Raw genomic sequence first — 53932 nt, forward strand, 5'->3', positions numbered from 1 at the left:
CCCGATCATTGTCCGCAGTGCGGCTCCGAAGCGGTGGCAGCCGAAGGAGAAGTGGACGTGCGCTGCACCGGCGGGCTGATCTGCCCGGCCCAGCGTACCGAGCGCCTGAAGCACTTCGTCAGCCGCGCCGCGCTAGATATTGAAGGCCTTGGCGAGAAGACCATCGACGAGTTCTTCGCACTTGGTTGGCTGGAAAGCCCGGCTGATATCTTCCGCCTGCACCGCCACCGTGACGAGCTTCTGGCTCGTGAGGGGTGGAAGGACAAGTCTGTGGACAACATGTTGGCAGCCGTGAAAAACAAGCGAGCGCCGGACGCGGCGCGCCTGCTGTTCGGCCTTGGCATCCGCCACGTGGGCGCTGTCACCGCGCGCGATCTGCTGAAACGGTTCCACACGTTGCCCGCCTTGCGCAGCGTTGCCGAACTGGCGGCGCAATCAAGCGCAGCGGCGGAAAGCGAAACCCCCGCCTCGCCCGAAAGCGAAGAGGCCCGTGCCGAACTGCTTTCGATCGACGGCGTTGGCCCGGTGGTGGTCGAGGCTTTGGCGGACTTTTTCCATGAGGAGCACAATCGGCAGGTCTGGGATGACCTGCTGGGCGAAGTGACGCCGCCGCCCTACGTCGTCGAAACGAGGGACAGCGAAGTCGCCGGGCAGACAGTGGTGTTCACCGGCAAGCTGGAAACGATGAGCCGCGACGAGGCCAAGGCCCAGGCCGAGCGGCTGGGCGCAAAGGCCGCCGGCACCGTTTCCGCCAAGACCGACTTGGTGGTGGCCGGGCCGGGGGCAGGCTCGAAGCTGAAGAAAGCGGCCGATCTGGGCATTCGCGTGATCGATGAAACGGAGTGGGCCCAGATCGTCGCCGCAGCCGGGTAGGGCTTAAATCCAGCCTGCCGTCTGGGCCAGCAGCCACAGACCGATCGCCATGAACAATGCCGCCGCGATATAGCGCACCACGTTCAGCGGCACGCGCCGGATCAGTTCGTGTCCGAAGAACACTGCCGGGACGTTGGCGATCATCATGCCCACGGTGGTGCCGGCCATCACCGGCAGCACGGCCTGAAAGCGCGCGCCCAGGGCGATGGTGGCCAACTGCGTCTTGTCGCCCATCTCGACCAGGAAGAACGCGACCAGCGTCGTCAGGAACGCCCCGAACCGGGCTGGCTTTGCCTCTTCATCGTCCAGCTTGTCAGGCACCAGCGTCCACAGCGCCATCAGGATGAACGAAATGGCGACGGCGTAGCGAAACCACAGGCCGTCCAGGAACGAGGCGGCCTGTTCTCCCACCAGTGCGGCGAGGAAGTGGTTGGCGAGGGTGGCGACGAAGATGCCCGCGACGATCGGCAGCGGCCGCTTGAAGCGCGCAGCCAGAACGATGGCCAGCAGCTGCGTCTTGTCGCCGATTTCCGCGAGAGCGACGACAGCGGTGGAGGTGAGAAAAGCTTCCAAGGCGAGTCCTTCAGGGCCGGGCGACAGAGACAGGCAATGGCATCGCACCCCCCGCCCGGCCGGCAGAAGGCACCATGCCATTGGTCTCGCCCAAGATGCCGGATCGTTGCGATCCTGCCACCCTCCCTACGCCATGGCCTCTCGACCAAGTGTGTTGACGCAGGGTCCGCGCACGCGCGGCTGGCTACTCCCCAATGACGGGTTACTCGGCTTCCCTAAACGCAAGCGGCGGCGCAGGCAACCTTATGTTGCCGCGCCGCCTGCCCGGGGGGATAATCACGCGCGGCGGTTTTCCCGCTCATGCAATTGCCGGTAGTGCTGGACGCGGGTGGCGCGCAGCCCCGGCATGCCCTCACGATCGATGGCGCGCTGCCAGGAGGCAAGTTCCTCCAGCGTCAGGCCATAGCGCTCGCACGCTTCGCGCATCGACAGCAGGCCGCCGTTGACGGCCGCGACAACCTGCGCCTTGCGCCGGACCACCCAGCGCGATGTGTCGGGCGGCGGCAGGTCCGCCTTTTTCAATTCTTCGCCTAGCGGCCCCACGACGGAGGCGGGCTTGATGGTATCGCTATCCAGCATGGTCATGCCTCTTCAGCTACTGTTCCAGCCCCCTGAAAGAAGACCCTACAATTGGCTGAAAAGGTTAAGTGCAACTTGCTCCAAATAGTTAACGACCATTAGGGATGAAATGCGGCAACGCTTGAAAAATCAGAGCGTTATAAGCTGTGGAGAAAGCAGGATTTACGAACAGGTCGTTAACCTCTCCTAATTACCAGCCGAGCGGTACAAGGAATGCGACTGATGACCACTTTGACCGCCGCCCCGATGTCCGATGTTGATCACGTAAATGTTCTAGCGCCCGAAACGACGACTTTTCGCGCTGTTGCCCGTCATGTCACGCACGACGGCTGCCAGTTCGTGTTTCGAGAGGCGGTGCCCGGTCCGGCACAAAGGCTGACTCTAGTCCTTGAAGGACATTCTCCTGTGTCCGGCGTTGTCCGGTGGATTGTTACCGATCGTGCTGGCTTCGCTTTCGATCATGGCCTGGATGCCGAGGCGATGGCGGAATTGAGCAATCGTAGCGCGCTGGTCAGCGAGATTGAACTGCAACTCGAGCCGGTTGTGGCGAACGACTAAACACACCCTCATCAAGGGTGGGCGGCAACCATTTCATCACTCCTCCCGCGATCGGTGTCCACCATCCGGTTCGTATCCCGGCATCGGCCAGCCGATTCGATGTCCACTGATTGCAAGTCTTGATGACGGTGTAGAGCCCCGGCGCATCATAGAATACGTCCGATTGGCCATAGCCGGGATAATGCCGCGGCGGCCTGACCGTTCGCAACGAAGTTTCGATCGTACTGACGAGGCGGGCGTATTCATTAGCGCTGAGGCGAAAGGGCCGAAGGTCGTCTGACGCCACCGGGCGCACATAGTACGAGATGTGCGACAAGGCATCGCCGCCTCGCGTGAGGACATTGAACACCGTGCGCGGGGAAAGATCGCGCCATGTCGGGGTGTCCAGGAAGACTTCGCGCTCGCCCCAGCTGATCGAGACGTGGGTATAGGGCCGGTCGGGGCGGCGCAGGTCGGCCAGCGGGAAATCAGCGCGCCAGTCTTTTTCAGGCGAGGTGATCGGCAGCACCAATGCGGTGTGGACGCCATTGGTTTCCACGCCGATCAGGACACCGCCGTCCTTCGGTTCACGCCATTTCGCATTGCGTGGGATCGACGAGCCGATCCAGGCCGCCAGCACATACAGCGCCACGGCCAGCACAATGGCGGCCAGCAGCCATAGCAGCCCCCGGATCAGTTTCCTTGTCGGCGCCGTAGCCATAAGATCGACCAATCCCCCGAAACGATGCGCCCCGCCAGCCGCAGGCCGGCCCTGCGACAGACAGCGCGCACGGCGGCCTCTTGCGTGGTCAGCAGTCCAGCCAAAACCAGATGTCCGCCGGGCACCAGCGCGCGTCCGAAATCAGGCGCGAGTTCCACCAGCGGACCGGCCAGAATGTTCGCCATCACAAGATCATAGGGCCCGCGCGCGGCGATCAGCGGATGGTCGAGGCCGGGCGCGATGGTCATCACCAGCGCGCCGGGTCGCGCGCCCAGCGGCACGCTGTTCAACACCGCGTTCTCATGCACGACATCGGCGCAGACCGCGTCGATGTCACTCGCGGTAGCGCTGGCGCGAGGCCACAGGGCCATGGCGGCAAACGCCAGCAGGCCGGTGCCGGTGCCGACATCCAGGTGATTGCGCACCACCACGCCGCGCCGCTTCATGGCGTCCAGCATCGTCAGGCAGCCGGCGGTGGTGTTGTGGTGGCCGGTGCCGAAAGCCTGACTGGCAGGTATCACAAACTCGATCGTATTTGCCTGGGCCTGCGCCTCATGCTCGGGCGTACGCACCAAGAAACGGCCAGCGTGGATCGGCTCAAGATCGGACTGGCTGCGCGCCACCCAGTCTTCCTCGGGTAGCGCCTCGATCACGGGCTCGGGGGCGGGACCAGGGAACAGACCGGTTACGGCGGCCACGTCGGCGGCGGATGGATCGCGCGGCAGCCATGCTTCCAGCTTCCAATCGTCGGGGCGATCTTCGGCGATCTCAGTTCCGGCAAGGACGATCTCGTAATCCCAGTCCAGGCTGTCTTCATGCGCGACGAGCGCGGCTTCAACGGCCTCGCGCGGGGCGAGAAGCGTCATCTTGTAGGTGCGACTCACTGGGCTTCTTTATGATGCTGTCTCAAAGTCGGCTCTCTTAAGTGTCAGGATCACGGTTGGCCAGTGATCCTATTGCCCCCCGGCAAGCCTTGCGCGGTGCGGCAATTCGGCTAAGGGGAGGGCGTCAATGGGCCATGACGCCCTGCGAACAAGGTAAGATATCAGGGGACTCGACCAAGCATGGCTCAGCAAGCCGGGACCAGGAACCGCCCGCTTTCACCGCACCTGCAGATCTGGCGCTGGGGGCCGGGGATGCTCTCGTCGATCCTGCACCGCGCCACCGGCATCGCTGCCAGCGTCGGCATTCTGGTGCTGTTGTGGTGGCTGGGCGCGTTGGTTTCCGGGCCCGCCGCTTACGCCAAGTTCGCTGCGGTCGCGGGCCATCCGCTTGGCATCCTCATTTTGGTGGGCATCAGCTACTCCGTGATCGCGCATGGCGTCACCGGCATTCGCCATTTCGTGCTGGATACCGGCGCGGGTTACGAGCTGGAGCAGAACAAGCTGTGGGCGAACGTCTGCACGGCGGCGGGCTTCGTGCTGACCGCGCTGTTCTGGGCCGCGCTGCTGCTGCGCTGATCGCTGGAGGGAACGAATACCATGGGCAACGGAACTTCCATCGGCCGCGTGCGGGGCAAGGGCTCGGCACATAGCGGCGCGCATCACTGGCTGCAGTTTCGCTACACCTCGGTCGGCAGCCTGCTGCTGACTGTGTGGTTCGGCGTGTCGCTGCTGATGCTGCCGAACTTCAGCTACACCGCCGTGCGCGAGTGGCTGGCCTCGCCGATTTCCGCCACCGCGCTCGCGCTGTTCATCATCGTCAACGTCTGGCACGCCCAGCAGGGCCTGCGCGTCGTGATCGAAGACTACGTGCATGAGGAAGGCAACAAGTTCGCCAGCCTGATCGCGCTCAACCTCGTCTGTTTCGCGGCAGCCGCCTTTGGTCTGTTCTGCGTCGTTCGCCTCGCGCTGGGAGGCGCATAAAATGGCTACTCAGCCTGCATACAAGATCATCGACCACACCTATGACACCGTCGTCGTCGGCGCGGGTGGCTCCGGTCTTCGCGCCACCATGGGCTCGGCGGAAGCCGGCCTGAAGACGGCCTGCATCACCAAGGTGTTCCCCACCCGCTCGCACACCGTGGCGGCACAGGGCGGCATCGCCGCGTCGCTGAAGAACAACACGCCGGACCACTGGACCTGGCACATGTACGACACCGTGAAGGGGTCGGACTGGTTGGGTGACCAGGACGCGATCGAGTACATGGTGCGTGAGGCCCCGGCCGCCGTCTATGAACTGGAGCATGCCGGCGTTCCTTTCAGCCGCAACGCGGATGGCACGATCTACCAGCGCCCGTTCGGTGGCCACATGCAGAACATGGGTGAAGGCCCGCCGGTGCAGCGCACTTGCGCGGCGGCGGACCGTACCGGCCACGCCATGCTGCACGCCCTGTATCAGCAGTCGCTGAAGTACGCTGCGGACTTCTTCATCGAATACTTCGCCATCGACCTGATCATGGACAACGGCCGCTGCGTCGGTGTGATCGCGTTGTGCATGGATGACGGCACGATCCACCGTTTCCGTGCCAAGGCCGTGGTCCTGGCGACGGGCGGTTATGGCCGCTGCTATTTCACCGCGACGTCTGCCCATACTTGCACCGGCGACGGTGGCGGCATGGTGCTGCGCGCCGGGTTGCCGCTGCAGGACATGGAGTTTGTGCAGTTCCACCCGACCGGGATCTACGGCGCGGGCGTGCTCATCACCGAGGGCGCGCGTGGCGAAGGCGGTTATCTGACCAATTCCGAAGGTGAGCGCTTCATGGAGCGCTATGCGCCTTCCGCGAAGGACCTTGCCAGCCGCGACGTCGTCAGCCGCTCGATGGCGCTGGAAATTCGCGAAGGGCGCGGCGTGGGCCCAAACAAGGACCACATCTTCCTTCACCTCGATCACATCGCGCCCGAAGTGCTGGCCGAGCGTTTGCCCGGCATCACTGAGAGCGGCAAGATCTTCGCCGGTGTCGATCTGACGCGCCAGCCGCTGCCCGTGGTGCCGACCGTGCACTACAACATGGGTGGTATCCCGTGTGACTATAACGGCCGCGTGATGACGATCGGCGCGGACGGCAACCCGGAGACGGCGGTCGAAGGCCTGTTCGCCGTGGGCGAGGCCGCCTGCGTTTCGGTCCATGGCGCGAACCGCCTTGGCTCGAACTCGCTGATCGATCTTGTGGTGTTCGGCCGCGCGACCGGTCTGTACCTCAAGGAGAACGTCAAGCCGAGCGACGCCCACCCTGAGCTTCCCAAGGACTCGGCCGATCTGGCGCTCACGCGTCTCGATCACTTCCGCAATGCCAAGGGCGGCTCGCCCACTGCCCAGATCCGCGCGGACATGCAGCGCACGATGTCGCAGCACGCGGCGGTCTTCCGCAACGACGAACTGATGGCTGAAGGCAAGCAGAAGCTGGCGGCCACCTACAAGCGGATGGAAGACGTGCACGTCTCCGATCGTGGCCTGATCTGGAATTCCGATCTTGTCGAAACGATGGAGCTGGACAACCTCATCAGCCAGGCGACGGTCACGATGCACGGCGCACACAACCGCAAGGAAAGCCGCGGCGCTCACGCGCATGAGGATTTCCCCAACCGCGACGATGCCAACTGGATGAAGCACACTGCCGCCTGGTTCAACGGCTGGGGCGGCAAGGGCGGCGAGGTTCGCCTCGATTACCGCCCGGTTCACGAATACACGCTGACCGACGATGTCGAGTACATCAAGCCCAAGGCTCGCGTTTACTAAGACGTTTAGTCTGGTGCGAAAAAGGCCGGTTCGGGGAAGCCCGATCCGGCCTTTTTCGTGGTTTCGCGGGTGTTGAGTTGCCTTACCCCGTTCGTGTCGAGCCTAGTCGAGACACCTGGATTGGCGCAAACGTGTCTCGACGACGCTCGACACGAGCGGTTAGGGATGACTGAAGCGTTAGGCGCCAAGCATCGGGCTGTCAGGCCTCAGGCGTCGCCCACCAGCGCGGCGACTAGGGCACGAACCTTTTTCTGCCGCCACTGCGGCGCGGGGGCGATCAGCCAGTAGCCTCGCCGCGATGGCTCAGCTACGCCAAGGTCTTGAATTCGCCCCGCCGCCTGCATTTCACGCGCCAGCAGCAGCGGCACACGCGCCTTGCCCAACCCCGCCAAGGCGGCCGCGATTGCTTGTCCGGCATCGCTGACGGTGATGGCCGGCGCGTCTTCCCCCGTATTTCCGGCGCCACCGGCAGGGGCGGGATCACCCGGCCAGCCGATCCAGTCGCCTGAGCCGACAACGACTTGCTCCGCCTCGCCCAGCGATGTGCCTTCCAGTTCACCTGGGCCCTCGGTCCAGCGGATCGCCAGATCGAGGTTGGCATCGGCGAAGTCAGTCTGCTCGCCGTCGACGATGGCGAAGCGGACCTGAGGGTTCACAGCTCGAAACGTGGCCAGCCGCGGAGCGAGCCAGGCGGCGAAGAACTCTCGGGGAACGGCAATCGTGTAGACGTGGCTGGACTGGCCCGCCTGCATCGTCTGCACCGCTTCCTCGAAATTCAGGAAACCGCTGCGCAACGTCTGCAGGCCGGCGCTGGCTTCCTCGGTCAGTTCCAGGCCCTTGCTGGTGCGGCGAAACAGCACCACGCCCAGCACGTCTTCCAGCGCGCGGATTTGCTGGCCCACCGCCGCCGGGGTGACGGCCAATTCATCGGCGGCACGAGTAAAGGAAAGGTGGCGCGCGGCGGCGTCGAATACGCGAAGGGCGTTCAGGGGCAAATGCGTCCGCTTCATCCTGTATCCCTATGCAGATGCGGGCGAGGGGGCAATGCCCCAACCGTGACATGGCGGCATAACCCTATTTGCGCGCGCCGCCCCTGCTGCTAGCAGCGCACATCCCGCATTCCGGAGCCCATGATGAGCGCCCCCAGATCAGCGACCACGCTGTCATCGCGCCATTACGGCATGGACTGGCTGCGCATTGGCGCGTTCGGCCTGCTGATTTTCTACCATGTCGGGCTGGTGTTCTCGAACTGGGACTATGAGTTCAAGTCCGCCCATCGATACGACTGGACCGCGTACCCGTTGCTGGCGCTCAATGCCTGGCGCCTTTCGCTGCTGTTTGCGATCTCCGGCTATGCCAGCGCAGCGCTGCTGGCCCGGTCGGGCGGCGTCGTGCCGTTCCTGCGCGGCCGATTGAGCCGGCTGGGCATTCCGCTACTGTTCGGCATCGCCATCATCACCAGCCCCCAGCCATGGATTTGGCTGACCACGTCGGAAGGGTACCGCCATGGCTACCTTTGGTTCATGGTGCATGACTACTATTCGTTCCGCAATCTGGACGGGATCAATCTGCCTTCTTGGATGCACCTGTGGTTCGTGGTGTATCTGTTGGGCTACACCTTGGCGCTTGGCGCGCTGACGCTTTTGCCCGCGAGACTCAAGGCCGCGGTCCGTGGCGGGTTAGCGCGAGCGCTGGCCGGAAAGCTGCTGTTGCCATTGGGGATCGGCTGGATTTTCCTGGCGCGGAGCTTGCCTGGCGGGTGGGCGGACAAACACGATCTCGTCAGCGATCTTCATGCCCACGCCGCTTATCTGCCGATGTTCCTGTTCGGCGTACTGCTTCGAGGATCGGAGGGCATACGGCTGGCGATCGCCCGGCAGTGGAAGATCGCGGCGATGCTGGCCGTGATCGGCTATCTGGTGGTCGCCGCGTGCGAGGCCCTGTTCCCGGGGGAGGCCCCGATCCCTGATGCCTGGGAGGTTCCACTGCGACTGGCAAGGGCGGCGCAGGCTTGGGGCGCGATCATCGCCTTGTTCGGCGTGGCGGACCTATATTGGAACCGCGATGGCCGCTGGCGGGCGACACTCGCCGAAGCGTCGTTCCCGTTCTACATCATCCACCAGACGCTGATATTCCTTATCGGCTATGGCCTGCGCCCGCTGCGATTGCCCGCTCTTGCCGAGTTCGCGATCCTTGTCGCGGGGACGGCGGTGGGATCGCTGGCGTTCTACCTTGGCGGCCGCGCTGTGCCACCGCTGCGCCCGGTGATCGGCCTTGGCCCGCGCGGCAAACGCAAGGCCTTGATCGAACCCGCTCGCCTGCGCGGGTGAGCCGCCGGACCGGCCTTCAGATCACTTCGGCGAATGCGCCATACTTGCCGCGGTGAAACAGCATCGGGCCTTCTTCTCGCACGCTTTCCATGCGCAGCACTTCACCCATGACAAACCAGTGATCCCCCGCCTCGGTGACGGAGTAGAGCCGGCATTCGATGCAGGCCAGCGAATTGGAAATGACCGGCAGGTTGTGGTCGGAAATGACATATTCCACGCCCACGAATTTCTCATCGCCCTTGGCGGTTACCGCGCGGCAGACATCCTGCTGATCGATGCCCAGCACGTTGACGCAGAAGTGGCCTGCCTGCTCGATCATGGGCCAGGAGGTGGAACGCTTGTCCGGGAAGAAGCCGACCAGCGGCGGATCGAGCGACACGGACGTGAAACTGCCCACGACCATGCCAGCGGGACGATTGTCCGCGTCCATCGCCGTGATCACGCAGACGCCCGTGGGGTAGTTGCCCAGCACTCTGCGGAAATCGGCGGGGTCAATCGTCGTCTGCGTCACTGCTCAGTTCCTCCGTCAACGCAGGACCCTCGCCCGCGCGGCTGTTGGGGGACAGATGGCAGGTCGTATCCGGTTTGCCAATCATGCGGGTGACAGGAAGCAGAGAAGCGATATTTCATCCTGGCAACTTCGGGGCTAGGTTCGGGTTTGGCTTGCATGCAGGATTTATCGAGGAGATCGAGGATGAGTGCCCGCTTCGCCTTGGGGATCGCCGCCGTATCGCTGGCTCTAGCAGGCTGCTCCAAGAAAGCTGACGAGCCGCAGCCTGAGGCTACTGTCTCCTCGTCTGACGCTGCAGCGGCGCCGGAACCCTCTATCTCTGCGATCGAGGCAGCCCCGGTTGCATCGCCGTCTCCGATGGCGAGCAAGACGTCGGAACCGCCAGCGGTGGCCAGCACGATCCCCGCCGCGATGCACGGTCGCTGGGGGCTGGTTCCAAAAGACTGCACCAGCACAGCGGGCGACGCGAAGGGCCTGCTGGTCGTGTCTGCCAAGCAGATGAAGTTCTACGAATCCGTGGCGAGGCTCGCCAAAGTCAAGTCGTCCGGTAAAGAGACGATCCGGGCGACGTTCGGTTATTCGGGTGAGGGCCAGAGCTGGACGCAGGATGTCGATCTGAACTTGAAGGCCGGCGGCAAGACGTTGGTGCGGCAGGATCACGGGCCCGATGCGCTGCCGGGGCCGCTCACCTATACGCGCTGCTCGTAGGCCGATCGAACGTCGCGCATTGCACAACGCTGGTTTGCGCGGCTAACCTGTTGATCGGCAATCGGTGGTTATTTGAAGGTGAGCAATCGGGATGGTCAATCCTCTCTTGGTGAGCGCGGCGCGTAGCGCACCGGTCTTGTTGGCGGGTACCGTCGCCGTGCCGGCAGTGGCTGGCCTGGCGGTCGTCACCGCCGCCTGCCTCGGTACGCTGATGGTGGTGCGGCACCGTACCCAGTCGCAAGTGAGCATCCGCTATCGCAAAGGAGAGGGCTTCGTTTTCGACCTCGCCAGAGCGCCGCAATCCTGACAAGTGGCCGCATGACTGACGACCTTCTGACCCGACGCGAAAACAACGTCGGTTTTCTCACGCTGAACCGGCCCAAAGCGATTCACGCTCTGACCCTGGACATGTGCCGGGCAATGACTGAGGCGTTGCTGCAATGGCGTGACGATGCGGATGTGCACGCCGTAATTCTCGAACATGGGGAAGGGCGTGGCTTCTGCTCGGGTGGTGACATCAATCTGCTGAGGCACTCCAGCCTGAGCGATCATGGCGTGTCCGGGCGGGCGTTCTTTTGGGACGAATACCGGCTGAACCATCTGCTATTCACTTATCCCAAGCCGATCGTCGCCTTCATGGACGGCATCACCATGGGCGGCGGCGTGGGTATCTCGCAGCCAGCGCGGTACCGGATTGCGACCGAGAACACGCGTTTCGCCATGCCGGAGACGGGCATCGGGCTGTTCCCGGACGTGGGCGGCGGCTGGTATCTATCCCGGCTGGAAGGTCGTCTCGGGCAGTTCATGGCGTTGACCGGAGCGCGCCTCGATGGGGCAGAGGCGCTGTGGGCAGGCCTGGCTACGCATTACCTCGCGGCTGCCTCGATTGCCGAGGCCAAGCAGTGGATCGCAGCCGGGGAAGAGATCGATCAAGTGCTGAGCGCTCTTTCCGTTTCCGCGCCCCAGCCCCGCCTAAAGGAGCACGCGGCGCAGATTTCCAAGCACTTTGCCTTCGATCGGCTGGAGGATGTCCTGGCCTCCCTGGCTGCGGACGAGAGCGAGTGGGCCGTGCGTGAACTGACCACGCTGCGTACAAAAAGTCCGCTGTCTTGCAAGGTATCGCTGCGGCAACTGGCGACATCGGCCGGGCTGGGCGATTTTGCGGACAACATGGCGATGGAGTACCGCCTGGGCTCGCGTATGCTGCTCCAGCCGGACTTCGCGGAAGGGGTGCGAGCCGTGATCGTGGACAAGGACAACACGCCGCACTGGACGCCGCCGACGCCGGAAGAGGTTGGCGAGGCGCAAGTCGATGCGATTTTCGCCCCGCTGCCTGCAGCCGAGGAATGGAGCCCGCTGCCCGCCTGATCGGACGGCTCAGCTCAGCCTGCCTGCTGGCCTTTCCTGCGGGCGATCTCGAATGCGGGAAGGCGCATGCCCTTGGTGCGGCTGGTCAGGTGATAACGCCGACACAGTTCGCACCGATAAGCTCGTAGCGTTACCGAGGCTCGAGATGCGACCTCCAAGGCGGCGGCTTCATCCGGGAAATCGCGCTTTCTGCGGCAGACCCGTGGCGATGTTCGCATCGCTCAACCCAGGATGCCGGGGCCCAGCAGCGTTAGCATCTTCACATCGATCGCGTAGCCCGCGTTGCGCCATTCCGCGACCTGTGCGCCGATCGTGGCCAAGGGAACGCGATGCACCACGATATCCTCGCCCTCCACACCGCCGCCGTCTCCGATTTTCTCCAAGTCATAGGCGCGCAGCAGGGTGAAGCTTTCGCTGACCATCCCGGGCGACGAAAAGAACTCGCCGATCACTTCCATGCGGCCGGGGCGATAGCCCGTTTCTTCCTCCAGCTCGCGCGCGCCAGCGGCTGAGACATCCTCGTCCTGCGTGTCGTCCTCGTCCCCGACGAGGCCGGCGGGTAGCTCGATGCAGCGGCAGCCTAATGGCACGCGGTACTGGTCGACCAGTATGACGTGATCCGCGTCGTCGATCGCCAAGATTACAGCTGCACGAATGCCGCGTGCCCGGCCGACGTACTCCCATCGCCCGCGCCGCTTGGTTGTAATGAACTTGCCCTGCCAGACGATCTCTTCTGCGGCATCGGCATCGGCGACTGCGCTCATACTTCGATCAACCTGTCGGGCAATTCGTTGACGTCATCATCCTGTCGCGGGAAATGCAGCGACAGCACCGTGCCGACCTGTTCCACCGCCGCGCACATTCCGCCCGCCACATCGCCTTGCTTCACCCGCTGCAGCAGCGCGTCCAGAGCATCCGCCCACACACTCGCCTCGACCTTGGACGCGATCGCCGCATCGGCCAGGATCTCCGCGCGGTGTTCACGCATGGAGAGATAGATGAGGATGCCGGTCCGCCCGGTCGTGCGCTGCTCGGCGCCGATCCGGAAGGCCCGCAGCGCCCGCTCATGCACGCGCTTGGCCTTGATCGGACCAGGGATGAGGAAGAAGCGCAGGGCCGGTATCAGTTGCAGTAGGACCATGGCGGCGAACTTCGCGGTGGCGACGGCCAGCGCGATGGTGAACAGCTCACGAACCGTCCAGTCATGGACCCAGCCGCCGGATAGGGCCTCGAACAGCGACAGATAGAATTGCGGCGCGACCGCCAGCGCCACCAGTGCGATGAAGGCGACTGCGGCGGCCCAGGCCAGGACCACGTCGGTATAGCCGTCAGAGCGGTCGGCCAACACGGTTACGATTTCACCGGCGGTGTTGCTCTCGGCGCGGGCTACCGCGTCGCTTACACGCTGGCGGTCGGCTTCGCTGAGGGTGCTTCGTCCGGTCATGCTCACCAGCTCCCGCTCGCGCCGCCGCCGCCGAAGCTGCCGCCGCCTCCGGAGAAGCCGCCACCGCCGCCGCCCCAACCGCCGCCGCCACCGCCCCAATCACTCCCGCCGCCAAAGCCGCCGGGTATCCAGACGATGGGTGAGCCAAAGCCGCCACGCCGCCGTCCGCCGTGTCCGGTCATCGCGCGCAGCACCGGCAGGACGAAGAAGAACAGCACGAAGACGAGGAAGATGATCGTGCCCACCGGAATGCCCTTTTCGCGTTCGCGGCCTTGCTGGACGGCCTGGGCGGCGACCTTCTGCGCCTGATCGGGCGGCAGCGTCAGCTGCTTGATCACCGCATCTGCCCCGGCCTCGATCCCGCCCGGCATGTCCCCCGCCTTGAAACGGGGAAGGATGTTGTTGTTGATGATCAGGAAGTTCATCCCGTCCGGCAGCACGCCTTCCAGGCCATAGCCCGTCTCGATCCGAACCTTGCGTTCGTTGGGAGCGATAATCAGCAATACGCCGTCGTTGCGCTGTTTGTCGCCGATGCCCCAAGCTCGGCCCAGTTGGTAGCCATAGTCAGAGATTTCGTAGCCCTGCAGGCTAGGCAGCGTGGCGATGACGAATTGGCGCTGGGATTGCTTTTCCAACGCATCCAGCTTCTGCGTCAGTCGCGTCTCGACATCCGGGGGCAGAATATTGGCGTCATCGACAACGCGGCCGGTCAGCTTGGGGAACTGCGGGCCGGCCTGCGCCACACCGGGCAGCAGCGCGCTGAAGCACAGCAGCAGCGCGCCAAGGAAGGCTCTCATGATACGAGACCCGGTCTACCGTCCTTACAGCTTGCCTTCGAGGCTGGGCGCTACTTCGGCACCTTGCGTCACGGCCTGGTAAGGCACCAGTGGCGAGGCACCGCGCAGCTTGGCGCCGATCATCGTCGGGAAGACCCGCACCTCGGTGTTATAGTCCTGCACGGCGCCGTTATAATCGCGCACGGCCACACGGATGCGGTTTTCCTGGCCCTCGATCTGGGTCTGCAACATCTGATAGTTTACGATCGACTTGAGATCGGGATACCGCTCAACACTGACGAGCAAACGACCCAGGCTTTGGCCGAACTGCTCCTGCGCCTGGCTGAACTGCTGCATCTTGGCCGGATCGTTCAGATCGTTGGCGGACACCTGCACGCTGGTCGCCTTGGCGCGAGCCTCGACCACGCCGGTCAGGATCGCCTTTTCCTGCTCGGCCGCGCCCTTGGCGACTGCGGCGAGGTTGGGGACGAGATTCGCTCGCTCCTGGAAGGCGGCCTGCACGTCCGCCCACTTAGCCTTGGCGGCTTCCTGCTTCGTGGGCACCGAGTTGAATCCGCAAGCCGCGAGGCTCATGGCCGCAACGGTGACGACCAGAACGCGAGCTGACCGGACGATCCGGGCGCGAGAGAGAGACTGCAACATGCGGTAGAAATCCCTTGGCTTCAGGCGGCGCGCGGTGCGGGCCATTCCACGCGCTGAAAGATAGCGACGGTGCGCGTCCGTGCAAGGCGCAACGATGTAGGCATTTGCCGCACTTGCCACTCGCCCGCCGCTGCGGCAGCATGGTGCCCGACGCGAAAAGGATATGGGGGCCGCCATGACTTTGTTGGACGAATTCAAGAAATTCATTGCGCGGGGCAATGTCCTCGATCTGGCGGTCGGCGTGATCATCGGCGCAGCGTTCGGCAAGATCGTGACCTCGCTGACTGAAAGCATTATCATGCCGATCATCGGCTGGGTGTTCGGCGATATCGATTTTTCGAACTATTTCATCTTGTTGGGTGACATTCCCGCAACCTACAAAGGCGGCCTGACCGACTATGCCGCGCTGAAGACGGCGGGTGTGGCGATGATCGGTTACGGCACGTTCATCACCCAGATCATCAATTTCCTGATCGTTGCGGCTGTGCTGTTCATGCTGCTGCGCTCGGTCAACCGCGTCATCGATTCGATGGAGCGCGAAAAGAAAGCGGCTGCCGCTACCGCTGCGGACGAGGCGGTCGCCACCGATCCACAGCTCGATACCCTGAAGGAAATCCTGGCGGAGCTGAAGCGGCGCGAAGTTTGACGGCCTCGCTGCCTGCCGCCTCTTCACATCCGGCGGCGATCGCTTATATGACAACTTGTCGGTTTCGACCGGCTATGGCGATAAACTGCAGCGTGCAATAGGCACAGCGGACCCGGGGGCGGTACCCGGCGGCTCCACCACTCTCCTCGTTTCGACGGGGATAATGACGGGGCCGAACTAGGATCGACGTGTGTTGAAAGACGTTGTTTTCGCCCGGGCTGAGTAACCCGTTCAAGGCTCAAAACTCATAAGTGCCAACGATAACGAAGCACTTGCTCTCGCGGCGTAATTCTAGGGGCTAACGCCCTGAAGTTACAAAGTTAGAACACGGTTGGGCCCACCGGGTAACAGAAGGGATTCCAGCGGTACGGAGCGCACCGGGCAACAGAAGCGCTCCACCTTCCTCAGATTTTTGATGCATCACCTTCAACGGACGCCTTGGCCGCAGCCAGTGCCTGCTCGTGCTTCAGGCAGTCGAGGATCTTGCCCCCCGCCATGAAGACGGCCCCAGTGCATGCCAGGAACAGCAAGTCGCCACCCCATCCGGGAAAACGCGTCAGATAGACGCTGCCGCGTTCGACCGCGCCGAGCGCCAGTGCGTAGATGATGAGGAAAGCCTCCCACCGGGTCTTGATGATGAACAGGCGTCCAATCTTGCCGAGCATTGCCAACCTCATGTTTCGACAGATTATAGCAACGGCCATGCCAAGTGACCGTTCCCGCCATTTCTTAAAGTTAAGGATAGCCTGCGTGTAATGGTTTCCGACAATTAACGAAACCGCATCGCTCGAACCGACGGGGCGCCGATCGGGATGAGAGGGGCTTAACGGTTAGAGGTCAGGACCCGGGCGACCGCGACGAACTCACTCACGCTCAAGGTTTCAGCGCGTCGTTGGGGGTCGATGCCGAGCATCTCCAGCGCGGCGATCGCGCCCGGCAGGCCTTTTACGCTCTGGCGCAGCATCTTGCGCCGCTGGCCAAAGGCGGCCTCGGTCAACCGCTCCAGAATTTTCATCGATACCCCGCCGGGGGCCTCTGTCGGTTCGACGTGGACAATCGCCGACATCACTTTGGGCGGGGGCGTGAAGGCGCTGCGGTGCACCTTCATCGCCAGTCGCGCGCGGGAGCGCCACTGTGCCAGCACCGCCAGTCGGCCGTATGCACTGGTATCCGGCTCGGCGATGATCCGGCGAGCGACCTCTTCCTGGAACATCAACGTCAGCGAGGTCCACTGCGGCGGCCAAGCTTCTCCTGTCAGCCAGCCGGTGAACAGCGCCGTGCCGACGTTGTAAGGCAGGTTGGCGACAATGGCGTAAGGACCGTCGAACAAGCTGGCCGGATCGATCTTCAATGCATCGTCTTCGATCACGCGTAGCTTACCCGGGAAAGCGGCCTCAACTTCGGCCAGTGCGGGCAGGCAGCGGCGGTCCATCTCGATCGCGGTCACCTTAGCGCCGGCACGTAACAACGCCCGTGTCAGACCGCCTGGGCCGGGGCCCACTTCCAGCACTTGTTGCCCTGCCAGCGATCCGGGCACCGCCGCGATACGGTCCAGCAGGTTTTCATCGAACAGAAAATTCTGGCCGAGCGCCTTGCTGGCCGAGAGGCCATGGCGGGCGATCACCTCTCGCAACGGGGGCAAGGGGGGTGCTGGCGAGGAGGGCGGGGGCGGGGAAGAATTCACCACGCCGTCCTAGTCGGTGTTCATGCCTAAAGTCGAGCCGCCCGGTGGCCGGCGCACGCACCCGCCATGCGGATGGCAGCGATCGTCGCGCCGGCGCTGGCCGTTCCGCGCCCGGCGATCCCAAACGCGGTGCCGTGATCGGGCGAAGTGCGGATGATCGGGAGGCCCAGCGTGACGTTGACGCCCTGGTCGAAGTCCAGCGTCTTGATCGGGATCAGCGCCTGATCATGGTACATGCATATTGCCACATCGTACTTCCCGCGCTCATGCGCGGCGAACAGCGCGTCGGCGGGATGCGGTCCGGAAACCGTTAACCCCTCGGCCCGCAAGGCGGCGATGGCGGGGGCGATGACGTCGCGATCCTCGGTGCCCATGCGCCCGTCTTCCCCCGCGTGGGGATTGAGTCCGGTGATGGCGATCCGGGGACTTTCCAGCCCGAAGTCCCGCTCCAGGGAGGCGGCGACGATGCGGACGCGGCGAATGATCAGGTCCTGGGTGATCAGCCGCGGAACGTCGGCCAGGGCGGCATGGACGGTCAAAGGCACCGTGCGCAGAGACTGGCCGGCCAGCATCATCACAGCATCGTGGTGCGCGATGCCGCATGCGTCGGCGACGAACTCGGTCTGGCCGGGTTGTGTGAACCCCTGCCGCGCCAAGTGCGACTTGGCGATCGGCCCGGTGACGATCGCGGCGGCGGTGCCATCCACAGCCCAGCGCGCGGCATGGGTCAACGAGGCGATGGCAAAGAGGGCGCCCTGCGTATCAGGCTCTCCGGGGTGATATTCGGCATCGTGCTCGCCCAGCACCGGCAGGCCATGCCGGAAAGCTTCCATCACCTCCGCTGCATCCGTGATCGTCACGAGAGGCATCGACAGGCCTCGGCTCTTTGCGGCGGCGGCCAGGACGGTGGCGCCCCCGCTCGCAAAGAAGGGCGCCAGGCCCGCGGCCTCCCGCTGGCACCAGGCTTGCGCAATCAGCTCTGGCCCGACGCCCGCCGGATCGCCGATGGAGATCGCAAGCGGGGCCGTCGGCACCATCAGCGCGTCAGTTGTATTCGATCACCGCATCGCGGCGCAGATCGCGCAGATACATCTGTGCGCGCTTGTTGATGCGATCGTCTTCCATCTGGCTTTGCAACTGCTCGAAGTTGGGGCCGGAGGCGTTCGGCGCGTCGTCTCGGCCGCACAGCATCAGGACGCGGACGCCTTCGCTGATCGAACCGAACGGCGGGGACGTCTCACCGATGCTGAGCGACAGCACGGCATTCTGTAGCGGGCCCGGCAAGTCGCGCGCGCGAACCTGATCGTTGGCCACGACTTGCGCGCCCAGCTTCGCCGCTACTTCATCCACCGCGCCGCAACCCTTGGCGGTCTGCATCGTGGTGGCGAACGTCTTGGCGCGCGCCGTCGCTTGCGCCTGGGTGGTGCCAGCGGGGAAGTTGATCGAGACCTGCTTAAGCGCCAGGACAGCATCGCGCGGATCGGCGGTCAGCACCTTGCGCTTGTCGATCAGGTAAAGGATCGAATAGCCGCCGGGGATCTTGATCGGGCCGACCAGCTGGCCGGGGTTGATGTCGCTGGCGGCAGAGGCCAGTTCCGTGGGAAGCTGCGCCAGGCGAATCCAGCCCAGATCGCCACCCACGGCTGCAGTGGACGCCTGAGAATACTGGCGCGCATAAGCGACGAAGCTGCCGCCGCCCTTCAGCTGCTCTACGATCTTGCGGGCGTTTTCACCAACTTGAGCATCATCCTGATCGTTGGAGGCCAGGAAGATCTCACCCAGGCGGTACTCGTCCGTTCCCTTGGCGGCCTGAAGGCGGTTCATCACCTCCTTCACCTCGTCGTCCGAAACGTTGATGAACGGCGCGACATTGCGGCTGAGCAGGCGCTGCCAGGAAAGCTCACCCCTGATCTGGCGCTTGAGCGACGACGGCGACGAACCGACGCGTACCAGGTAGGCGTCCATCGCACCGGGGTTCTGGCCGAAGTTCTGGCCCGCCACGCGGGCGTAGGTCTGGTCGATCTCCGCCTGCTTGATATCGATGTCAGCCGCCTTGGCCGCCTGGATCTGTAGCGTTTCGTCGATCAGGTTGCGCAGCACCTGCAGGCGCAGGCGGGTCTTTTCCTCTTCGCCGACCTTGTTCTCGTTAGCCGCGAGGATCAGCGCCAGGCGCTGGTCGACATCGGTGCCGGTGATGACATCGCCGTTCACCACCGCGGTGGCGCGGCGCATGTTCGGGTTGTTCTGGGCGAAGAGCTTCACGTCATCGGGAATCGAGATGTTGCCTTGGGCGTCGTTCGGCTGGGACGGTTCCTGCTGGGCCGAAGCGATCGGCGTCGCGAGTGCGCTCGCAACCGCGCAGATCGCGAAGGAACCCTTGATCAAACCCTTGCGAATGCTGGTCTTCACCGTGTCGTTTTTCCCATTCTTGGCCGTAAACTGAGGGCCGATCCGAAAGCGTGGCCCTTAAGACCCCGCCCTGCGGCAGCGCGGCTTAACGGAAAATGAGTGCGACTGATAGCGCGATTGCGCAAGTCGCTCCCACCGTGCGGCCCGCACCGTTTACTTGAAGCCGATGTTCTTGAGCGCGAAGTAGATCTGGAACGAATTGCCGCTGCGCGCGTCACCCGTCGCCTGATAGTCCCGCCGCCAGGTGAGCGCCACTTCCAGGCAGTCGTCCGAATAGGCCGCGCCGATGCGGGTGCGCAGCGGCTGGAACCCGTCGGAGCCGTAAATGGGGTCTTGGCTACGGCTGGTCAGGTTGACGACGGACGAGCCGAATATCGACCAGTACTGGAAGAACGAGGCCCTGCCCGCGAAGCGCAATTCCTCACGATCGCGCAAGTCCTCCACCGCGTTGATGTCGCGGTTGAGCTTGGTGTAGCCGATCTCTGCGTAGGTCTTCGTGTTGCCCAGCGTCGCGTCGAGTTCGTTGCGGCGGACGGCGAAGGTGTCCTTGTCGATCCGATAGCGGTGCGTCACCGCGATCCAATCCCGATAACGGACCTCGGTACGGCCCACGATGTCGGAGGTCTTGCTGGACAGCCCTGTGCCGTCGGGCAGGATCGATTCCCGATTGCCGAGGCGAATCGACTGGCCGATGTTGGCCTTGATCCGCCAGCGAGGGCGTTCGAACTGCCAGTCCGCGCCATACGTGAAGCGCACGCCGTCCTCGATCCGGTCGTACCCGGGGAAGCGGTTGAGCGCGAAGAGGTTGCTGTCCTCCAGGTCGATTGCGCGCGAATCCTCGTTCGGGATCGAGAGATTGGGCACGCGCGGCGTGGCGACCAGTTGCACGCGCGGCGTCAGCACCTGGGTGCCGCCAAAGATCGTGCCTACCATGGGCCAGCGCACGTCCACCGCAGCAGTGGCAATACCGCGCGTCTTCCACCCGGCTTGGCCGCGATAGAGGTCGGTCAGCGTCAGGTCGTTGTCGCTGGAGTGATAGACGTCACCGCGCACCAGCCCTGTGAACGTCACTTCCTGACCCATGCCGGTCAGCTTGCGCAAAGACCACTGCGCCTTGGCGAAGGCGCGCTGGGTATCCTGGCCCTGGCTGCGGCTGATCGCCAGTGTGTTGAGCTGCGCCTCCAGCTTGCCGCCCAGCAGCGGATCATCGAACCTGCGGCGATAGTCGATCAGCGGCAAGGCGACCGGTACCTGCCCCTGATCCACGCCCGCGCGCATGGTCTGCGTGGCCCAGCCGGAGATCGAGAGGTAGCTCTTGGGGTCTATCCGCTCCACGTCGACCACCGAACGCAGCCGGTCGTCGCGATTGATGTAGTAGCGCCGCAGGAAGGTGCGGTCGGTCGTGCGGCGGATCGAGGCGGTAACGCTCCAGTTCGGGTCGAGCTGGAACTTGCCGTTGGCGAAGATATATCCGCGGAAGCTGCGGCTGGCGTCCGGATTGTTTCCGGTGATCGGAATGCGGCTGCTCGACGTGGCATAGCCGGTGATCTGGTACGCGCCTTTTGACGTCAGGGCCCGGTACTGCCCGGAGACCATCGGCGCCACTTTGGAATAGACGTAGGCGGTGGCCGTCAGGTCACGGTTTTTATCGATCTGCCAATAGTATGACCCGCTAAGCTCAAGCCCGTTCGAGGGCGAGGTGCGAAAATCCGGCACCAGGAAGCCGCCGACCGAGCCTCCGCTGGTCGAAATTCGCAGGCCGGGCAGGGGCAGTTTGATGAAGTCGAACATCTCCAGCCGCGCATTGCGGAAAGAGATGCGTTCGGCCGCATCGTCATAGACGACCTGGCTGGCGGTTACGCGCCAGCTGGGCTTCTTCGGACATCCGTCCGAATCCTCGACTGCGCAGCCGGTGTAGGCCGCTTTGTTCAGGATGACGTTGCCATTTTCGATCCGGCGGCCCTGCACCGCGGCGAGGCGTCCGCCCTGGCGAAGAGCGATCAGCAGGTTTTCCATCGCCCCGGTCTTCAGCTCGTCCGTCAACTCGACGCGGTCGGTGAACAGCTGGTTGCCGTTCTCGTCGATCATGCGCACGTTGCCGGTGGCGAGAATCTGCCCGGTGTTGCGATCCCAGGTCACCACGTCGGATCGTACCGATTGGTCATCCCGACGCAGCACGACGTTGCCGGTGGCCGTGACCTTCTCGGAGTTCTGGGCGTACTCAACCTTGTCGGCGGCAAAGGCGATCGGGATTTCGTTGGGATCGGTCGATGGCGGCGCGGCGGGCGGCAGGGGCGAGATCGGCGCATCGGGCAGCGGCCGTGTCAGGTCTTGCGCGAACGACGCCGCTGGCAGCGCCATGGCCGCCAGACCTGCTGCCAAAGCGCTCAAGGAAAGGGTTCGCAAGCGACGAGATACAGCTTGCGGTGAATGCGGCAGCAAGGGGGGCATGGCTTGCCTATCGCACTGCCCGCGCTTAACTGCAATCCGCCGGTGAAGCGAAGGCGCAGGCTTTGCGACAGCTTGCTGGTTCCCGTCCGCCGCGGTCGCTCGCAAGAAGAACTATCCCCCAGGAGAATGCATGAAAATTCAATTCCTTGACGCCGCATCGAACTCTTCCGCAGGAATCCTGGTGCAGCCGGTCAATCAGGGTGCGCTGCCTGCCGGATTGGAGCCGTTGCTGGCAGAGGCCGCCAATCGCGCCAGTTTCAACGGCAAGGCGGGCCAGATCGTCGAGGGGTTTGCAGAGCGTGACGGGCGGGTGCGCCGCATCGTGCTGGCGGGATTGGGACAGCCCGGCGAAACGCGGGCCGAGTCAGCCGAGAAAATGGGCTCCGCGCTCGTAGCCAAGTATCTGACATCCGGCGAAACCGGGCTGGCGATCGACCTGACCGGCGTTGGCCTCTCGCGCGATGAGGCCGCTGGCCTCTTGCTGGGCGCGCGCCTGCGCAGTTGGCGGTTCGACGCCTATCGCACCAAGCTCGCCGATGACAAGAAGCCGACGCTGGCACAGATCGACGTGATCGGCGCACCCGAAGGGCTGGAAGCGCAGTGGCAGATCGAGCAGGCCGTGGCGCAAGGCGTAGAATTTACGCGCGAATTGGTCACCGAGCCGGCGAACGTCATCTACCCCGAAAGCTTCGTGGAGCGTTGCCGCGCGCGGTATGAAGGCACGGGGCTAGTGGTGCGGGTTCTGGACGAGAACGAGATGGTGCAGCTTGGCATGGGCTCGCTGCTGGGCGTGGCCCAAGGCTCGGCCCGACCGGCCCGCCTGCTCGTCATCGAGTGGAACGGTGGCGCGGCCGGTGCCAAGCCGCTTGCCTTCGTAGGCAAGGGCGTCACCTTCGATACCGGCGGTATCAGCCTGAAGCCGCCCGCCGGCATGGAAGACATGAAGTGGGACATGGGCGGCGCCGGTGCCGTGGCCGGAACCATGCTGGCGCTTGCTCTGCGCAAGGCCAAGGCGAACATCGTCGCGGTCTGCGGCCTGGTCGAGAACATGCCGGACGGCAAGGCGCAGCGTCCAGGCGATGTCGTCACCTCGCTTTCGGGCCAGACGATAGAGGTGATCAACACCGACGCCGAAGGCCGCCTGGTGTTGTGCGATGCGCTCACCTGGGTGCAGCGTGAATATGCTCCTACGCGCATCGTCGACCTTGCCACCCTGACCGGCGCGATCATCGCGTCGCTCGGGTTCGAATATGCCGGGTTGTTCTCCAACAACGATGATCTGGCCGCCGCCCTTTCCGCCGCCGGAGAGGCCAGCGGCGACAAGCTGTGGCGGTTCCCGATGGGCTCGGTCTACGACAAGCAGCTGGAAAGCCCGATCGCCGACATGAAGAATATCGGCACGCGGTTTGGCGGTTCGATCACGGCGGCGCAGTTCCTCAAGCGCTTCATCGAGAATGACACGCCCTGGGCGCACCTCGACATCGCCGGTACCGTGTGGGCCGACAAGCCCGGCGCGACCTGGGACAAGGGTGCGACCGGCTTCGGCGTGCGCCTGCTGGACCGCTTCGTGCGCGACACGATCGAGGGCTAACGGCAGGACAGCTCCGCCATGCGCGTCGATTTCTACCAGCTTTCCCGCGATCCGGTGGAAGTGGCGCTGCCGCTGCTCGCCCGCGCCACCTTGAATGCGGGCGAGCGGATGCTGGTGGTATCGCAGGACCCGGCGCAACTTGCGCGAATTGGCGAGGGGCTTTGGTCCCTCGCCGAGACGTTCCTGGCCAATGGAAGAGCGGGCGAGCCGCACGAGGATCGCCACCCCATCTTGCTGTCCGAGCGTGCGGAGGCGGCCAACGGCGCGCGCTTCCTGGCACTGGCGGACGGGCAATGGCGTGAGGAAGCTGCCGCTTTTGCCCGCACGTTCCTGCTGTTCGACGATCGCACCGTCGATGGCGCGCGCGGGGTCTGGCGGCAATTGCGCGATCGGCAAGACACCGAGCGTCATTTCTGGAAGCAGGACGGTGGCCGCTGGGTCGAAGCGGGCTAGCGCGCCTTGCTCCTGCGCGCATTCCCCGCTAGGGGCCCGCGCAACCGCAGACACCAGCTTCTTTCAAGGAACCTTTCATGGCCGTGACCCGCACCTTTTCGATCATCAAGCCTGACGCCACGCGCCGTAACCTGACCGGTGCCGTCACCAAGATGCTGGAGGAGGCCGGCCTGCGCGTCGTCGCTTCCAAGCGCATTCAGATGAGCCGGGAACAGGCTGAAGGCTTCTACGCCGTCCACAAGGAGCGTCCGTTCTTCAACGATCTGGTCAGCTTCATGATCTCCGGCCCCGTGGTCGTGCAGGTCCTGGAAGGTGAGGACGCCGTGAAGCGCAACCGCGACATCATGGGCGCTACCAACCCAGAGAACGCCGATGCCGGCACCATCCGAAAGGAACTGGCCGAGAGCATCGAAGCCAACTCGGTCCACGGCTCGGACTCGGAAGAGAATGCCAAGATCGAGATCGACTACTTCTTCAAGCCCGAGGAAATCGTCGGCTGATCCAGCCTCACGGCTGATTTTTCGAAGGGCCGCTCCTGCAAGGGGGCGGCCTTTTCATTTGCGCGCGCGCCCGCGTTTGCCATATCCTGGCGAACGAGGAGATTTGCGATGCAAGGTATGGGTCAAACGGCAGGTGAAGCCTGCCCGTTCGAGTTCAATTTCGATCCCGCCACTTTCAAGGTCGGCGACATGGTGAGCTACCGGGTCACCGGCAGCCTTGAAGGCTTCCCGTTCGTGGGCACTTTGCTGGAAGTTCACGATGATCACGTCGTGCTGACGGACGATCCGGACAAGGCGATCAACCGCTATCGCGGTACGCGCGAAAGCCGCCCGCTGGTGGAAGAGTCCGAAATCTGAAAGCTTGCCGGCTGATCGGTTCGATCAAGCCGGATCAGTCGGGGCGCGGTCACTGATGGCCGCGCCCCGATCGCATGTGGATCAGACGCCGTTGGCGGCGCTCAGCACGGCGCGGACGCTGGCGGTGGCCACGTCCTCGTCGATACCCACGCCCCAGATCACGCGGCCATCGGGCAGCAGGCATTCGACGTAGGCCGCCGCCCGCGCCTCGGAACTTTGCCCAAGGGAGTGCTCGGCATAATCGCGCACTTGCAGGTCAAGCCCGAAGCTGTCCTTTAGCGTGGCTGTGACGGATGAGATGAGGCCATTGCCTCGGCCCGAGACGGTCTGCTCCTGGCCATCGACCCCGATCTTGCCCGAGAAGAGACGCGTGCCATCGGCGGTGCGGCCTTCGTCCCAATCGATCAGCTGATAGCGCTGCGGGCCGCCGAGGCGATAGACCTTCTGGAATACGCTCCAGATGTCATCCGCCTGCAATTCCCGGCCCAGTTCATCCGCCAGTTCCTGGACGTGGCGCGAAAAGTCCGCCTGCATCCGCTTGGGCAGCTTCAAGCCTTGGTCTTGCTCGATCACCCAAGCAAATCCGCCCTTGCCGGACTGCGAGTTGACGCGAATCACCGCCTCGTAGCTGCGGCCCAGGTCAGCCGGGTCGATCGGCAGGTAAGGCACCGCCCAAAGCTCGTCGTTACGCTGCTCTTGTGCGGCGAAGCCTTTCTTGATGGCGTCCTGATGGCTGCCGGAAAAGGCGGTGAACACCAGCTCGCCACCATAGGGATGACGTTCGGCCACCTTCAGCTGGTTGCAGTATTCGACGGTCTGGATCACCTCGTCGATGTCCGAGAAGTCCAGCTTGGGATCGACGCCCTGAGTGTAGAGGTTGAGGCCCACGGTCACCAGGCAGCAATTGCCGGTGCGCTCGCCATTGCCGAAGAGGCAGCCCTCCACGCGGTCTGCGCCCGCCATCAGCCCCAACTCGGCCGCGGCCACGCCGGTGCCCCGGTCGTTGTGGGTGTGCAAAGAGATTACCGCGCTCTCGCGGTTGGGCAGGTTGCGGCAAAAATACTCGATCTGGTCGGCATAGATGTTGGGCGTTGCCGCCTCCACCGTGGCCGGCAGATTGAGGATGATCGGGCGCTCCGGCGTGGGCTGCAGAATGCCCATCACCGCCTCGCAGCACTCCAAGGAGAAATCGAGTTCGGCGGTGGAAAACGTCTCCGGGCTATATTCGAAATGCCACTGCGTTTGCGGGTACTTGGCCGCCTGATCGCGAAGCACTTTCGCGCCATTCTCGGCGATCGCGCGAATTTCGTGCTGCTCCATACCGAACACGACTTGCCGCCAGAGCGGCGACACGGCGTTGTAAAGGTGGACGATCGCCGCCTTCGCGCCCGCCAGGCTTTCGAACGAGCGTTCGATCAGGTCCTGTCGCGATTGGGTGAGGACTTGCACCAGGACGTCATCCGGGATGCGGCCGCTGTCGACCAGGCCGCGGATAAAGTCGAACTCGGTAGCGCCGGCTGCCGGGAAGCCGACCTCGATCTCCTTCAGGCCGACTTTCACCAGAAGATCGAAAAAGCGCGTCTTCTTCTCCGCTCCCATCGGATCGATCAGCGCCTGGTTTCCGTCACGCAGGTCGGTGGAAAGCCAGCGCGGGGCCTTGGTGATCGTGCGGCCGGGCCACTGGCGATCGGGCAAGTTGATTTGCGGGAAGGGGCGGTACTTGACCGAAGGGTCTTTCAGCATGGTCATGGCGAAACTCGCTTGGAAATCTGCGGCAGGGTGTTCTCGGTTCATGTCCCCTGGGCGCCGCTTCGCGCCGCTGTTCGACGCGTTACCTCACGCCCAAGGGCGGATAAGTCGCAGGGTTAGACCAAGCAGGGCGCGCATATGCCTTGCCTATGGCGTCTGCAACGCCGCATGTAAAGTGGCGGCGCGGGGCATCGGCTTGATGGCTGCCTTACCGTGAAGAGCAGGGAGAGAGGCTGGTGGATACGATCATCAATTATATCGCGATAACGGACAGGCTTGGCACTGCAGGCCAACCCACCGAGGCGCAGTTCCTGAAGTTATGTGGCGACGGCCTGGAAGTGGTGATCAATCTTGCGCCCGATGGCCTGGAAACATCTCTGCCCGACGAGGGCGCGCTTCTGTCTGGTTTGGGCGTGGAGTATCATCATATCCCGGTGCCATGGAACGCTCCTAGCGTGGCGCAGTACCGTCGATTTCAAGACGCGATGGCGTCTGCGGCTGGCAAACGGACTTTGGTGCATTGCCAGGCGAATTACCGCGTTACGGCTTTCATCGCTCCCTACGCGCAAGCTCATCTGGGTTGGACGCGCGTTGAGGCCGAGGCGCTATTGGCGCAGATCTGGAATTCTCGACCCGACTTTGCGATGGGGGAAGATTGGCGCGAGTTCATCGCGCAGGCTCGTCAGGCGGAGGGTCTGCCTGCCTGACAGCACGCCTTGGCCCCGGGTTTGCAGGCCCGGGGCTGGCATATCAGACGCAGCGGAGCGTTTCGATAAGCCCTTGGGCATCGGTGGTGATCGTCAGGCGGTCTTCCCGAAAGTCCATCGTCATCGCGTCGTTCGGACCCAGGACGCGGACGGTCTGCGCGCCCGAGGCGACCTTGATCTGGTCGATCAACGCATCGCTACGGGGCTGGCCGATATAAGTGACCACCCGGCTTGCCCCGCACCGGTCTGAACCGGCGACGGGCGAGGGCTGTTTCACCGGACGATACTGGTTCTGCGCGGTGCAAGCGCTCAGCAAGGCTGCCGTGACGACGCTGGCGATCAGGGGTGCGCGTTTCATCATCGTGCGGCTCATTGCTTGGAGAATGCCGCGGCGATCTTCAGCTTCACCTCGTCAGAGAGCATCGGGATCATCTGGCCCATGCCGAACTGGCTGCGACGGATCGTGGTTGTGGCTTCGAAGCCGATGTTTTCGGCACCGCCCATCTGTGCCGGGGCCTTGCCCGCGCCATAGAAATTGACGGCCAACGTGACAGGCCGGGTAACGCCGTTCAGCGTGAGGTTGCCGGTTACATCCGCCATGGTCTTGCCCTTGGGCTTGACCGAGGTGGAAACGAACGTGGCGTCCGCGGGAGAGGCACCGAAGAAATCGGGCTTGCTGGCCGCGTCCTTGGGCCCGCGCAGCAAGTGCGCGGTCAGGGCCTGGTTGACCGTGGTCACCTTGCTGACCGGAATGGTCATCGAAACCTTGGCGTTTTGCGGCGCCTTGGGATCAAGCTGCAATGTGCCGCTGATATCGCCGAAAAGGCCGAAGTAGGGCGAGAAGCCGAGGTGATTCACTTCCCATTCGACCAGTGTGTGGCCGGGATCGGCCTTGTAGGTGCCGCCAGTTACGAGCGCTGCGTTCTTCTGACCCGGAGGGCACGATGCCGCGCCTTGGGCCCACAGCGGGGCGGTGCCGACAATGGCGAGAGCGGCGGCGGATGCGAGAATGCGGCGCATGGTTCGTTACCCCGAGAAACCTTGGTACGCGCGTCAACTCACCGGGCGGGGTGAGGTTCCCAACCGGTAGGCTGGGTACGCCGCCATCAGCCGCAGCGGAAGTCGCGAGCCACGCCGGTGTTGTCCAGCATCACGTTGAGGCGGTTCGGTTTTTCACCGGCGTTCACTACGGAGCCCGGCGTCAGGAAGCGCGTGCCGCCATCTGCGGTGTTGGCAGCCTGGATATCCTGTCGCAGCTTGGGGCTGTCAGCCTGGCCCAGGAACTTGCTCATCGCTACGGCTTTGCAGGGCGCAGCCGCCTTGGCGTCCAGCTGCACGCTGGGCGGCACGACGAGGTCTGCGTAGGGGCCCTTGTTGGCGCTGGCCGAAACCTGCTGACTGCGGATCGCCCCGGCATTTTCGGCAGCGGCCTTTTCGGAAGCGACTTCGGCCGGATTGGCCTGCGCGACGCTGCTGGCCGGAGCCTGTTGCACACCGATCCGCTGCGCATAGTCGTCAGGCTGGCTGGATGTGTCCTGCTTGCAGCCCGCGATCGTCATTGCCGACAGGCAAAGCAGGGCGGAGGTACGAAGTACGGCCATTGTGCGCTCCCGATCATTCCCGCCCCATCCAAGGTGGATGGGGCGGGGGAGCGGTTAGCCTCAGTTCTTGGCCTTGTCGACCAGGGCGTTCGCCTTGATCCAGGGCATCATCGCGCGCAGCTTTGAGCCGGTCTCTTCGATCGGGTGGCGCTTGGCCGCAAGGCGCGAAGCCTTCAGCTCAGGCTGGCCCGCGCGGTTGTCGAGCACGAAGTCCTTGACGAAACGGCCGGACTGGATGTCTTCCAGAACGCGCTTCATTTCCTTCTTGGTGTCTTCGGTGATGATGCGCGGACCGGTCTTGATGTCGCCGTATTCCGCGGTGTTCGAAATCGAATAGCGCATGTTGGCGATGCCGCCTTCGTACATCAGGTCAACGATCAGCTTTAGTTCGTGAAGGCACTCGAAGTAGGCCATCTCAGGAGCGTAGCCGGCTTCCACCAGCGTCTCGAACCCAGCCTGGACCAGCGCGGTGGCACCGCCGCACAGCACGGCCTGCTCACCGAACAGATCGGTTTCGCACTCTTCGCGGAAGTTGGTTTCGATGATGCCGGAGCGGCCGCCGCCGACGCCCGAGGCGTAGGCCAGCGCCACGTCATGCGCGTTGCCGGTGGCGTCCTGCGCCACGGCGATGAGGCAGGGCACGCCGCCGCCGCGCTGATACTCGGAGCGAACGGTGTGGCCCGGGCCCTTGGGCGCGATCATGATCACGTCGATATCGGCGCGCGGCTCGATCAGGCCGAAGTGGATGTTGAGGCCATGGGCGAAAGCCAGCGCCGCGCCCGGCTTGAGATTGGCATGAAGATCATCCGCGTAGATCGCCGCCTGATGCTCGTCCGGCGCCAGGATCATGAGGATGTCGGCCCATTTGGCGGCCTCTGCATTGGACATCACCTTGAAGCCGGCGCCCTCGGCCTTCTTCGCGGTGGCCGAACCCTCGCGCAGCGCGATCGCCACGTCCTTCACGCCGCTGTCACGCAGGTTCTGTGCATGGGCGTGGCCCTGGCTGCCGTAACCCAGCACGGCGATCTTCTTGCCGGTGACCAGGTTCAGGTCGGCATCTGCGTCGTAATAGACTTTCATGGTTGGTTCCTTGCGTCGACCCTGGCCAGCGCCGGGTCCGGTTTTGTGAAAATCGTGAGGCCCCGTTGTGGCGGAACCGGTCCCGGATCAAGCCCGGGACGCGAAATGCATCTAGGCTTCGGTCGCCCCGCGGATCATGCCGACGATGCCGGTGCGGCCCACTTCGACAAGGCCGAGGTCGCGCATCAGGGCGATGAAGCTGTCGATCTTCTGGGGCGCGCCGGTCAGTTCGAACACGAAGCTCTCCGTCGTGGTGTCGACCGGGCGGGCGCGGAAGATTTCCGCCACGCGCAACGCCTCGACACGCTTCTCCCCGGTACCGGCCACCTTGATCAGCGCCAGCTCCCGCTCGACGTAAGGGCCGTTCTCGGTGAGATCGACAACCTTGTGCACCGGGATCAGCCGCTCAAGCTGGTGGCGTATCTGGTCGACCACCTCCGGCGGACCGTTGGTGACGATGGTGATCCGGCTGACCGAGTGGTTCTCGGTAATGTCCGCCACGGTCAAGCTGTCGATGTTGTAGCCGCGCGCGGTGAACATGCCGGCGATGCGGGCCAGGATGCCGGCCTCGTTATCGACGGTGACGGTAAGGACGTGCCGCTCGGACGCGGACTGGGTGATCTTCATGCTGTCAGTATCCTCAGACCAGCGCCTTGGCTTCATCGCTGACGGTGCCGACCACCTCATCGCCATGCAGCAGCATCTCGGTATGCGCCGCGCCGCTGGGGATCATGGGGAAGCAGTTCGTGTCCTTGGCGACAAGGCAATCGACGATCACGGGGCCGTCATGGTCGATCATGCCCTGGATGCCGGCGTCGAGCTGGCTTTCATCCTCGATGCGGATACCCTTCCAGCCGTAGGCTTCGGCCAGCTTCACGAAGTCCGGCAAACTGTCCGAGTAGGAGTTGGAGAACCGGCTTTCGTAAGTCAGTTCCTGCCACTGGCGAACCATGCCCATCCACTCGTTATTAAGGATGAACACCTTCACCGGCAGGCGATATTGCGTTGCGGTGCCCATCTCCTGGATGTTCATCTGGATCGAGGCGTCGCCCGCTATATCGATGACCAGCTTGTCCGGATGGCCGCATTGCGCGCCGATCGCGGCGGGCAGGCCGTAGCCCATGGTGCCGAGGCCCCCCGACGTCAGCCAGCGGTTCGGCGCGAAGAAGTGGAAGTGCTGCGCCGCCCACATCTGGTGCTGGCCGACTTCGGTGGAGATGATCGGATCACGGTCCCGCGTCATCTCGAACAGGCGCTGCACCGCATATTGCGGCGCGATCGCGTCTTCGGAGCGCGGATAGGACAAGCTGTTGCGCTGCTTCCAACCGTCGATGCGGGCTTTCCAGTCCGACAAGTCGCGGGTCTGGTGGTCGCCCAGGCCGTCCAGGATCTGGGCCAGGACCTGCGCGCAATCACCCACTAGCGGCAGATCGACATGCACCGTCTTGTTGATGGACGAGCGATCGATGTCGATGTGGATCTTCAGCGAGTTGGGCGCGAAGGCATCGAGCCTGCCGGTCACGCGATCGTCGAAGCGGGCGCCGACGCAGACGATCAGGTCCGCCTGGTTCATCGCCATGTTGGCTTCGTATGTACCGTGCATGCCCAGCATGCCCAGCCAGTCCGCGCTGTCCGCCGGGAACGCGCCCAGGCCCATCAGCGTGGAAGTGACGGGCGCGCCGGTCTTCGCCTGAAGTTCCCGCAGCAATTCGGCCGCACGCGGGCCGGAGTTGATGACGCCGCCGCCGGTATAGAGCACGGGCCGCTCTGCCGCCGCGATCATGCTGACGGCGCGGGCGATGTCGCCCGCCTCTGCGCGCTCACGCGGATTGTAGCGAATGTGGCGCTGCGGCGCGCCGTCATGCCACAGGGCGGAAGCGATCTGGACGTCCTTGGGAATGTCGATCAGGACCGGGCCAGGACGGCCGGTGGTGGCGATCTGAAACGCCTCATCGATCGTGGCCGCCAACTGCGCCGGATCGCGCACCAGATAGTTGTGCTTGGTGCAATGGCGCGACATGCCGATGGTGTCGGCTTCTTGGAACGCGTCCGAGCCGATCACCGAAGTCGGGACCTGGCCGGTGATCACGACGAGCGGGATCGAATCCATGAAGGCATCGGCAACACCGGTCATCGCGTTCGTCGCGCCCGGGCCGGAGGTGACGAGGACAACGCCGGGCTTGCCGGTGGCGCGCGCATATCCTTCGGCAGCGTGGGCCGCGCCAGCTTCGTGCCGGACGAGAATGTGGCGGATGCGCTCATCCTGGAACAAAGCATCGTAGATCGGCAGCACCGCGCCGCCGGGATAGCCGAATACGAATTCGACTCCCTGTCGGACGAGGCTTTCAACCAGGATGTTCGCGCCGCTGCGCTCTTCACTCACAACACTTGTCCTTACTGTTGAGGCACACCGGGGAAGGTGCGCCTGCGCCCGTGGGCTTTTGCCGGGCTCATAATAAAACCGACCCGGCTCCACAACCGCGGGCCGGGTCGCATCCTCTCCCTGCTCTGACCCTTCTGTGTGATCGAGCGATGGACCGACTAGAAGATCGAAAATATCAGGTCAAGCCAAAACAGCGTAATAAAGTTGCTTTAATGGTGGTTGCTGTCGAGGCATCGAAGGCAAGGCGTGGCCACTCGGTTGGTGGCTGGTGGCGCAACCAGGTGAATTGTCGCTTGGCGTAGTTTCGGGTCGCCTGCGTGCCCCGGGCCAAGGCTTCGCCTTCGCTGACCTCTCCCCGAAGCAAAGCGGCGATCTCGGGCACGCCGATCGCGCGCATCACGGGCAAATCGGGATCGAGTTGGCGCTCCAGCAATCGCGCCACCTCAGGGATGGCACCGCTCTCCAGCATCTGCGCGAAGCGGGCGTTACATCGCGCATAGAGCCACTCCCGCTCCGGTAGAAGAATCGCGGCCCTCACCGTCACGGCCTGCGCGACCCCGCCCTGTGTATCGGCCTGCCAGTCGGCCAAAGTTCTGCCGGTAGAGCGCACCACTTCCAGCGCCCGCGCGACGCGCGTGGTATCCGCCGGCGCCAGCCGCGCGGCGCGGTCGGGATCTTCCGCCTGCAACGCGGCATAGGCTTCGGCAACGGGAAGTCGCCGGACCTGCGCGCGGATCGCCTCCTCGATCGGGGGGACAGGCGCGATGCCGTCCAGCAGCGTGCGAATGTAGAGGCCTGTCCCGCCGACCAGAACCGGCACGCCACCATCGGCGTGAATGGCGGCGATTTCCTGTTTTGCCGCATTGGCCCAGTCCGCTGCCGAGCAGGCCACGGCCCCGTCCCACGCGCCGTAAAGGCGGTGATCGATCCCACCCATATCGTCCTCGGAGGGGCGGGCGCTCAACACGGCAAGGTCGGCATAGACTTGCGCGCTGTCGGCGTTGATGACCACTGCGCGCCGCCCTGTCGCCTCGATCGCTTGGGCCAGCGCGACGGCACAATCGCTCTTGCCGCTGGCGGTCGGCCCTGCGATGAGCGCCAGCGGCGGCCGGTCACGGTCGGGTTCTGTAAACCAATCTGGGGAAATGTCCGTGCTCATCGCCCGGCTGATAGCAGACGCGGAAGGCTTGTCCGCAAGGATCGATGCGGTTCGCGCCGATCTGGAAGCACGCGGCGTCCGAACCGCCGGTGTGAGCATGCTCGACCATTGCGGCGAAACGCTGGAGATCACTTCGCCGGATGACGATCTGGCCGCGATGCAGGACGTGCTGGATACGCACTTCAGCCCATCGGATACGTTGGTGGCGCGCGACGTGATCCAGTTCCCGCGGCTGTTCGTGTCCGACATGGATTCGACCATGATCGGGCAGGAATGCATCGACGAACTGGCAGACTTTGCGGGCCTCAAGGAGCAGGTCGCCGGCATTACCGAGCGGGCGATGCAAGGCGAACTGGATTTCGAGTCCGCGCTGCGAGAGCGAGTGCGCCTGCTCACCGATTTGCCGGAAAGCGCGATCGGCGAGTGCCTTTCCAGTCGGATCGTGCCGATGGCGGGCGCGGCGACGTTGGTCGCCACCTTGCGGACGCGGGGATGTCGCACCGTGCTGGTGACGGGGGGCTTCCACCACTTCGCCGACCCCATCGGCGAGCAGCTTGGCTTCGATCACGTCGTGGGCAATCGGCTGGAGGTGTCCGCCGGCAAGTTGAGCGGCGGCCTAGTCGGTGGCATCGTCGATAGCGGGGTAAAGCAGGCCACACTGCTGACCGAGGCCGAGGCTCTGGGCGAGGACGTGATAACCATGGCGATCGGCGATGGCGCGAACGACATCCCGATGATCGAGGCGGCCACATACGGCTTTGCCTATCACGCCAAGCCCAAGGCGCGTGCCGCCGCCAATGGACGGATCGATCGGGGTGACTTGACCAAGGTTCTCAAGCTGCTGGGCGTGCCGATGCGCGATTGGGTCGGCTGAGATGCCGGCGCGGGACGGTAGCGCGTTGGGTTCGCGCCACCCCCGGTATCGGCTGTTCCTGGTTGCCTTCCCCGCCGCCTCGCTGCTGCTGATCCCGTTGCTGCCCATCATCGAGGCGGTGCTGGTCGGCTTCGACGTGGCGGTGGCCGTCTTCGTGCTTTCCTGCATCAACCTGTGGCGCGATGGTCGCCCCGAAGTCATCCGGCGTCAGGCGTTTCGCGACGATGCGGGGCAGTTCCTGCTTCTGCTGCTGACGGTGCTGATCAGCACGGTGATCCTGAGTGCCCTGGGGCTACTGATCCTGGACAAGAAGGCGCTGGACGGCGGGCATATTGCGATCCTCATCGCCACGCTGCTTTCCAGTTGGACCTACGGCAATCTCGTCTACGCGTTCCATTACGCGCGGCTTTATTACTCGCCCAAAGCGGGCGGCGACCACGGGGGGCTTGCGTTTCCCGGCGATTGCGAGCCGGACTTCTCAGACTTTGTGAACTTCGCGTTCGTAATCGGCATGACCTGCCAGACCGCCGACATTAGCATCACCGACAGCGCGATGCGGCGGGTGTCGACGTTCCACGGATTGTTCGCCTTCGCCTTCAACCTGGGCATATTGGCGCTGACGGTGAACGTGCTGGCATCGTCCTGAAAAGACCGCCGTCCCGGGGCGAGCCCGGGACTATGGCGTGTCAGGCGTCCATCCAGTCCCGGAAGAACGCCTCGTGCGCCTCGCGCAAGATGGCGATCTGTGTGGAGGTTTCCCCGCCTACGCTGCGGAAGGTGAGGGTATCGCCCTCGGTTTCACCCAGGGCGACCGCGACCAGGCCGGCATGCTCGGCAGCTTCCAGCACGCCGGCTAGATCGCGCGTCGTCACCACATAGCGGGCCTGATCCTCGCCGAACCAGAAGCCCGGCTCGCTGACGGTATCTTCAGGCGCTGCTACGGCAAAGCCGATGCCGCTTGCCAGGGCCATCTCCGCCAGCGCCACGGCCAGGCCGCCGTCGGCGCAGTCATGCACCGCGGTCAACATGCCTTGGCCGATGAGGCCGCGCACCGTGTCTCCGGCCAGCTTTTCGAGGTCAAGGCCGACCGGGGGCGGCGGACCTTCTTCGCGGCCGAGAATTTCGCGCAGCCACAGCGATTGGCCCAGGTGTCCGCTTTCGCCGCCGATCAGGACGATGCTTTCACCCGCCGCCTTGAAAGCGATGGTGGCCATCTGATCGTGGTCGTCCAGCAGGCCGACGCCGCCGATCGCCGGGGTCGGCAAAATGGCCGAGCCGCCGCCAGTCGCCTTGCTCTCATTGTATAGCGAGACGTTGCCCGAGACGATCGGATAGTCCAGCGCACGGCAGGCATCCCCCATGCCGTGCAGGGCATGGACGATCTGGGCCATGATCTCGGGCCGTTGCGGATTGGCGAAGTTGAGGCAGTTCGTGATCGCCAGCGGCCTGCCGCCCACCGCGCTGATGTTGCGCCAGGTTTCGGCGACGGCCTGCATTCCGCCCTCGTAAGGATCGGCGTAGACGTAGCGCGGTGTGCAGTCCGTGCTGATCGCCAGTGCCTTCTTCGTGCCGTGGATCCTCACGACCGCAGCGTCGCCACCCGGCTTTTGCAGCGTGTCTGCACCGACCTGGCTGTCGTACTGCTCCCAGATCCACTTGCGCGAGGCAAGATCGGCGGTGCCCATCAGCTTAACCAGATCGCCGGCGACATCGGTATCTTCGGGCACGTCGCCCAAGGGCAGGACTGCGGCCCAGTCCGCATATTCCTCGCGATCGATGTACGGGCGCTCATACTCCGGCGCGTCGTCGGCGAGGGGGCCCAGCGGAATGTCGCAGACCACTTCGCCGTTGAATTCCAGCACCATGTGGCCGGTATCCGTCACTTCGCCGATCACCGCGAAGTCCAGCTCCCACTTGTGGAAGATCGCCTCCGCCATCGGCTCCTTACCGGGCTTCAGCACCATGAGCATGCGCTCCTGGCTTTCGCTCAGCATCATTTCGTAAGGCGTCATGCCCTCTTCGCGGCAGGGCACGGCGTTCATGTTGAGGCGGATGCCCGCGCCGCCCTTGCTCGCCATCTCGACCGAGGAGGAGGTGAGGCCAGCGGCGCCCATGTCCTGGATGGCGACGATCGCGTCGGTCGCCATCAATTCCAGGCACGCCTCGATCAGGAGCTTTTCGGTAAAGGGATCGCCGACCTGCACGGTCGGGCGCTTCTCGTCGCTGTGTTCGTCGAAGTCGGCGCTGGCCATGGTCGCGCCGTGAATGCCGTCACGCCCGGTCTTGGAACCGACGTAGACGATCGGATTGCCCAGGCCCGTAGCCGCCGAATAGAAGATCTTGTCCTGCGCGGCCACGCCCACGGTCATCGCGTTGACCAGGATGTTCCCATCGTAGGCCTTGTGGAAGTTGGTCTCGCCGCCGACGGTGGGCACGCCCACGCAATTGCCGTAGCCACCGATGCCCGAGACGACGCCCTCGACCAGATGCTTCATCTTGGGGTGATCGGGCCGGCCGAAGCGCAGAGCGTTCAGGTTGGCGACGGGCCGCGCGCCCATCGTGAACACGTCGCGAAGGATGCCGCCCACGCCGGTCGCCGCTCCTTGATAGGGCTCGATGTAGCTGGGATGGTTGTGACTCTCCATCTTGAAGATGGCGGCTTGTCCATCGCCGATGTCGATCACGCCGGCGTTCTCACCCGGGCCGCAGATCACCCACGGCGCGCTGGTGGGCAGCTTCTTCAAGTGAAAGCGGCTGGATTTGTAGGAGCAATGCTCCGACCACATGACCGAGAAGATCCCGAGTTCGACCAGGTTCGGCTCACGGCCGATCGCGTTCAAGACGCGCTGGTATTCTTCGGGATTGAGGCCATGCGCCTCGACGACATCAGGGGTGATTCCGGACATGGCCCCGCCCTTAGCGACAGTCCGGCGATCAGGCTAGGGTGCCAGCGTTCGCGAAATGTCAGCCGAAAGCGTGCAAGCAATCGAAAGCGTCGCTTTCCGCAAGCCACTCCACCCGATCCCGGCCTTTTCGCTTCGCGCGATAGAGTGCGCCGTCCAGCTGGCTGATCAGTTCGGGCAGATCCGACACTCCCCGATCGACATGGGCCGCGCCGATGCTGACTGTGGCGTGAACCGGCTCGTCATTCCACATCACGGACCGGCGAGCGAACGCATCGCGAAGACGTTCCGCCACGGCCTTGGCGCCCGCTAGGCTGGATACTTCCACCACCAGCGCAAATTCCTCACCGCCCATTCGCCCGACGAGATCGGTGGCGCGGCAGCATTGCCGGGCCGTGTCGGCGAAGCTTTTGAGCACGGCATCGCCCGCAAGGTGGCCATAGCGATCGTTGATCGCCTTGAAGTGATCGATATCCAGCCAAAGCACCACCTGGCTGCCGCCCGATCCCAGCCGGTCACCCATCCGTTGTTCGAACGCCCTGCGATTGAGCAGCCCGGTCAAGCCGTCATGATCGGCGGCCTTGCGCAATTGGGTCAGCAGGCTGTCGCGCACTTCCATGGCGCTGGAGATCGTCAGCGGCACCAGCACCAGAAATGCCACCGCCACGCGAATCGAGACGACCATGCGCGGGATCGACATGTCCTGGCCGATGTCCATGTAACCCAGGCCAATCATCGTCATGCACCAGGTGCCCAGCACCATCGTCATCAAAGTCGTGCTGGGAATCGAATAGGTCAGCGCGCAAAGCAGCAGCGCGGGCAGGGGGAAGACGATGCTGCCCGGTCCATCGAACACCACCATGGCCGCGCAAGAGACCGCAAGAAACAGCCCTGGCTTCCAATCTTGACTGCCGCGCCGGGCAAACGGGGTATCGCGCCTCTCCCAGGGAACGGGCAGCGTCAGGATCGCGGGAAGCACGATCAGGTAATTGACCAGTTCGCTGGCGGGCCATGTCATCATCGCCTGTAGCGCCGAACCATGGAACTGGAAGTGGACCAGAGCGGCCCCGCACAAGCCCGCCACCAGCGAGGCCGGAAGCAGGCGCGAAACGATCCGCAGCACCGAATGGACGCGCCGCAGCGTCAGGTCTCGCCGGTCGAGCAGACGGAGCAGCGAAACGGCCACGGCCGTGCCGACGACGTTGCATGCGGCAAACGACATTGCGAGCGACAGGCCGTTACCGAATAGCAGGTCGCCCGCGATAAAGGCGAAGAACGCAGCCGACCAACCCGAAACGCAAAACAATCGCCGATCGCGCAGGGCGAGGCCGACCAGCACAGCATTGGCGGGCCAGAACGAAACCGAAAAGGCGTGACGAGAGGCCAGTCCGATAAGACTAGCTATGAACACGGCGCATCCCAGCACCACAACCGCGCGCGATCCACCCTTCAAGCGCGCGGCAAGGACAGTCCAATCGTGCCCCTTGGGCCGAGGAAGACTTGCAGGGGCTGCGGCTGAACCAGACATCGTGGGAATACCTAGGCCACTTTCGTAAACAGACAGGTAACGGCGTTTCATTGTAGGCATGCGCCGCGCAAGTTTAGGGTCGCGAGCAAGTCTGCGGGAATCGGCGGACCGGCTGGCCCTGGCGGATACTGCAATCGCACAGCATCTGTCGGCGGCTCTGCTCCGGTTTGGCGGTATTAACCTTCACGGCCAGCCCATTGTGCCTACGCCTTAACCCCGGCGTGGCTTGACCGGCGCGCGCCGCAGCGCCATTGCTGCCGCCGATGACCGATACGCCCGAAATCGCCGCGATGACCTTCGAGGATGCCTTGCGCTCACTGGAAGATGTGGTGCGCGCGCTGGAAAGCGGTGACGTGCCGCTCGACGATTCGATCACGTTGTACGAACGTGGCGAAGCCTTGCGGCGGCATTGCCAGGCCCGCCTGGATGCGGCGCAGGCGCGGATCGAAAAGATCGTCGCCGGGCCGGATGGCTTGCCGGCATCCACCCAGCCCTTCGATGCGGCGGGTCGCTGAAACTTGGCTTCGGCGCAGGATACACAAGCGGGAGCATCGGCTGGTCTTTCGGCTGAAAAGCCGGACATGACAGCGATGGCGAGTGGGGAGAGGGCGATGAGTACGGGGATGTTGCGCGAAGCCATGGCGGGCATCGCCGAGGAGATCGACCGCGCGTTTGACCTGCTGTTGCCGGTGCCCGGCGATCCCCGGGCGCGGTTGGTGGAGGCGATGCGCTACGCCACGATCGGCGGCGGCAAGCGGCTACGGCCACTGCTGTTGAGCGCCACGGCGGCGATGTACGGCGTCGATCGCGATGCCGCCGTGCGGGCGGGCTGCGCGATCGAAGCGATCCACGTCTATTCCCTGATCCACGACGATTTGCCCTGCATGGACAACGACGCCCTGCGGCATGGCAAGCCGACGCTGCACCTCGCCTTTGACGAGGCGACGGCGGTGCTCGCCGGCGATGCCTTGCACGATTTCGCCTTTGAAATCCTGGCCGATACCGCCACCAGCGCCGATCCCTTCGTGCGGATCGAACTGGTTCGCGCGCTCGGCCTGGCCAGCGGCTGGCAAGGCATGGCAGGTGGCCAGATGATGGACCTGGTGGCCGAAACCAGCGAGTTCGACCTGCCCACAGTCACGCGCCTGCAACAGCTCAAGACCGGCGCGCTGCTGGGCGCGTCGATAGAGATGGGCGCGATCCTGGGCCGCGTGCCGGTCGAAGGGCGTACCCATTTGCGCGGCTATGCGCGCGATATCGGCCTCGCTTTCCAGATCGTCGATGACCTGATCGATCATGAGGGCGACGCCGCCGTGGCGGGCAAGGCTGTGGGCAAGGATGCGCAGGCCGGGAAGGAGACCTTCGTGTCGCTTCTTGGCGCCGAACCCGCCCGGCAGCGCGCGCATATGCTGGTGGACCAGGCTGTCACCCACCTCGCCAGCCATGGTCAGGAAGCGGATTTGCTGCGTGCCGTCGCGCGCTACATCGTGGAGAGGGATCACTGATGGCTGGGGCGGAGCGCGTTGGCGTCTATCCGGGAACGTTCGATCCCATCACCTTGGGCCATGCCGATATCATCCGGCGCGGCGCGAAACTGGTCGATCGGTTGATTTTGGGTGTAACCACCAATCCTTCGAAAAACCCGATGTTCACCCCTGATGAGCGCATCGCCATGGTGGAGCGCGAGGTGGCGTCTCTCGGCATCGAAAACGTCGACGTGGTTGGCTTCAACGCGCTGCTAATGAAGTTTGCCGAGGCGCAAGGGGCCAGCGTGATCGTGCGCGGGCTGCGCGCCGTGGCCGACTTTGAGTACGAGTATCAGATGGCCGGCATGAACCAGCAGCTGAACGCCGGCATCGAAACGGTATTCCTGATGGCTGACGTAGGCCTGCAGCCCATCGCCTCCAAGCTGGTGAAGGAAATCGCGATCTTCGGCGGAGACATTTCCAAGTTCGTCAGCCCGGCCGTGCGCGACGATGTGGAGGCGCGGATCGCCCAGACCGGACGGAAAGGCGATTACTGAGCGATCGCCTTCCGCCTCTTTGTTTCCGTTCATTGCCATGACAGCGGCCAGAGACTATCGCCGCGCGTGACAGTGTTCCCCTGCTGCGGCCCATCCCCCCATGGCCGCGCCTTATGAAGAGTGGCCGATGAAAGCTCGTGTGCTTGTCCCGACGATGATGGGCATGTTGATGGGGCTGGCGCTGACCGCGTCGCCGGCGCTCGCCAAGAAGAAGGCGCCCCCACCGACGCCGGAACCAACCACGGTTTCCACCGCTGTCGATTCCGATATCTCGCATGATGCGGATAACGTGCTGTTGCTGGACTTGTCGGACGGCGGGCGCGTTGCGATCCGCTTGATGCCGCAGTGGGCCCCCACCCACGTTGAGCGAATCAAGACGCTGGCCCGGGAGGGCTTCTACAACGGTGTGATTTTCCACCGCGTGATCGATGGTTTCATGGCGCAGACCGGCGATCCCACGGGAACGGGTGAGGGCGGTTCCAAGCTGCCTGACCTGAAGGCGGAGTTCAACGCCGTGCCCCATCTGCGCGGCACGGTCTCGATGGCGCGCACCAACGATCCCAACAGCGCGAACAGTCAGTTCTTCATCGTTTTTTACCCCCGCTTCGCGCTTGATCACAAATACACCGTGTTCGGCCGCGTGATCTCCGGGATGCAATATGTCGACGCCATCCAGCGCGGCGAACCGCCTGCCAACCCGACCCGGGTGCTGCAGGCCTCGCTCGCCAGTGACAAGAAGGGGCCGCCGCCTGCCCCTATCAGCGCTGCGGCACCGTCGCTCAGTGCCGACAAGCCGAGCCTCTCGCAGCCGAACTGACGCCGCTCGGCGCTGACCGATGAACGTCGACCTGTTCGATTTCGAGCTGCCGAACGAGCGCATCGCTCTGCGGCCGGTGAAGCCTCGTGATGCCGCCCGGATGCTGGTGGCCGATGGCACGGCGGAGATAGCCGATCGGCATGTGCGGGATCTTCCGCAGATGCTGCGGGCAGGCGATGTGCTGGTCTTCAACGACACGCGCGTGATCCCGGCTCAGCTGGAGGGGCAGCGGGGCGAAGCACGGATCGGCGCGACTTTGCACAAGCGCATCGATCTGCGCCGCTGGCAGGCCTTTGTGCGAAATGCCAAGCGGCTGCGGCCCGGCGATGTCATCAGCTTCCCGGCGGGGGTTTCCGCGACGGCGGAGCAGCGGTTCGAAGATGGCAGCTGGACGCTGGCGTTTTCAGGCGATGAGCCTGTGGAAGTCTTGCTGGAGCGCGCGGGCCGCATGCCGTTGCCGCCCTACATCGCCGGCAAGCGCCCTACGGATGAAGCCGATCGCAGCGATTACCAGACCATGTTCGCCACTCGCGACGGTGCGGTGGCGGCGCCCACTGCCTCGCTCCATTTCACGCCCGACCTCGTGGAACGGCTGGACGCTGCCGGCATTGGACGTGAGACGCTGACGTTGCATGTCGGCGCGGGCACCTTCCTGCCGGTCAAAGCCGAAGACACGGCTGACCACCGCATGCACGCGGAATGGGGCCGGATCGACGCCGATACCGCCGCCCGCCTCAACGCCGTTCGACAAAAAGGCGGCCGCGTTATCGCCGTGGGCACCACCAGCTTGCGCCTGCTGGAAAGCGCGGCGCAGGACGATAAGCAGATCGCTCCGTTCGAAGGTGACACGGCGATCTTCATCACCCCGGGCTATCGCTTCCGCGCGATCGACGGCTTGATGACCAACTTCCACTTGCCCCGATCGACGCTGTTCATGCTGGTCTCGGCATTGATGGGGCGTGAGCGGATGCAGTCGATCTATGCGCATGCCATCGAGCGGGAGTATCGCTTTTACTCTTACGGTGACTCGTCGCTGTTGATCCCTTGAAAGCATGTCTTGGAACCTTCGCGGTGACCGTCCATCTACCCGCGATGGAAAATATTCTTGAGATTCGCGGCCTGACGAAAACCTACAAGGGGGGCTTCACCGCGCTGAACGGTGTCGATCTGGACATCCGCAAGGGTGAGATTTTCGCACTGCTCGGGCCTAATGGCGCCGGCAAGACGACGCTGATCGGCGCGGTGTGCGGACTGGTGCGGCCGACCAGCGGCACGATCCAGGCATTCGGTGAAGACATGGGCCGCCATTGGCGTCGGCTCCGGGCCCGGATCGGCCTGGTGCCGCAGGAACTGGCGACCGACATGTTCGAGCCGGTGATGCGCTCCGTCACGCATTCGCGCGGGCTGTTCGGACTGTCGCCGGACCCGGCCCGGATCGAGGCAATCCTCAAGTCGCTCAGCTTGTGGGACAAGCGCGATACGCAGATCCGCGCCTTGTCCGGCGGTATGAAGCGCCGGGTCCTTATCGCCAAGGCCATGGCGCATGAGCCCGAACTGCTGTTCCTTGATGAGCCGACAGCCGGTGTCGATGTCGAATTGCGGCGGGATATGTGGCAGCAGATCGCCGAGATGCGCGAACGGGGCACCACCGTGATCCTGACCACGCACTACATTGAGGAGGCCGAGGAAATGGCCGATCGCGTCGGCATCATCCGACAGGGCGAAATCCTGATGGTGGATGACAAGGACGCGATCATGAAGCGCCTGGGCCGCACGGAAGCGCATATCGTCCTGACCGAGCCGCTCTCGGCCCTGCCGGACGCATTCAGCAATTATCCCATCACGATTTCGGACGATGGCCTGACCTTGACCTATCGCGGCGGGGACGGCGCGGGGCAGGGCAAGGCGGACGTGGCCGAGATCACCAAGGCGCTGACGCGGCAAGGCATCGACTATCAGGCGATCGATCAGCACGAGTCCAGCCTGGAGGATATTTTCGTCGACCTTGTCGAAGGCGGGCGTCAGGAGCAGATGGCATGAGCCTGTTCAACGCACGCAGCGCGGGCACGATCTACAAGCAGGAATTGCTGCGGGCCTTCCGCACGGCGCTGCAGTCCATCCTGGCACCGGTGCTGACGACTTCGCTGTACTTCGTGGTGTTCGGCGCGGCGATCGGCGGACAGATGCAGCACGGAATGGACGGCGTGAATTACGGCGCTTTCATCGTGCCCGGTCTGCTACTGCTGACCTTGCTGGGAGAAAGCACCAGCAATGCCAGCTTCGGCATCTACATGCCGCGCTTCACTGGCGCGATCTACGAACTGCTGTCCGCTCCGGTCGGCGTGGCGGAGACGCTGGCCGGCTTCGTCGGGGCTGCGGCCACCAAATCGCTGATCCTGGCGGCGATCATCCTTACCACCGCAACGCTGTTCGTGGACTACACGATCGTCCACCCATTCTATGCCCTGGGCTTCATACTGCTGGTTTCCGCCAGCTTCTCCTTGTTCGGTTTCATCCTGGGCATCTGGGCGGACAGCTTCGAGAAACTGTCGGTTGTGCCGATGCTGATCCTGATGCCGCTGACGTTCCTGGGCGGCACGTTCTACTCGATCGACATGTTGCCCCAACCCTGGCGCACGGTGGCGCTGGCCAATCCGGTGGTCTATCTCGTCAACGGCTTGCGTTGGACGTTCTACGGCAAGTCGGACGTATCGATCTGGCTGTCGCTGGGGCTGACACTGGCGTTCCTCGCAGCCTGCGTGGCGCTGATCGCGTTCATCTTCCGCACCGGGTGGCGCCTGCGCAACTAAGCCGTTAAAGGCGCGGGAGATGTCTGCCCGCGCCGTTGCCTTTGCCTGCTTTCTTGTTGCCGCCGCGCCTGCGCGGGCCGAATTGCCCGGTCCGGTCCGCGCAATGATCGAGGCCGCGATGGCCACGGACGACGCCAAGGCGGTCGACGCGGTGGTGAAGGCGGCCAAGGAAACGCAGCCGCAGGACAGCGCCGAAATCGATGCGATGCGCCAGAAGTTCGAAGACACTCACAAGCTGGTGGTGACGGAGAAAGCGGATAACGAACGCGCCCGCATCCTGGCCGCCCGGCCGCTGGAACTGTGGAGCGGTGAAGGCGAAGTGGGCGCGTTCAGCTCCACCGGCAATAGCCGCAACTCGGGTGTTTCCGTTGGCGTAAAGCTCAGCCGCCAAGGCGTCTATTGGCAGCACCGGCTGCAGTTTACCGCTGACTATCAGAAAACCAACCGCGTGGTCTCGCGCGAGCAGTATCTGGCGCTTTACAATCCGCGCTACACCCTCAGCGATCGGTTCTACGCTTACGGGCTGGCGCAGTACGAGCACGATCGGTTTCAGGGCTATGACAGCCGCACGTCATTCTCGCCGGGTTTCGGCTATCGCATCTTCAATTCAAATGATTTGAAACTGTCGTTTGACGGCGGCCCGGCGCTGCGCTTCACCGACTATGTCGACGAACCTTCGAAAACCACCGTCTCTGCCCTTGGCGCAATCGATTTTGCCTGGAACGCCACGCGGACTTTGCGCGTCACGCATCAATCCAGCGCCTACGTCGAGGCGGACAACAGCACTTATACCGCCACGACCTCGCTGGAGGCGGGAATGCTGAAGGGCTTGAAGGCGCGCCTGTCCTACCGCTACGAGCATGATACCGACCCCCCGGTCGGTTCGCGGCAGACCGACACGCTGTCTCGCTTCACTCTCGTTTACGGCTTCTGATCACCGCCATGACCCGCTTCGCGTTCGACATCCACGCCACCGATGGCCGCGCCAGGACCGGGCGTATCACAATGAAGCGCGGGGAAATCCGCACGCCTGCGTTCATGCCCGTGGGCACGGCGGCGACGGTGAAGGCGATGAAGCCGCAGGATGTCCGCGCGACCGGGGCGGACATCATCCTGGGCAATACCTATCACCTGATGCTGCGCCCGGGCGCTGAGCGGGTGGCGCGGCTGGGCGGGCTGCACAAGTTCATGAACTGGGATCGCCCGATCCTGACAGACAGCGGTGGGTATCAGGTGATGAGCCTGTCTGACTTGCGCAAGATCACCGAGGAGGGCGTTACCTTCGCCAGCCACCTCGACGGTTCGCGCCATTTGCTGACGCCCGAACGCTCGATGGAGATCCAGCGGCTGCTCGGCTCCGATATCGTCATGGCGTTCGATGAGTGCCCAAAGATCGACCAGGGTCGGGACGTGATCGCGCGATCCATGGAAATGTCGATGCGCTGGGCCAAACGCAGTCGCGAAGGCTTCGACGCCGGTGGCGATCATGCCGAGAGAGCGGCCTTGTTCGGCATCCAGCAGGGCGCTCTAGATGAAGACTTGCGCCGCAGCTCCGCACAGGCGCTGACCGAGATCGGGTTCGATGGCTATGCGATCGGCGGACTGGCGGTGGGTGAGGGGCAGGAGGCGATGTTCGCCACGCTGGAATTCGCGCCCGGGCAACTTCCGGCAGATCGCCCGCGCTACCTGATGGGCGTGGGAAAGCCGGACGATCTGGTCGGCGCGGTGGAACGCGGCGTGGATATGTTCGACTGCGTTCTGCCGACGCGCTCCGGTCGTAACGGACAAGCGTTCACCTGGAACGGGCCAGTCAACATGCGCAATGCGCGGCATGCGGAGGATACGGCGGCGTTGGACGATCGCTGTCCGTGCCCCACCTGCCAGACCTATTCACGCGCCTACCTGCATCACCTTATCAAATCAGGCGAGATGCTGGGCGCGATGCTGCTGACCGAACACAACCTGACGTTTTATCAGCAGCTGATGCAGGCGATGCGCGACGCGATCATGGAGGAGCGCTTCGCGGCCTTTGCCCGCTCGTTCCGGGCCGGTTACCAGCGCAGCGGATAAGCACGTTTCGCTTTTCTCTCGCGATGGATCGCCGTTGACGCAGCCGCCATAGCGAGGCACCGTCTCCCCACGATTTCCGGGGGGTTTTCAATGAGCAAACATGGGATTGGCGGCGCGGTCTTGCTGATGCTAATCGGCGTGGGCGGGGCAGCTTATGCCGCGACAGACGATGCGGCCACGGTGGCCGCGAAGTTCGGCGCGCTTCCGGCTGTCGAAGATATCAGCTTGTCTCCCGATGGCAGCAAGCTTGCCGTCGTAAGCCCGCTGCCAGATGGGCAGGGGCTATCCGTGGTCGACTATAGCGCAGGCGGCAAAGTCAAACCGATCGCCACGATCGAAAGCAAGGACGGCCGCATTTCCAAATGCTCATGGCCGACTTCCGAACGGATCATCTGCCGGGTCTATGGCATAGCCGATACCGGGGCGTTGCTCCTTGGCTTCACGCGGAACTTCGCGGTCAATGCCGATGGTTCGAAGATGGTGCAATTGACGGCGCGCCAAGGCACAAACGCTTTGGGGCCGATGCAGGACGGCGGCACCTTGATCGATTGGGACCTGCCCGATCACCCCGGCCAGATCCTGGTTTCTCGTCAGTTCGTGCCGGAAGCGAGCACCGGAACGCGCCTCGCCCAGACTGGCGAGGGCCTTGGTGTAGAGATGGTCGATACCGCTTCGCTGCGGCGCGTCACGGTCGAGCGCCCGCGTCCCAGCGCAACCAGCTATATTTCTGACGGCCATGGGCAAATCCGCGTCATGGTGTCGCAGCCTATCGATGCCACTGGCAACGTGTCGAACACGATCGAGTATCTTTACCGCAAACCCGGCTCACGCGACTGGCAGCGATTGTCGACCGCCACTGCCGGCGCCCAGTCCACTTCCGGCTTTACGCCAGAGGCCGTCGATAGCGCGAAGAATGTAGCGTATGGGTTTGATAACACGGATGGCTTTGTAAAGCTCGTCAGCCTCTCGCTCGATGGTGCCAATCGCAGAGAGGACGTGTTGAGCCGCCCCGGCGTTGACGTGGATCAGCTGATCCAGATCGGTCGCAGCGAGCGCGTGGTAGGCGCCAGCTACGCGACCGATCGGCGGACGACCGAATATTTCGACCCGGCATTGAAGGCGTTAAGCGCTGCGCTGGGCAAGGCGCTTCCGGGTGCGCCCAAAGTCGACTTTCTCGACGCGACGCAAGGTGAGGACAAGCTTTTGCTGATTGCCTCGGGCGACACCAGCCCCGGGATGACCTACCTGTTCGACAAGAAGACACGCGGGCTGGAGGAGGTTCTGCCGATCCGGCCACACTTGGAATCGGTCAGCCTCGCGCCGATGAAGTCCATCACCTTTACGGCCCAGGACGGCACCTCGATACCGGGTTATCTCACGCTGCCGATAGGCACATCAGTCAAGGGACTTCCCGCGATCGTGATGCCGCATGGTGGGCCCTCCTCGCGTGATGAGTGGGGCTTCGATTGGCTGGTGCAATTCTTCGCGGCACGCGGCTACGCCGTACTGCAGCCCAACTTCCGGGGCTCATCGGGCTATGGATCGGCTTGGTACCAGAAGAACGGGTTTCAATCCTGGCGCACGGCGATCGGCGACGTGAACGACGCCGGACGATGGCTGGTGAAGCAGGGGATCGCGGACGGCGGCAAGCTTGCGATCGTCGGCTGGTCCTATGGGGGATATGCCGCGCTGCAAAGCGCAGCGCTGGATCCCGATCTTTTCAAGGCCATCGTCGCCGTCGCTCCGGTCACGGACCTGACGATCCTGCGGGACGAAGCGTCGCAATACGTCAATGGCAGGCTTGTCGCTCAGTTCATCGGTACAGGGGCGCACCTGCGCGAAGGCTCACCTGCCCAGAACGCAGCGAAGATCAAGGCGCCGGTTTTGCTATTCCACGGAACCAGGGATCTCAACGTGGGCGTACGGGAGTCCCAAATCATGAATGATCGCCTGAAGAGCGCGGGCAAGCAAGTTACGTATATCGAGTTTCCCAAGCTTGACCATCAGCTGGTTAATGCAGCGGCACGTACCCGCCTCCTCAGCGAGTCAGATGCATTCCTGCGGAAATCATTCGGGATGTAGACGCGCGCGCGATTATCGCGCCATCGCGTCTAGGCCAGCCACTTCCAGCTTGGTGCCGGGATAAGCAACGAATTCGCCACTGCGACTATCGAAGAAACCGGCGCCGATGGCGTTGGCGAAACGCTTTGCCAAGCTGAGGTCGGGATACCATTTTCCGGTGCGGTGCGGGGTGATGAAGCGATACTTAGACATAGTGCCGAGTGAACGACGTTATGGGCCCGAGAGTTCCCGCCATCCGCCTGATCTGAAACGGTTTGTCGCAAACCAATCAGGTACGAAAAAGGCGGCCCCGAGGGGCCGCCTTCATCGATTTCAGCAGAAAAAACCTCCGATCAGCGCGAGTAGAACTCGACGACCAGGTTGGGTTCCATCTTCACCGGGTAAGGCACTTCGTCCAGCGTCGGAACGCGAACGAACGTGATCTTGTCGGTGCCGTCCTGCGAGATGTAATCGGGCACTTCACGCTCGGCCAGGCCCTGCGCTTCGATGATCAGCGCCATCTCCTTGGCCTTGTCGCCCAGGCTGATGATGTCACCCACGAAGACGCGGCGGCTGGCGACGTTGCACTTCACGCCGTTGACGCGGATGTGGCCATGGCTGACGATCTGGCGTGCGGCGAAGATCGTGGGCGCGAACTTGGCGCGGTACACGATCATGTCCAGGCGCTGCTCCAGCAGGCCGATCAGGTTCTGGCCGGTATCGCCCTTCATGCGCGATGCTTCGGCGTAGGTGCGCTTGAACTGCTTCTCGGTCACGTCGCCGTAGTAGCCCTTCAGCTTCTGCTTGGCGCGAAGCTGGATGCCGTAGTCCGACACCTTGCTCTTGCGACGCTGACCGTGCTGGCCGGGGCCGTAGCTGCGACGGTTGACCGAGCTCTTGGGACGGCCCCAGATATTCTCGCCCATGCGACGATCGAGTTTATGCTTGGCGCTCTGGCGCTTCGACATAGGAAGTCCTTCAATTCTGCTAGCCTCGCCACCATGGCGACGCCGATGTGTTTTCCGGATTCGCACCGCCCCTGTAAGGAACGCGGCCACCGCTTCACCGGAGTGCGGGGCCGAACGGACGATCCCGGTCCCTGTAAGGGCGGGGTCCAAGTGAAGGCGCGCGTTTAGCGCCGTGCCGGGGAAAGTCAAGCTGATGCCAACCCCTCGACGACGCGCGGCGTGGCGGCTAGGGCGCGCTGATGCCCAATACCACGCCCCTGTCACCAGATGCCTGCAGCACCATGGCCGAAGTCCGCGCCGGGGTCGATGATCTGGACGCGAGACTGGTCGAGATGCTGGCCACGCGGTTCGCTTACATGCGCGCTGCCGCCCGGATCAAACCTGAGCGCGGGCAAGTGCGTGACGAGCCGCGCAAGGCCGAAGTGATCGCCAACGCACGCGCACGGGCCGAAGGGCTCGGATTGCCGGCGGACGCGGTGGCGGCGATCTGGGAGGGACTGGTGGAAGCCTCGATCGCCTATGAGCTGGACCATTGGGACGAGCGCAGGGGTTGATTGACCGTCCCCGCTCGCTCGAACGGACCCGCGAGCGCTAACGCAGAATCGTTCAACGCTCTCTTTTGTCGCGCTCCAGCGTAGTGAGGATGCCGCGGAAGGTGCGCACTTCCAGGCGGTTCCAGCCGGGCTTAGTGAGTAGATTGCGCAGGGTCAGCCGATTGGTTTCCGCCCTGGGCTGCGGCCAGAAGTAGTTCTTGGCTTCCAGCATCCGCTCGAAGTGGCCGATCAGGCCTTCCAGTTCGTCCTGCGGGGCGGGGGGCAACAGTTCCTCGACCGTGGGCTGCACCAGCGTTGCATGCTTGGACCATTCATAGGCGCACAGGATCACCGCCTGGGCCAGGTTCAGTGAACCGAACTGCGGGTTGATGGGCACCGTCAGGATCGCCCGGGCGAGGGCAACATCCTCGGTTTCGAGCCCGGACCGTTCCGGCCCGAAAACAAAGGCGGAGCGGCCCGGCGCGGTCCGGATTTCGCTGGCGGCCTGCTCGGGCGTGACGACCGGCTTGGTGACGCCGCGTTTGCGCACGGTGGTGGCATAGACGTTGGCGCAATCGGCAACGGCCTCCGCCAGCGAGCCGAACACTTGCGCCTGATCCAGCACGACATCCGCGCCAGCGGCGGCCGGTCCGGCGCTGGGGTTGGGCCATCCGTCGCGCGGCGTGACGAGGCGCATCTCGGTCAGCCCGAAGTTCAGCATGGCGCGTGCGGCCTTGCCGATATTCTCGCCCAACTGCGGCCGGACAAGCACGATGACGGGGTTTTGCGGCGCGGTCATCCGGCGCTCACCCCGCGCACGGTGCTGGCGAAGTCCGCGAAATCACTGGCCTCGCTGAAATCGCGATAGACCGAGGCGAAGCGAATGTAGGCGACGGAATCGACTTGCCGCAGCCCTTCCATCACCATCTCCCCGATGGCGAGCGAGCTGACTTCGCTCTCACCCAAGGTCTCTACTTGTCGCTGCACGCCGGAAACCAGGCGATCGATTTTCTCGCCATCGACACTGCGCTTGCGGCAGGCGAGGCTGACGGATTGCTCGATCTTGGAACGGTCGAACGACTGGCGTGAGCCGTCGCTCTTGATCACGGTAATCTCACGCAGCTGGACGCGTTCGAACGTTGTGAACCGCGCGCCGCAGCCACCGCATTGGCGGCGGCGGCGGATCGCGCTGTTATCTTCCGTCGGTCTGCTGTCCTTGACTTGCGAATCGTCGTGGGCACAAAAAGGACAGCGCATTCAGTCTCGCAAAATTAGTTCGGGCGAACCCGCTTGTAGAACTGGTAGCCCGCGCCGGCAGCCAGGCCAACCGGGATCGTCACGAAGGGCAGCACGACAGCGGCGACAGCACCGATCGCACCCCAAGCCAGGACCGGCTTGGTGGAGGGGTGGCTAAGCCCGTCCTGCAGCATTCCGGCCAGCTCCTGGCGAGCGTCGGAAAGGAAATCACCGCGATTGTTGGGGTCGTTCAACTGAACCATGCTTCAAAGGTCCTCATAGATGGGAAAGCGATTGCACAGCGCTTCTACGCGCGCGCGCACCGCTTGTTCCACCTGACCATCACCTTCGTCGCCATTGCGCGCCATGCCATCGACGACCTGGACGATCAAATGGCCGATTTCGCGGAACTCTTCGGTGCCGAAACCGCGCGTGGTACCGGCCGGCGTGCCCAGGCGAATGCCCGAGGTGACGAAGGGTGAACGCTTGTCGAACGGAACGCCGTTCTTGTTGCAGGTGAGCCAAGCGCGATCGAGGCCCTTTTCCGCCGCCTTGCCGGTCACGTCCTTGGCGGTGAGGTCCACCAGCATCAGGTGATTGTCGGTACCTCCCGAGACGACGGAAAGCCCGGCGTCCTCGATGCTGGCGGCCAGCGCGCGCGCGTTGGCCACGATCTGATGGGCGTAGGCCTTGAATTCGGGCTTCAGCGCATCGGCGAAAGCGACCGCCTTGGCGGCGATCACGTGGACCAGCGGACCGCCCTGCAGGCCGGGGAAGACGGCGGTGTTGAACTTCTTCGCCAGATCCTCGTCATTGGTGAGGATCACGCCGGAGCGTGGGCCGCGCAGCGACTTGTGCGTGGTGGTGGTGACGACGTGAGCATGCGGGAAGGGCGAGGGGTGCGCACCGCCGGCGACCAGGCCGGAGAAGTGGCTCATATCCACCAGCAGCCACGCGCCCACTTCGTCTGCGATTTCGCGGAAGCGGGGGAAATCCCACACGCGCGAATAAGCGGTGCCGCCCGCGATGATCAGCTTGGGCTTGCACTCGCGCGCGATGCGGGCGACCTCGTCCATGTCGATCCGGTGGTCGTCCGGGCGCACGCCATAGGGCACGGGCTTGAACCACTTGCCGCTCATGTTGACGGGCGAGCCGTGCGTCAGGTGGCCGCCCGAGTTGAGATCGAGGCCCATGAACGTGTCGCCCGGCTGCAGCAGGGCCAGGAACACCGCCTGGTTCATCTGGCTGCCAGAGTTGGGCTGGACGTTGGCGAAATCGCATCCGAACAGCTGCTTGGCGCGCTCTATCGCCAGGGTTTCCACCACGTCGGCATATTCGCAGCCACCGTAGTAGCGCTTGCCGGGATAGCCTTCCGCGTACTTGTTGGTGAAGACCGAGCCGGTGGCTTCCAGCACGGCCTTGCTGGTGATGTTCTCGCTGGCGATCAGCTCGATCTTGGTCTGCTGGCGCTTCAGTTCCCCGCGGATGGCGGCGAAGACTTCAGGGTCGGCCTGCTCGAGGCTGGCGCTGAAGAAGCCGGTGGAGCGGATGGGGGCATCGGTGACGGTGCTCATGCGGCGGACTCCTGAGTCAGTTCTGCGATCTGGGGATGGGATAGCTTGTCAACGCGGCCGGCGTGGCGGCCGCCGCCGAACTCGGTCGACAGGAAGGCATCGAGGCAGGCCTTGGCCATGTCGATACCGGTCAGCCGCGCGCCCATGGCGATGGCATTGGCGTCGTTATGTTCGCGGGCCAGAGCGGCGGATAGCGGTTCGGACACGAGCGCGCAGCGCAGCGCCGGGTGGCGGTTCACGGCGATGGAGATGCCGATGCCCGAACCGCACAGCGCCACCGCGCGTTCCACGGTGCCGTCTGCGACGACCGAGGCCAGTTTGTAGCCATAATCCGGGTAGTCGACGCGATCGGCGGTTTCCGGCCCGAGATCAGCGACTTCGTGGCCAAGCTCGATCAGATATTCGCGCAATTCGGCTTTCAGGTCGACGGCGGCGTGGTCGGAAGCGATGGCGATGCGCATGGGCGCGATTCATCCTGGCAGTGGAGATTCACCGGCCCCCATAGTCCCAGGATGCCACTATGGCCAGTACGTGCTTCGAGGCGGCTCTAGAGCAGGGCGGAGGTGCCTCCATCGGCTCTGGCCGGCATGACACCGGGCGCGTCCAGGACGATCTGGCTCTTTTCCCCTCCCAGCAGGGCGGGGTCCGGAATTCCCTCCAGGGCCAGAACGCGCTGCGTGGCCGGGCGTGCCAGAACCCGCTCGCGATGGGCGAGGACATGCGGGATAGCGCTCATGTCGCACCGATCGGTCGGCCAGTGGAGATACGAGCTGTAGATGAAGAGGTATGGGTCCGACGTGGTATACCGGTCGCCATGCACGAAGGGGCGACCGTCCTTCAGGATGTCCTCCACCTTGCCGAAATAGTAATTCAGCATCTCGGGCACCTTGGCGCGGAGTGCTGCGTGGGCGACTTCGCCATCGGCGAACATGCGGGGCCGGGAAAAGTGGCGCAAGGTGATGTGGATGGTAGTCGCCAGGAAGCTGTTGAACGCATTCACCGTC

Annotated in this window: 61 protein-coding genes, 1 other RNA gene and 1 riboswitch (2 of these 63 cut by a window edge); of the genes, 29 read left to right on the forward strand and 33 right to left on the reverse strand. The window is 63.9% G+C overall.

Annotation, left to right across the window (positions count from 1 at the left end):
- Nucleotides 1-873 carry the end of an NAD-dependent DNA ligase LigA gene (ligA, locus tag GGR39_RS05875; RefSeq protein ID WP_183616262.1) on the forward strand. Its footprint begins 1272 nt before the window's first position, so only the last 873 of its 2145 coding nucleotides appear in the window; the start codon falls outside the window, past its left edge; its stop codon occupies nt 871-873.
- Nucleotides 874-876: 3 nt separating this feature from the next.
- On the opposite strand, the gene GGR39_RS05880 is transcribed toward ligA, so the two are convergent.
- Together GGR39_RS05880 and sciP are read right to left on the reverse strand one after the other, a co-directional pair.
- Nucleotides 877-1446 (reverse strand): TMEM165/GDT1 family protein, encoded by a 570-nt coding sequence (locus tag GGR39_RS05880; protein ID WP_058737513.1) that lies wholly within the window; start codon nt 1444-1446, stop codon nt 877-879.
- 12 nt (nt 1447-1458) lie between these two features.
- Nucleotides 1459-1651: riboswitch (yybP-ykoY riboswitch) on the reverse strand.
- A gap of 71 nt (nt 1652-1722) precedes the next feature.
- A complete protein-coding gene (sciP, locus tag GGR39_RS05885; RefSeq protein WP_058737573.1) occupies nt 1723-2025 on the reverse strand; it encodes a CtrA inhibitor SciP in 303 nt (100 codons plus the stop codon).
- Between the two features lie 222 nt (nt 2026-2247).
- Here sciP and GGR39_RS05890 point away from each other — a divergent pair, with 222 nt between their 5' ends.
- Nucleotides 2248-2583: a PilZ domain-containing protein gene (locus tag GGR39_RS05890; RefSeq protein WP_183616264.1), complete on the forward strand. Its 336-nt coding sequence runs from the start codon at nt 2248-2250 to the stop codon at nt 2581-2583.
- On the opposite strand, the gene GGR39_RS05895 is transcribed toward GGR39_RS05890, so the two are convergent.
- Both GGR39_RS05895 and GGR39_RS05900 read right to left on the reverse strand, forming a co-directional pair.
- A complete protein-coding gene (locus GGR39_RS05895; protein WP_246388364.1) occupies nt 2537-3283 on the reverse strand; it encodes a DUF2459 domain-containing protein in 747 nt (248 codons plus the stop codon). The genes GGR39_RS05890 and GGR39_RS05895 overlap by 47 nt on opposite strands.
- Nucleotides 3256-4149, reverse strand: coding sequence for a 50S ribosomal protein L11 methyltransferase (locus GGR39_RS05900; protein WP_183616512.1), 894 nt, complete (start codon nt 4147-4149; stop codon nt 3256-3258). Before GGR39_RS05900 ends, GGR39_RS05895 begins: the two co-directional genes overlap by 28 nt.
- A 198-nt stretch (nt 4150-4347) precedes the next feature.
- Between GGR39_RS05900 and sdhC the strand changes: the two genes are divergently transcribed.
- Genes sdhC through sdhA form a run of 3 tightly spaced genes read left to right on the forward strand, consistent with a single transcriptional unit; the run spans nt 4348 to nt 6961 of the window.
- Nucleotides 4348-4743: a succinate dehydrogenase, cytochrome b556 subunit gene (sdhC, locus tag GGR39_RS05905; protein WP_183616265.1), complete on the forward strand. Its 396-nt coding sequence runs from the start codon at nt 4348-4350 to the stop codon at nt 4741-4743.
- A gap of 21 nt (nt 4744-4764) precedes the next feature.
- The gene (gene sdhD, locus GGR39_RS05910) at nt 4765-5148 is read left to right on the forward strand and encodes a succinate dehydrogenase, hydrophobic membrane anchor protein (RefSeq protein WP_058737511.1); all 384 of its coding nucleotides are present in this window, start codon (nt 4765-4767) and stop codon (nt 5146-5148) included.
- 1 nt (nt 5149) lies between these two features.
- Nucleotides 5150-6961: a succinate dehydrogenase flavoprotein subunit gene (gene sdhA, locus GGR39_RS05915; RefSeq protein WP_183616266.1), complete on the forward strand. Its 1812-nt coding sequence runs from the start codon at nt 5150-5152 to the stop codon at nt 6959-6961.
- A 206-nt stretch (nt 6962-7167) separates the two neighbouring features.
- On the opposite strand, the gene GGR39_RS05920 is transcribed toward sdhA, so the two are convergent.
- Nucleotides 7168-7971, reverse strand: coding sequence for a LysR family transcriptional regulator (locus GGR39_RS05920; RefSeq protein WP_183616267.1), 804 nt, complete (start codon nt 7969-7971; stop codon nt 7168-7170).
- Nucleotides 7972-8094: 123 nt separating this feature from the next.
- Here GGR39_RS05920 and GGR39_RS05925 point away from each other — a divergent pair, with 123 nt between their 5' ends.
- On the forward strand, nt 8095-9291 hold the full coding sequence (locus tag GGR39_RS05925; RefSeq protein WP_246388365.1) for an acyltransferase family protein: 1197 nt from the start codon (nt 8095-8097) through the stop codon (nt 9289-9291).
- 16 nt (nt 9292-9307) lie between these two features.
- On the opposite strand, the gene GGR39_RS05930 is transcribed toward GGR39_RS05925, so the two are convergent.
- Nucleotides 9308-9802, reverse strand: a complete 495-nt coding sequence (locus GGR39_RS05930) for a flavin reductase family protein (protein WP_183616268.1) — start codon at nt 9800-9802, stop codon at nt 9308-9310.
- A gap of 183 nt (nt 9803-9985) precedes the next feature.
- Here GGR39_RS05930 and GGR39_RS05935 point away from each other — a divergent pair, with 183 nt between their 5' ends.
- From GGR39_RS05935 to GGR39_RS05945, 3 genes are all read left to right on the forward strand, one after another.
- On the forward strand, nt 9986-10510 hold the full coding sequence (locus GGR39_RS05935) for a hypothetical protein (protein ID WP_183616269.1): 525 nt from the start codon (nt 9986-9988) through the stop codon (nt 10508-10510).
- Between the two features lie 91 nt (nt 10511-10601).
- Complete coding sequence (locus GGR39_RS05940) at nt 10602-10817, forward strand: hypothetical protein (RefSeq protein WP_058737505.1); 216 nt, start codon at nt 10602-10604, stop codon at nt 10815-10817.
- An 11-nt stretch (nt 10818-10828) separates the two neighbouring features.
- Nucleotides 10829-11878 (forward strand): enoyl-CoA hydratase/isomerase family protein, encoded by a 1050-nt coding sequence (locus GGR39_RS05945; protein ID WP_183616270.1) that lies wholly within the window; start codon nt 10829-10831, stop codon nt 11876-11878.
- 221 nt (nt 11879-12099) lie between these two features.
- Here GGR39_RS05945 and GGR39_RS05950 read toward each other — a convergent pair whose 3' ends face one another.
- Genes GGR39_RS05950 through GGR39_RS05965 form a run of 4 tightly spaced genes read right to left on the reverse strand, consistent with a single transcriptional unit; the run spans nt 12100 to nt 14761 of the window.
- Nucleotides 12100-12642, reverse strand: a complete 543-nt coding sequence (locus GGR39_RS05950) for an NUDIX hydrolase (protein ID WP_183616271.1) — start codon at nt 12640-12642, stop codon at nt 12100-12102.
- Nucleotides 12639-13322 (reverse strand): TPM domain-containing protein, encoded by a 684-nt coding sequence (locus tag GGR39_RS05955; RefSeq protein ID WP_183616272.1) that lies wholly within the window; start codon nt 13320-13322, stop codon nt 12639-12641. Before GGR39_RS05955 ends, GGR39_RS05950 begins: the two co-directional genes overlap by 4 nt.
- 2 nt (nt 13323-13324) lie before the next feature.
- Nucleotides 13325-14119 carry a TPM domain-containing protein gene (locus tag GGR39_RS05960; RefSeq protein WP_183616273.1) on the reverse strand — a complete coding sequence of 265 codons (795 nt, stop codon included), beginning with the start codon at nt 14117-14119 and terminating at the stop codon, nt 13325-13327.
- A 24-nt stretch (nt 14120-14143) separates the two neighbouring features.
- The gene (locus GGR39_RS05965; RefSeq protein ID WP_183616514.1) at nt 14144-14761 is read right to left on the reverse strand and encodes a LemA family protein; all 618 of its coding nucleotides are present in this window, start codon (nt 14759-14761) and stop codon (nt 14144-14146) included.
- Nucleotides 14762-14936: 175 nt separating this feature from the next.
- Between GGR39_RS05965 and mscL the strand changes: the two genes are divergently transcribed.
- The gene (gene mscL / locus GGR39_RS05970; protein WP_183616274.1) at nt 14937-15407 is read left to right on the forward strand and encodes a large conductance mechanosensitive channel protein MscL; all 471 of its coding nucleotides are present in this window, start codon (nt 14937-14939) and stop codon (nt 15405-15407) included.
- Between the two features lie 18 nt (nt 15408-15425).
- Nucleotides 15426-15769, forward strand: a transfer-messenger RNA (tmRNA) gene (gene ssrA, locus GGR39_RS05975).
- Nucleotides 15770-15811: 42 nt separating this feature from the next.
- On the opposite strand, the gene GGR39_RS05980 is transcribed toward ssrA, so the two are convergent.
- The 5 genes from GGR39_RS05980 to GGR39_RS06000 form a co-directional block, all read right to left on the reverse strand.
- Nucleotides 15812-16072, reverse strand: a complete 261-nt coding sequence (locus tag GGR39_RS05980; RefSeq protein ID WP_183616275.1) for a hypothetical protein — start codon at nt 16070-16072, stop codon at nt 15812-15814.
- 158 nt (nt 16073-16230) lie between these two features.
- Entirely contained in the window at nt 16231-17091 is an 861-nt protein-coding gene (gene rsmA / locus GGR39_RS05985) for a 16S rRNA (adenine(1518)-N(6)/adenine(1519)-N(6))-dimethyltransferase RsmA (RefSeq protein ID WP_343055793.1), read from the reverse strand.
- Between the two features lie 26 nt (nt 17092-17117).
- Nucleotides 17118-18128: a 4-hydroxythreonine-4-phosphate dehydrogenase PdxA gene (gene pdxA / locus GGR39_RS05990; RefSeq protein ID WP_183616276.1), complete on the reverse strand. Its 1011-nt coding sequence runs from the start codon at nt 18126-18128 to the stop codon at nt 17118-17120.
- Between the two features lie 7 nt (nt 18129-18135).
- Nucleotides 18136-19500, reverse strand: a complete 1365-nt coding sequence (locus GGR39_RS05995) for a peptidylprolyl isomerase (RefSeq protein WP_058735939.1) — start codon at nt 19498-19500, stop codon at nt 18136-18138.
- A 153-nt stretch (nt 19501-19653) separates the two neighbouring features.
- On the reverse strand, nt 19654-21951 hold the full coding sequence (locus GGR39_RS06000) for an LPS-assembly protein LptD (protein ID WP_183616277.1): 2298 nt from the start codon (nt 21949-21951) through the stop codon (nt 19654-19656).
- A gap of 130 nt (nt 21952-22081) precedes the next feature.
- On the opposite strand from GGR39_RS06000, the gene GGR39_RS06005 reads away from it, so the two are divergent.
- The 4 genes from GGR39_RS06005 to GGR39_RS06020 all read left to right on the forward strand — a co-directional run bounded on the left by GGR39_RS06005 (nt 22082) and on the right by GGR39_RS06020 (nt 24852).
- Complete coding sequence (locus GGR39_RS06005) at nt 22082-23542, forward strand: leucyl aminopeptidase (protein WP_183616278.1); 1461 nt, start codon at nt 22082-22084, stop codon at nt 23540-23542.
- Between the two features lie 18 nt (nt 23543-23560).
- Nucleotides 23561-23995 (forward strand): DNA polymerase III subunit chi, encoded by a 435-nt coding sequence (locus GGR39_RS06010; protein WP_183616279.1) that lies wholly within the window; start codon nt 23561-23563, stop codon nt 23993-23995.
- A 77-nt stretch (nt 23996-24072) separates the two neighbouring features.
- Nucleotides 24073-24495 carry a nucleoside-diphosphate kinase gene (gene ndk / locus GGR39_RS06015; RefSeq protein ID WP_183616280.1) on the forward strand — a complete coding sequence of 141 codons (423 nt, stop codon included), beginning with the start codon at nt 24073-24075 and terminating at the stop codon, nt 24493-24495.
- 108 nt (nt 24496-24603) lie between these two features.
- A complete protein-coding gene (locus GGR39_RS06020) occupies nt 24604-24852 on the forward strand; it encodes a hypothetical protein (RefSeq protein ID WP_183616281.1) in 249 nt (82 codons plus the stop codon).
- Nucleotides 24853-24933: 81 nt separating this feature from the next.
- Here GGR39_RS06020 and leuA read toward each other — a convergent pair whose 3' ends face one another.
- On the reverse strand, nt 24934-26601 hold the full coding sequence (leuA, locus tag GGR39_RS06025; RefSeq protein WP_058735933.1) for a 2-isopropylmalate synthase: 1668 nt from the start codon (nt 26599-26601) through the stop codon (nt 24934-24936).
- Between the two features lie 236 nt (nt 26602-26837).
- On the opposite strand from leuA, the gene GGR39_RS06030 reads away from it, so the two are divergent.
- Complete coding sequence (locus GGR39_RS06030) at nt 26838-27308, forward strand: protein-tyrosine phosphatase family protein (RefSeq protein ID WP_183616282.1); 471 nt, start codon at nt 26838-26840, stop codon at nt 27306-27308.
- 43 nt (nt 27309-27351) lie between these two features.
- Here GGR39_RS06030 and GGR39_RS06035 read toward each other — a convergent pair whose 3' ends face one another.
- The 7 genes from GGR39_RS06035 to miaA all read right to left on the reverse strand — a co-directional run bounded on the left by GGR39_RS06035 (nt 27352) and on the right by miaA (nt 33531).
- On the reverse strand, nt 27352-27666 hold the full coding sequence (locus tag GGR39_RS06035) for an I78 family peptidase inhibitor (RefSeq protein ID WP_183616283.1): 315 nt from the start codon (nt 27664-27666) through the stop codon (nt 27352-27354).
- Nucleotides 27667-27677: 11 nt separating this feature from the next.
- Nucleotides 27678-28328 carry a YceI family protein gene (locus tag GGR39_RS06040; protein ID WP_183616284.1) on the reverse strand — a complete coding sequence of 217 codons (651 nt, stop codon included), beginning with the start codon at nt 28326-28328 and terminating at the stop codon, nt 27678-27680.
- An 86-nt stretch (nt 28329-28414) separates the two neighbouring features.
- Nucleotides 28415-28909, reverse strand: coding sequence for an I78 family peptidase inhibitor (locus GGR39_RS06045; RefSeq protein ID WP_183616285.1), 495 nt, complete (start codon nt 28907-28909; stop codon nt 28415-28417).
- 60 nt (nt 28910-28969) lie between these two features.
- A complete protein-coding gene (gene ilvC, locus GGR39_RS06050) occupies nt 28970-29989 on the reverse strand; it encodes a ketol-acid reductoisomerase (RefSeq protein ID WP_058735928.1) in 1020 nt (339 codons plus the stop codon).
- Between the two features lie 111 nt (nt 29990-30100).
- Nucleotides 30101-30616 (reverse strand): acetolactate synthase small subunit, encoded by a 516-nt coding sequence (gene ilvN / locus GGR39_RS06055; RefSeq protein ID WP_058735927.1) that lies wholly within the window; start codon nt 30614-30616, stop codon nt 30101-30103.
- Between the two features lie 13 nt (nt 30617-30629).
- On the reverse strand, nt 30630-32372 hold the full coding sequence (gene ilvB, locus GGR39_RS06060) for a biosynthetic-type acetolactate synthase large subunit (protein ID WP_183616286.1): 1743 nt from the start codon (nt 32370-32372) through the stop codon (nt 30630-30632).
- A 175-nt stretch (nt 32373-32547) separates the two neighbouring features.
- Complete coding sequence (gene miaA / locus GGR39_RS06065; RefSeq protein ID WP_183616287.1) at nt 32548-33531, reverse strand: tRNA (adenosine(37)-N6)-dimethylallyltransferase MiaA; 984 nt, start codon at nt 33529-33531, stop codon at nt 32548-32550.
- Between miaA and serB the strand changes: the two genes are divergently transcribed.
- On the forward strand, nt 33518-34405 hold the full coding sequence (gene serB, locus GGR39_RS06070; RefSeq protein WP_183616288.1) for a phosphoserine phosphatase SerB: 888 nt from the start codon (nt 33518-33520) through the stop codon (nt 34403-34405). The genes miaA and serB overlap by 14 nt on opposite strands.
- Nucleotide 34406: 1 nt before the next feature.
- On the forward strand, nt 34407-35051 hold the full coding sequence (locus GGR39_RS06075) for a DUF1345 domain-containing protein (RefSeq protein WP_183616289.1): 645 nt from the start codon (nt 34407-34409) through the stop codon (nt 35049-35051).
- Nucleotides 35052-35091: 40 nt separating this feature from the next.
- On the opposite strand, the gene purL is transcribed toward GGR39_RS06075, so the two are convergent.
- Together purL and GGR39_RS06085 are read right to left on the reverse strand one after the other, a co-directional pair.
- A complete protein-coding gene (purL, locus tag GGR39_RS06080) occupies nt 35092-37311 on the reverse strand; it encodes a phosphoribosylformylglycinamidine synthase subunit PurL (protein WP_183616290.1) in 2220 nt (739 codons plus the stop codon).
- A 58-nt stretch (nt 37312-37369) separates the two neighbouring features.
- Nucleotides 37370-38836 (reverse strand): sensor domain-containing diguanylate cyclase, encoded by a 1467-nt coding sequence (locus tag GGR39_RS06085; protein ID WP_183616291.1) that lies wholly within the window; start codon nt 38834-38836, stop codon nt 37370-37372.
- Nucleotides 38837-39099: 263 nt separating this feature from the next.
- Here GGR39_RS06085 and GGR39_RS06090 point away from each other — a divergent pair, with 263 nt between their 5' ends.
- The 10 genes from GGR39_RS06090 (at nt 39100) to GGR39_RS06135 (ending at nt 48638) form a co-directional block, all read left to right on the forward strand.
- Nucleotides 39100-39351, forward strand: coding sequence for an exodeoxyribonuclease VII small subunit (locus tag GGR39_RS06090; RefSeq protein WP_183616292.1), 252 nt, complete (start codon nt 39100-39102; stop codon nt 39349-39351).
- Between the two features lie 96 nt (nt 39352-39447).
- The gene (locus tag GGR39_RS06095) at nt 39448-40341 is read left to right on the forward strand and encodes a polyprenyl synthetase family protein (protein WP_425490584.1); all 894 of its coding nucleotides are present in this window, start codon (nt 39448-39450) and stop codon (nt 40339-40341) included.
- Nucleotides 40341-40859 (forward strand): pantetheine-phosphate adenylyltransferase, encoded by a 519-nt coding sequence (coaD, locus tag GGR39_RS06100; protein WP_058735919.1) that lies wholly within the window; start codon nt 40341-40343, stop codon nt 40857-40859. The genes GGR39_RS06095 and coaD overlap by 1 nt, the downstream gene beginning before the upstream one ends.
- A gap of 127 nt (nt 40860-40986) precedes the next feature.
- On the forward strand, nt 40987-41676 hold the full coding sequence (locus GGR39_RS06105; protein ID WP_183616293.1) for a peptidylprolyl isomerase: 690 nt from the start codon (nt 40987-40989) through the stop codon (nt 41674-41676).
- 19 nt (nt 41677-41695) lie between these two features.
- Nucleotides 41696-42724 carry a tRNA preQ1(34) S-adenosylmethionine ribosyltransferase-isomerase QueA gene (queA, locus tag GGR39_RS06110; RefSeq protein WP_183616294.1) on the forward strand — a complete coding sequence of 343 codons (1029 nt, stop codon included), beginning with the start codon at nt 41696-41698 and terminating at the stop codon, nt 42722-42724.
- A 44-nt stretch (nt 42725-42768) separates the two neighbouring features.
- Complete coding sequence (locus GGR39_RS06115) at nt 42769-43716, forward strand: ABC transporter ATP-binding protein (RefSeq protein WP_183616295.1); 948 nt, start codon at nt 42769-42771, stop codon at nt 43714-43716.
- Nucleotides 43713-44486, forward strand: a complete 774-nt coding sequence (locus tag GGR39_RS06120) for an ABC transporter permease (protein WP_058735902.1) — start codon at nt 43713-43715, stop codon at nt 44484-44486. The genes GGR39_RS06115 and GGR39_RS06120 overlap by 4 nt, the downstream gene beginning before the upstream one ends.
- A gap of 19 nt (nt 44487-44505) precedes the next feature.
- Nucleotides 44506-45420, forward strand: a complete 915-nt coding sequence (locus GGR39_RS06125; RefSeq protein WP_183616296.1) for a DUF481 domain-containing protein — start codon at nt 44506-44508, stop codon at nt 45418-45420.
- A gap of 8 nt (nt 45421-45428) precedes the next feature.
- Nucleotides 45429-46556 (forward strand): tRNA guanosine(34) transglycosylase Tgt, encoded by a 1128-nt coding sequence (gene tgt, locus GGR39_RS06130; RefSeq protein ID WP_183616297.1) that lies wholly within the window; start codon nt 45429-45431, stop codon nt 46554-46556.
- Nucleotides 46557-46646: 90 nt separating this feature from the next.
- On the forward strand, nt 46647-48638 hold the full coding sequence (locus GGR39_RS06135; protein WP_183616298.1) for an alpha/beta hydrolase family protein: 1992 nt from the start codon (nt 46647-46649) through the stop codon (nt 48636-48638).
- A gap of 12 nt (nt 48639-48650) precedes the next feature.
- Here GGR39_RS06135 and GGR39_RS06140 read toward each other — a convergent pair whose 3' ends face one another.
- The gene (locus GGR39_RS06140; protein WP_183616299.1) at nt 48651-48830 is read right to left on the reverse strand and encodes a hypothetical protein; all 180 of its coding nucleotides are present in this window, start codon (nt 48828-48830) and stop codon (nt 48651-48653) included.
- A gap of 140 nt (nt 48831-48970) precedes the next feature.
- Complete coding sequence (gene rpsD, locus GGR39_RS06145) at nt 48971-49585, reverse strand: 30S ribosomal protein S4 (protein WP_058735898.1); 615 nt, start codon at nt 49583-49585, stop codon at nt 48971-48973.
- A 239-nt stretch (nt 49586-49824) separates the two neighbouring features.
- Here rpsD and GGR39_RS06150 point away from each other — a divergent pair, with 239 nt between their 5' ends.
- Entirely contained in the window at nt 49825-50139 is a 315-nt protein-coding gene (locus tag GGR39_RS06150) for a chorismate mutase (RefSeq protein ID WP_246388367.1), read from the forward strand.
- Between the two features lie 52 nt (nt 50140-50191).
- Here GGR39_RS06150 and GGR39_RS06155 read toward each other — a convergent pair whose 3' ends face one another.
- The 6 genes from GGR39_RS06155 to GGR39_RS06180 all read right to left on the reverse strand — a co-directional run.
- Nucleotides 50192-50917: an RNA methyltransferase gene (locus GGR39_RS06155; RefSeq protein ID WP_183616300.1), complete on the reverse strand. Its 726-nt coding sequence runs from the start codon at nt 50915-50917 to the stop codon at nt 50192-50194.
- Complete coding sequence (gene nrdR / locus GGR39_RS06160) at nt 50914-51375, reverse strand: transcriptional regulator NrdR (RefSeq protein WP_183616301.1); 462 nt, start codon at nt 51373-51375, stop codon at nt 50914-50916. The genes GGR39_RS06155 and nrdR overlap by 4 nt, the downstream gene beginning before the upstream one ends.
- 14 nt (nt 51376-51389) lie before the next feature.
- Nucleotides 51390-51617, reverse strand: a complete 228-nt coding sequence (locus GGR39_RS06165) for a hypothetical protein (RefSeq protein WP_183616302.1) — start codon at nt 51615-51617, stop codon at nt 51390-51392.
- A 3-nt stretch (nt 51618-51620) separates the two neighbouring features.
- Entirely contained in the window at nt 51621-52928 is a 1308-nt protein-coding gene (glyA, locus tag GGR39_RS06170) for a serine hydroxymethyltransferase (RefSeq protein ID WP_183616303.1), read from the reverse strand.
- A complete protein-coding gene (gene rpiB / locus GGR39_RS06175; RefSeq protein WP_183616304.1) occupies nt 52925-53389 on the reverse strand; it encodes a ribose 5-phosphate isomerase B in 465 nt (154 codons plus the stop codon). The genes glyA and rpiB overlap by 4 nt, the downstream gene beginning before the upstream one ends.
- Before the next feature lie 86 nt (nt 53390-53475).
- Nucleotides 53476-53932 carry the 3' portion of a glutathione S-transferase family protein gene (locus tag GGR39_RS06180; protein WP_183616305.1) on the reverse strand. Its footprint extends 275 nt past the window's final position, so the window shows 457 of its 732 coding nt (coding positions 276-732); its start codon lies off the right edge, out of view; its stop codon occupies nt 53476-53478.

The organism is Novosphingobium fluoreni (assembly GCF_014196615.1).
GTDB lineage: Bacteria > Pseudomonadota > Alphaproteobacteria > Sphingomonadales > Sphingomonadaceae > Novosphingobium > Novosphingobium fluoreni.

What these genes read in the sequence shown, in the direction of transcription:
- sciP (WP_058737573.1), bottom strand. Translation starts at nt 2,025, where the DNA reads ATGCTGGATAGCGATACCATCAAGCCCGCCTCCGTCGTGGGGCCGCTA.
- GGR39_RS05890 (WP_183616264.1), top strand. Translation starts at nt 2,248, where the DNA reads ATGACCACTTTGACCGCCGCCCCGATGTCCGATGTTGATCACGTAAAT.
- GGR39_RS05895 (WP_246388364.1), bottom strand. Translation starts at nt 3,283, where the DNA reads ATGGCTACGGCGCCGACAAGGAAACTGATCCGGGGGCTGCTATGGCTG.
- GGR39_RS05900 (WP_183616512.1), bottom strand. Translation starts at nt 4,149, where the DNA reads ATGACGCTTCTCGCCCCGCGCGAGGCCGTTGAAGCCGCGCTCGTCGCG.
- sdhC (WP_183616265.1), top strand. Translation starts at nt 4,348, where the DNA reads ATGGCTCAGCAAGCCGGGACCAGGAACCGCCCGCTTTCACCGCACCTG.
- sdhD (WP_058737511.1), top strand. Translation starts at nt 4,765, where the DNA reads ATGGGCAACGGAACTTCCATCGGCCGCGTGCGGGGCAAGGGCTCGGCA.
- sdhA (WP_183616266.1), top strand. Translation starts at nt 5,150, where the DNA reads ATGGCTACTCAGCCTGCATACAAGATCATCGACCACACCTATGACACC.
- GGR39_RS05920 (WP_183616267.1), bottom strand. Translation starts at nt 7,971, where the DNA reads ATGAAGCGGACGCATTTGCCCCTGAACGCCCTTCGCGTATTCGACGCC.
- GGR39_RS05925 (WP_246388365.1), top strand. Translation starts at nt 8,095, where the DNA reads ATGAGCGCCCCCAGATCAGCGACCACGCTGTCATCGCGCCATTACGGC.
- GGR39_RS05935 (WP_183616269.1), top strand. Translation starts at nt 9,986, where the DNA reads ATGAGTGCCCGCTTCGCCTTGGGGATCGCCGCCGTATCGCTGGCTCTA.
- GGR39_RS05940 (WP_058737505.1), top strand. Translation starts at nt 10,602, where the DNA reads ATGGTCAATCCTCTCTTGGTGAGCGCGGCGCGTAGCGCACCGGTCTTG.
- GGR39_RS05945 (WP_183616270.1), top strand. Translation starts at nt 10,829, where the DNA reads ATGACTGACGACCTTCTGACCCGACGCGAAAACAACGTCGGTTTTCTC.
- GGR39_RS05950 (WP_183616271.1), bottom strand. Translation starts at nt 12,642, where the DNA reads ATGAGCGCAGTCGCCGATGCCGATGCCGCAGAAGAGATCGTCTGGCAG.
- GGR39_RS05955 (WP_183616272.1), bottom strand. Translation starts at nt 13,322, where the DNA reads ATGACCGGACGAAGCACCCTCAGCGAAGCCGACCGCCAGCGTGTAAGC.
- GGR39_RS05960 (WP_183616273.1), bottom strand. Translation starts at nt 14,119, where the DNA reads ATGAGAGCCTTCCTTGGCGCGCTGCTGCTGTGCTTCAGCGCGCTGCTG.
- GGR39_RS05965 (WP_183616514.1), bottom strand. Translation starts at nt 14,761, where the DNA reads ATGTTGCAGTCTCTCTCTCGCGCCCGGATCGTCCGGTCAGCTCGCGTT.
- mscL (WP_183616274.1), top strand. Translation starts at nt 14,937, where the DNA reads ATGACTTTGTTGGACGAATTCAAGAAATTCATTGCGCGGGGCAATGTC.
- GGR39_RS05980 (WP_183616275.1), bottom strand. Translation starts at nt 16,072, where the DNA reads ATGCTCGGCAAGATTGGACGCCTGTTCATCATCAAGACCCGGTGGGAG.
- pdxA (WP_183616276.1), bottom strand. Translation starts at nt 18,128, where the DNA reads ATGGTGCCGACGGCCCCGCTTGCGATCTCCATCGGCGATCCGGCGGGC.
- GGR39_RS06000 (WP_183616277.1), bottom strand. Translation starts at nt 21,951, where the DNA reads ATGCCCCCCTTGCTGCCGCATTCACCGCAAGCTGTATCTCGTCGCTTG.
- GGR39_RS06005 (WP_183616278.1), top strand. Translation starts at nt 22,082, where the DNA reads ATGAAAATTCAATTCCTTGACGCCGCATCGAACTCTTCCGCAGGAATC.
- GGR39_RS06010 (WP_183616279.1), top strand. Translation starts at nt 23,561, where the DNA reads ATGCGCGTCGATTTCTACCAGCTTTCCCGCGATCCGGTGGAAGTGGCG.
- ndk (WP_183616280.1), top strand. Translation starts at nt 24,073, where the DNA reads ATGGCCGTGACCCGCACCTTTTCGATCATCAAGCCTGACGCCACGCGC.
- GGR39_RS06020 (WP_183616281.1), top strand. Translation starts at nt 24,604, where the DNA reads ATGCAAGGTATGGGTCAAACGGCAGGTGAAGCCTGCCCGTTCGAGTTC.
- leuA (WP_058735933.1), bottom strand. Translation starts at nt 26,601, where the DNA reads ATGACCATGCTGAAAGACCCTTCGGTCAAGTACCGCCCCTTCCCGCAA.
- GGR39_RS06035 (WP_183616283.1), bottom strand. Translation starts at nt 27,666, where the DNA reads ATGAAACGCGCACCCCTGATCGCCAGCGTCGTCACGGCAGCCTTGCTG.
- GGR39_RS06040 (WP_183616284.1), bottom strand. Translation starts at nt 28,328, where the DNA reads ATGCGCCGCATTCTCGCATCCGCCGCCGCTCTCGCCATTGTCGGCACC.
- GGR39_RS06045 (WP_183616285.1), bottom strand. Translation starts at nt 28,909, where the DNA reads ATGGCCGTACTTCGTACCTCCGCCCTGCTTTGCCTGTCGGCAATGACG.
- ilvC (WP_058735928.1), bottom strand. Translation starts at nt 29,989, where the DNA reads ATGAAAGTCTATTACGACGCAGATGCCGACCTGAACCTGGTCACCGGC.
- ilvN (WP_058735927.1), bottom strand. Translation starts at nt 30,616, where the DNA reads ATGAAGATCACCCAGTCCGCGTCCGAGCGGCACGTCCTTACCGTCACC.
- serB (WP_183616288.1), top strand. Translation starts at nt 33,518, where the DNA reads ATGTCCGTGCTCATCGCCCGGCTGATAGCAGACGCGGAAGGCTTGTCC.
- miaA (WP_183616287.1), bottom strand. Translation starts at nt 33,531, where the DNA reads ATGAGCACGGACATTTCCCCAGATTGGTTTACAGAACCCGACCGTGAC.
- GGR39_RS06075 (WP_183616289.1), top strand. Translation starts at nt 34,407, where the DNA reads ATGCCGGCGCGGGACGGTAGCGCGTTGGGTTCGCGCCACCCCCGGTAT.
- purL (WP_183616290.1), bottom strand. Translation starts at nt 37,311, where the DNA reads ATGTCCGGAATCACCCCTGATGTCGTCGAGGCGCATGGCCTCAATCCC.
- GGR39_RS06085 (WP_183616291.1), bottom strand. Translation starts at nt 38,836, where the DNA reads ATGTCTGGTTCAGCCGCAGCCCCTGCAAGTCTTCCTCGGCCCAAGGGG.
- GGR39_RS06090 (WP_183616292.1), top strand. Translation starts at nt 39,100, where the DNA reads ATGACCGATACGCCCGAAATCGCCGCGATGACCTTCGAGGATGCCTTG.
- GGR39_RS06095 (WP_425490584.1), top strand. Translation starts at nt 39,448, where the DNA reads ATGAGTACGGGGATGTTGCGCGAAGCCATGGCGGGCATCGCCGAGGAG.
- coaD (WP_058735919.1), top strand. Translation starts at nt 40,341, where the DNA reads ATGGCTGGGGCGGAGCGCGTTGGCGTCTATCCGGGAACGTTCGATCCC.
- GGR39_RS06105 (WP_183616293.1), top strand. Translation starts at nt 40,987, where the DNA reads ATGAAAGCTCGTGTGCTTGTCCCGACGATGATGGGCATGTTGATGGGG.
- queA (WP_183616294.1), top strand. Translation starts at nt 41,696, where the DNA reads ATGAACGTCGACCTGTTCGATTTCGAGCTGCCGAACGAGCGCATCGCT.
- GGR39_RS06115 (WP_183616295.1), top strand. Translation starts at nt 42,769, where the DNA reads ATGGAAAATATTCTTGAGATTCGCGGCCTGACGAAAACCTACAAGGGG.
- GGR39_RS06120 (WP_058735902.1), top strand. Translation starts at nt 43,713, where the DNA reads ATGAGCCTGTTCAACGCACGCAGCGCGGGCACGATCTACAAGCAGGAA.
- GGR39_RS06125 (WP_183616296.1), top strand. Translation starts at nt 44,506, where the DNA reads ATGTCTGCCCGCGCCGTTGCCTTTGCCTGCTTTCTTGTTGCCGCCGCG.
- tgt (WP_183616297.1), top strand. Translation starts at nt 45,429, where the DNA reads ATGACCCGCTTCGCGTTCGACATCCACGCCACCGATGGCCGCGCCAGG.
- GGR39_RS06135 (WP_183616298.1), top strand. Translation starts at nt 46,647, where the DNA reads ATGAGCAAACATGGGATTGGCGGCGCGGTCTTGCTGATGCTAATCGGC.
- GGR39_RS06140 (WP_183616299.1), bottom strand. Translation starts at nt 48,830, where the DNA reads ATGTCTAAGTATCGCTTCATCACCCCGCACCGCACCGGAAAATGGTAT.
- rpsD (WP_058735898.1), bottom strand. Translation starts at nt 49,585, where the DNA reads ATGTCGAAGCGCCAGAGCGCCAAGCATAAACTCGATCGTCGCATGGGC.
- GGR39_RS06150 (WP_246388367.1), top strand. Translation starts at nt 49,825, where the DNA reads ATGCCCAATACCACGCCCCTGTCACCAGATGCCTGCAGCACCATGGCC.
- GGR39_RS06155 (WP_183616300.1), bottom strand. Translation starts at nt 50,917, where the DNA reads ATGACCGCGCCGCAAAACCCCGTCATCGTGCTTGTCCGGCCGCAGTTG.
- nrdR (WP_183616301.1), bottom strand. Translation starts at nt 51,375, where the DNA reads ATGCGCTGTCCTTTTTGTGCCCACGACGATTCGCAAGTCAAGGACAGC.
- GGR39_RS06165 (WP_183616302.1), bottom strand. Translation starts at nt 51,617, where the DNA reads ATGGTTCAGTTGAACGACCCCAACAATCGCGGTGATTTCCTTTCCGAC.
- glyA (WP_183616303.1), bottom strand. Translation starts at nt 52,928, where the DNA reads ATGAGCACCGTCACCGATGCCCCCATCCGCTCCACCGGCTTCTTCAGC.
- rpiB (WP_183616304.1), bottom strand. Translation starts at nt 53,389, where the DNA reads ATGCGCATCGCCATCGCTTCCGACCACGCCGCCGTCGACCTGAAAGCC.